At 60.5% G+C, this 56,700-nt stretch carries 53 protein-coding genes, 1 tRNA gene and 2 pseudogenes (1 of these 56 running past the window's edge); 31 read left to right on the plus strand and 25 right to left on the minus strand.

From position 1 onward, the window contains the following. From IB248_RS11140 to IB248_RS11150, 3 genes are all read left to right on the plus strand, one after another. Positions 1-88 carry the 3' end of an ABC transporter ATP-binding protein gene (locus tag IB248_RS11140; RefSeq protein WP_113471572.1) on the plus strand. 974 nt of this gene lie to the left of the window's left edge, so 88 of the gene's 1,062 nt are visible here — the last part of the coding sequence; the start codon falls outside the window, past its left edge; it ends in the stop codon at positions 86-88. 149 nt (positions 89-237) lie between these two features. Continuing rightward, a complete protein-coding gene (locus tag IB248_RS11145) occupies positions 238-1,572 on the plus strand; it encodes an MFS transporter (protein ID WP_113471571.1) in 1,335 nt (444 codons plus the stop codon). Between the two features lie 51 nt (positions 1,573-1,623). Further along, complete coding sequence (locus tag IB248_RS11150) at positions 1,624-1,923, plus strand: NIPSNAP family protein (protein ID WP_169681481.1); 300 nt, start codon at positions 1,624-1,626, stop codon at positions 1,921-1,923. Positions 1,924-1,991: 68 nt separating this feature from the next. Here IB248_RS11150 and ugpC read toward each other — a convergent pair whose 3' ends face one another. The 5 genes from ugpC to IB248_RS11175 form a co-directional block, all read right to left on the minus strand. Beyond that, positions 1,992-2,993: a sn-glycerol-3-phosphate ABC transporter ATP-binding protein UgpC gene (ugpC, locus tag IB248_RS11155; protein ID WP_018857123.1), complete on the minus strand. Its 1,002-nt coding sequence runs from the start codon at positions 2,991-2,993 to the stop codon at positions 1,992-1,994. A 12-nt stretch (positions 2,994-3,005) separates the two neighbouring features. Beyond that, positions 3,006-4,088: a Gfo/Idh/MocA family oxidoreductase gene (locus IB248_RS11160; protein ID WP_169681483.1), complete on the minus strand. Its 1,083-nt coding sequence runs from the start codon at positions 4,086-4,088 to the stop codon at positions 3,006-3,008. Further along, positions 4,085-4,927: a carbohydrate ABC transporter permease gene (locus IB248_RS11165; protein ID WP_018857125.1), complete on the minus strand. Its 843-nt coding sequence runs from the start codon at positions 4,925-4,927 to the stop codon at positions 4,085-4,087. The genes IB248_RS11160 and IB248_RS11165 overlap by 4 nt, the downstream gene beginning before the upstream one ends. Positions 4,928-4,937: 10 nt before the next feature. Then, complete coding sequence (locus IB248_RS11170; RefSeq protein ID WP_018116212.1) at positions 4,938-5,885, minus strand: sugar ABC transporter permease; 948 nt, start codon at positions 5,883-5,885, stop codon at positions 4,938-4,940. 187 nt (positions 5,886-6,072) lie between these two features. Further along, complete coding sequence (locus IB248_RS11175) at positions 6,073-7,332, minus strand: ABC transporter substrate-binding protein (protein ID WP_113471569.1); 1,260 nt, start codon at positions 7,330-7,332, stop codon at positions 6,073-6,075. Between the two features lie 522 nt (positions 7,333-7,854). Between IB248_RS11175 and IB248_RS11180 the strand changes: the two genes are divergently transcribed. The 3 genes from IB248_RS11180 to IB248_RS11190 are packed head-to-tail and all read left to right on the plus strand — an operon-like array spanning position 7,855 to position 10,425. Beyond that, the gene (locus IB248_RS11180) at positions 7,855-8,739 is read left to right on the plus strand and encodes an N-acetylglucosamine kinase (RefSeq protein ID WP_169681485.1); all 885 of its coding nucleotides are present in this window, start codon (positions 7,855-7,857) and stop codon (positions 8,737-8,739) included. Beyond that, the gene (locus tag IB248_RS11185; RefSeq protein ID WP_018857128.1) at positions 8,736-9,500 is read left to right on the plus strand and encodes a GntR family transcriptional regulator; all 765 of its coding nucleotides are present in this window, start codon (positions 8,736-8,738) and stop codon (positions 9,498-9,500) included. The genes IB248_RS11180 and IB248_RS11185 overlap by 4 nt, the downstream gene beginning before the upstream one ends. Positions 9,501-9,549: 49 nt before the next feature. Then, entirely contained in the window at positions 9,550-10,425 is an 876-nt protein-coding gene (locus IB248_RS11190; protein ID WP_112645365.1) for a protein phosphatase 2C domain-containing protein, read from the plus strand. An 89-nt stretch (positions 10,426-10,514) separates the two neighbouring features. Here the strand turns inward: IB248_RS11190 and metH are convergent, their stop codons facing one another. Beyond that, positions 10,515-14,288 carry a methionine synthase gene (gene metH / locus IB248_RS11195; protein WP_113471568.1) on the minus strand — a complete coding sequence of 1,258 codons (3,774 nt, stop codon included), beginning with the start codon at positions 14,286-14,288 and terminating at the stop codon, positions 10,515-10,517. A 172-nt stretch (positions 14,289-14,460) separates the two neighbouring features. Between metH and IB248_RS11200 the strand changes: the two genes are divergently transcribed. Together IB248_RS11200 and IB248_RS11205 are read left to right on the plus strand one after the other, a co-directional pair. After that, a complete protein-coding gene (locus tag IB248_RS11200) occupies positions 14,461-15,720 on the plus strand; it encodes an AGE family epimerase/isomerase (protein WP_169681487.1) in 1,260 nt (419 codons plus the stop codon). A 140-nt stretch (positions 15,721-15,860) separates the two neighbouring features. Continuing rightward, positions 15,861-17,108 carry a D-arabinono-1,4-lactone oxidase gene (locus IB248_RS11205; protein ID WP_113471566.1) on the plus strand — a complete coding sequence of 416 codons (1,248 nt, stop codon included), beginning with the start codon at positions 15,861-15,863 and terminating at the stop codon, positions 17,106-17,108. Positions 17,109-17,227: 119 nt separating this feature from the next. Here the strand turns inward: IB248_RS11205 and IB248_RS11210 are convergent, their stop codons facing one another. The 7 genes and pseudogenes from IB248_RS11210 to IB248_RS11235 all read right to left on the minus strand — a co-directional run bounded on the left by IB248_RS11210 (position 17,228) and on the right by IB248_RS11235 (position 22,842). Further along, complete coding sequence (locus IB248_RS11210; RefSeq protein WP_026371782.1) at positions 17,228-17,719, minus strand: heme-degrading domain-containing protein; 492 nt, start codon at positions 17,717-17,719, stop codon at positions 17,228-17,230. An 87-nt stretch (positions 17,720-17,806) separates the two neighbouring features. Continuing rightward, positions 17,807-17,890, minus strand: a pseudogene (locus IB248_RS31680) (flavin reductase family protein); the annotation flags it as partial. Beyond that, positions 17,872-18,612 carry an aspartate/glutamate racemase family protein gene (locus IB248_RS11215; RefSeq protein WP_113471565.1) on the minus strand — a complete coding sequence of 247 codons (741 nt, stop codon included), beginning with the start codon at positions 18,610-18,612 and terminating at the stop codon, positions 17,872-17,874. The gene IB248_RS11215 and the pseudogene IB248_RS31680, both read right to left, overlap by 19 nt. Positions 18,613-18,618: 6 nt before the next feature. Then, positions 18,619-19,440, minus strand: coding sequence for an ABC transporter permease (locus IB248_RS11220; protein ID WP_169681489.1), 822 nt, complete (start codon positions 19,438-19,440; stop codon positions 18,619-18,621). 1 nt (position 19,441) lies between these two features. Further along, positions 19,442-20,356, minus strand: a complete 915-nt coding sequence (locus IB248_RS11225) for an ABC transporter permease (RefSeq protein WP_018116581.1) — start codon at positions 20,354-20,356, stop codon at positions 19,442-19,444. Between the two features lie 74 nt (positions 20,357-20,430). Continuing rightward, positions 20,431-21,729 (minus strand): PotD/PotF family extracellular solute-binding protein, encoded by a 1,299-nt coding sequence (locus IB248_RS11230; RefSeq protein WP_018116582.1) that lies wholly within the window; start codon positions 21,727-21,729, stop codon positions 20,431-20,433. 30 nt (positions 21,730-21,759) lie between these two features. Then, positions 21,760-22,842: an ABC transporter ATP-binding protein gene (locus tag IB248_RS11235; protein ID WP_169681491.1), complete on the minus strand. Its 1,083-nt coding sequence runs from the start codon at positions 22,840-22,842 to the stop codon at positions 21,760-21,762. Between the two features lie 268 nt (positions 22,843-23,110). On the opposite strand from IB248_RS11235, the gene IB248_RS11240 reads away from it, so the two are divergent. Further along, a complete protein-coding gene (locus IB248_RS11240) occupies positions 23,111-23,824 on the plus strand; it encodes a GntR family transcriptional regulator (protein WP_041912273.1) in 714 nt (237 codons plus the stop codon). Positions 23,825-23,876: 52 nt separating this feature from the next. Here IB248_RS11240 and IB248_RS11245 read toward each other — a convergent pair whose 3' ends face one another. Both IB248_RS11245 and IB248_RS11250 read right to left on the minus strand, forming a co-directional pair. Then, complete coding sequence (locus IB248_RS11245; RefSeq protein WP_018116585.1) at positions 23,877-24,260, minus strand: hypothetical protein; 384 nt, start codon at positions 24,258-24,260, stop codon at positions 23,877-23,879. 250 nt (positions 24,261-24,510) lie between these two features. Next, positions 24,511-25,191 (minus strand): SIMPL domain-containing protein, encoded by a 681-nt coding sequence (locus IB248_RS11250; RefSeq protein ID WP_246733641.1) that lies wholly within the window; start codon positions 25,189-25,191, stop codon positions 24,511-24,513. A gap of 215 nt (positions 25,192-25,406) precedes the next feature. Here IB248_RS11250 and IB248_RS11255 point away from each other — a divergent pair. After that, positions 25,407-25,482 (plus strand) — tRNA-Ile (locus tag IB248_RS11255). A 43-nt stretch (positions 25,483-25,525) separates the two neighbouring features. Here the strand turns inward: IB248_RS11255 and IB248_RS11260 are convergent. Then, positions 25,526-26,702 (minus strand): annotated as a pseudogene (locus IB248_RS11260) (integrase core domain-containing protein). A 325-nt stretch (positions 26,703-27,027) separates the two neighbouring features. On the opposite strand from IB248_RS11260, the gene IB248_RS11265 reads away from it, so the two are divergent. The 4 genes from IB248_RS11265 to IB248_RS11280 all read left to right on the plus strand — a co-directional run bounded on the left by IB248_RS11265 (position 27,028) and on the right by IB248_RS11280 (position 30,853). Then, positions 27,028-27,249: a hypothetical protein gene (locus IB248_RS11265; protein ID WP_018116593.1), complete on the plus strand. Its 222-nt coding sequence runs from the start codon at positions 27,028-27,030 to the stop codon at positions 27,247-27,249. Between the two features lie 177 nt (positions 27,250-27,426). After that, a complete protein-coding gene (locus IB248_RS11270) occupies positions 27,427-27,771 on the plus strand; it encodes a hypothetical protein (RefSeq protein WP_018857139.1) in 345 nt (114 codons plus the stop codon). Positions 27,772-28,931: 1,160 nt separating this feature from the next. Continuing rightward, entirely contained in the window at positions 28,932-29,939 is a 1,008-nt protein-coding gene (locus IB248_RS11275; RefSeq protein ID WP_169681495.1) for a DNA topoisomerase IB, read from the plus strand. Positions 29,940-30,043: 104 nt separating this feature from the next. Continuing rightward, positions 30,044-30,853 carry a Ku protein gene (locus tag IB248_RS11280; RefSeq protein WP_018857141.1) on the plus strand — a complete coding sequence of 270 codons (810 nt, stop codon included), beginning with the start codon at positions 30,044-30,046 and terminating at the stop codon, positions 30,851-30,853. Between the two features lie 19 nt (positions 30,854-30,872). Here IB248_RS11280 and ligD read toward each other — a convergent pair whose 3' ends face one another. The 5 genes from ligD to IB248_RS11305 all read right to left on the minus strand — a co-directional run bounded on the left by ligD (position 30,873) and on the right by IB248_RS11305 (position 36,376). Further along, positions 30,873-33,389, minus strand: a complete 2,517-nt coding sequence (gene ligD, locus IB248_RS11285) for a DNA ligase D (protein ID WP_169681497.1) — start codon at positions 33,387-33,389, stop codon at positions 30,873-30,875. A 2-nt stretch (positions 33,390-33,391) separates the two neighbouring features. Then, the gene (locus IB248_RS11290; protein ID WP_169681499.1) at positions 33,392-34,225 is read right to left on the minus strand and encodes a Ku protein; all 834 of its coding nucleotides are present in this window, start codon (positions 34,223-34,225) and stop codon (positions 33,392-33,394) included. A gap of 11 nt (positions 34,226-34,236) precedes the next feature. Beyond that, positions 34,237-34,506 (minus strand): hypothetical protein, encoded by a 270-nt coding sequence (locus IB248_RS11295; protein WP_026371785.1) that lies wholly within the window; start codon positions 34,504-34,506, stop codon positions 34,237-34,239. A 148-nt stretch (positions 34,507-34,654) separates the two neighbouring features. Continuing rightward, the gene (locus IB248_RS11300) at positions 34,655-35,011 is read right to left on the minus strand and encodes a hypothetical protein (protein WP_026371786.1); all 357 of its coding nucleotides are present in this window, start codon (positions 35,009-35,011) and stop codon (positions 34,655-34,657) included. A 339-nt stretch (positions 35,012-35,350) separates the two neighbouring features. Then, entirely contained in the window at positions 35,351-36,376 is a 1,026-nt protein-coding gene (locus IB248_RS11305) for a substrate-binding domain-containing protein (RefSeq protein WP_018857145.1), read from the minus strand. 315 nt (positions 36,377-36,691) lie between these two features. Between IB248_RS11305 and IB248_RS11310 the strand changes: the two genes are divergently transcribed. From IB248_RS11310 to IB248_RS11335, 6 genes are all read left to right on the plus strand, one after another. Further along, complete coding sequence (locus IB248_RS11310; RefSeq protein ID WP_169681501.1) at positions 36,692-37,957, plus strand: ABC transporter substrate-binding protein; 1,266 nt, start codon at positions 36,692-36,694, stop codon at positions 37,955-37,957. 84 nt (positions 37,958-38,041) lie between these two features. Next, positions 38,042-39,028, plus strand: a complete 987-nt coding sequence (locus IB248_RS11315; protein ID WP_018857147.1) for a sugar ABC transporter permease — start codon at positions 38,042-38,044, stop codon at positions 39,026-39,028. Then, entirely contained in the window at positions 39,028-39,858 is an 831-nt protein-coding gene (locus IB248_RS11320) for a carbohydrate ABC transporter permease (protein WP_018116605.1), read from the plus strand. Before IB248_RS11315 ends, IB248_RS11320 begins: the two co-directional genes overlap by 1 nt. Before the next feature lie 12 nt (positions 39,859-39,870). After that, positions 39,871-40,899 (plus strand): ABC transporter ATP-binding protein, encoded by a 1,029-nt coding sequence (locus tag IB248_RS11325; RefSeq protein ID WP_113471559.1) that lies wholly within the window; start codon positions 39,871-39,873, stop codon positions 40,897-40,899. Positions 40,900-40,974: 75 nt separating this feature from the next. Further along, positions 40,975-41,760 (plus strand): ThuA domain-containing protein, encoded by a 786-nt coding sequence (locus IB248_RS11330; RefSeq protein WP_169681503.1) that lies wholly within the window; start codon positions 40,975-40,977, stop codon positions 41,758-41,760. An 11-nt stretch (positions 41,761-41,771) separates the two neighbouring features. After that, positions 41,772-42,878: a Gfo/Idh/MocA family oxidoreductase gene (locus IB248_RS11335; RefSeq protein ID WP_018857150.1), complete on the plus strand. Its 1,107-nt coding sequence runs from the start codon at positions 41,772-41,774 to the stop codon at positions 42,876-42,878. 250 nt (positions 42,879-43,128) lie between these two features. On the opposite strand, the gene IB248_RS11340 is transcribed toward IB248_RS11335, so the two are convergent. Both IB248_RS11340 and IB248_RS11345 read right to left on the minus strand, forming a co-directional pair. Then, a complete protein-coding gene (locus IB248_RS11340; RefSeq protein WP_169681505.1) occupies positions 43,129-44,289 on the minus strand; it encodes an aminotransferase in 1,161 nt (386 codons plus the stop codon). 91 nt (positions 44,290-44,380) lie between these two features. Next, positions 44,381-45,028 (minus strand): Crp/Fnr family transcriptional regulator, encoded by a 648-nt coding sequence (locus IB248_RS11345; protein WP_112645367.1) that lies wholly within the window; start codon positions 45,026-45,028, stop codon positions 44,381-44,383. A 317-nt stretch (positions 45,029-45,345) separates the two neighbouring features. On the opposite strand from IB248_RS11345, the gene IB248_RS11350 reads away from it, so the two are divergent. The 8 genes from IB248_RS11350 to IB248_RS11385 all read left to right on the plus strand — a co-directional run bounded on the left by IB248_RS11350 (position 45,346) and on the right by IB248_RS11385 (position 53,392). Then, positions 45,346-45,924: a GbsR/MarR family transcriptional regulator gene (locus IB248_RS11350; RefSeq protein WP_018857153.1), complete on the plus strand. Its 579-nt coding sequence runs from the start codon at positions 45,346-45,348 to the stop codon at positions 45,922-45,924. 4 nt (positions 45,925-45,928) lie between these two features. Further along, positions 45,929-47,623 carry a thiol reductant ABC exporter subunit CydD gene (gene cydD / locus IB248_RS11355; protein ID WP_169681507.1) on the plus strand — a complete coding sequence of 565 codons (1,695 nt, stop codon included), beginning with the start codon at positions 45,929-45,931 and terminating at the stop codon, positions 47,621-47,623. Continuing rightward, the gene (gene cydC, locus IB248_RS11360; RefSeq protein ID WP_169681509.1) at positions 47,620-49,311 is read left to right on the plus strand and encodes a thiol reductant ABC exporter subunit CydC; all 1,692 of its coding nucleotides are present in this window, start codon (positions 47,620-47,622) and stop codon (positions 49,309-49,311) included. Before cydD ends, cydC begins: the two co-directional genes overlap by 4 nt. Before the next feature lie 76 nt (positions 49,312-49,387). Next, positions 49,388-50,968 (plus strand): cytochrome ubiquinol oxidase subunit I, encoded by a 1,581-nt coding sequence (locus IB248_RS11365; protein WP_169681511.1) that lies wholly within the window; start codon positions 49,388-49,390, stop codon positions 50,966-50,968. A 5-nt stretch (positions 50,969-50,973) separates the two neighbouring features. Continuing rightward, positions 50,974-52,128, plus strand: coding sequence for a cytochrome d ubiquinol oxidase subunit II (gene cydB / locus IB248_RS11370; RefSeq protein WP_169681513.1), 1,155 nt, complete (start codon positions 50,974-50,976; stop codon positions 52,126-52,128). Positions 52,129-52,140: 12 nt separating this feature from the next. Further along, entirely contained in the window at positions 52,141-52,251 is a 111-nt protein-coding gene (gene cydX, locus IB248_RS11375; protein WP_018857158.1) for a cytochrome bd-I oxidase subunit CydX, read from the plus strand. Positions 52,252-52,423: 172 nt separating this feature from the next. Next, a complete protein-coding gene (locus IB248_RS11380; RefSeq protein ID WP_018857159.1) occupies positions 52,424-53,020 on the plus strand; it encodes a DJ-1/PfpI family protein in 597 nt (198 codons plus the stop codon). A gap of 21 nt (positions 53,021-53,041) precedes the next feature. After that, a complete protein-coding gene (locus IB248_RS11385; protein ID WP_169681515.1) occupies positions 53,042-53,392 on the plus strand; it encodes a ribbon-helix-helix domain-containing protein in 351 nt (116 codons plus the stop codon). Positions 53,393-53,404: 12 nt separating this feature from the next. On the opposite strand, the gene IB248_RS11390 is transcribed toward IB248_RS11385, so the two are convergent. After that, positions 53,405-53,893: a GAF domain-containing protein gene (locus IB248_RS11390; protein WP_169681517.1), complete on the minus strand. Its 489-nt coding sequence runs from the start codon at positions 53,891-53,893 to the stop codon at positions 53,405-53,407. Positions 53,894-54,271: 378 nt separating this feature from the next. Here IB248_RS11390 and IB248_RS11395 point away from each other — a divergent pair, with 378 nt between their 5' ends. The 3 genes from IB248_RS11395 to IB248_RS11405 all read left to right on the plus strand — a co-directional run bounded on the left by IB248_RS11395 (position 54,272) and on the right by IB248_RS11405 (position 56,182). After that, the gene (locus IB248_RS11395; RefSeq protein WP_018116204.1) at positions 54,272-54,532 is read left to right on the plus strand and encodes a hypothetical protein; all 261 of its coding nucleotides are present in this window, start codon (positions 54,272-54,274) and stop codon (positions 54,530-54,532) included. Between the two features lie 60 nt (positions 54,533-54,592). Continuing rightward, positions 54,593-55,078, plus strand: a complete 486-nt coding sequence (locus tag IB248_RS11400) for an NUDIX domain-containing protein (protein WP_018857163.1) — start codon at positions 54,593-54,595, stop codon at positions 55,076-55,078. A gap of 117 nt (positions 55,079-55,195) precedes the next feature. After that, positions 55,196-56,182 (plus strand): DMT family transporter, encoded by a 987-nt coding sequence (locus IB248_RS11405; protein ID WP_112666962.1) that lies wholly within the window; start codon positions 55,196-55,198, stop codon positions 56,180-56,182. An 80-nt stretch (positions 56,183-56,262) separates the two neighbouring features. Here IB248_RS11405 and IB248_RS11410 read toward each other — a convergent pair whose 3' ends face one another. Further along, complete coding sequence (locus IB248_RS11410) at positions 56,263-56,613, minus strand: hypothetical protein (protein WP_018116228.1); 351 nt, start codon at positions 56,611-56,613, stop codon at positions 56,263-56,265. Between the last annotated feature and the right edge of the window lie 87 nt (positions 56,614-56,700).

The raw sequence follows: 56,700 nt of genomic DNA on the forward strand, positions 1-56,700 counted from the left end.
CAACAGCCCGGGCGTGACCCCACCGGCTGCTGGCGAGACCGTCACGCTTCGCTTCATGGCAGCCGACCTCCTCGTCATCCGCGATTGATCGCGGCAGCGCTGCGCTCACGTTTGCGGCTTTGCCACACTTGCCTCCGCATTTCCGGCGCCCCACTCTGCGGCGCCGGAAATTGCTTGAAAGTGCGACCTCGATGCGTAACGACGGCTGAAGCATTTTTATTCAGCAAAGTCAGCATCATGTCCCCTACCACAACAGCCGTACCGCCCCGCCACCTCACCGCGCAGGATTTCCGCACCCTTGGCCTCTCGGCCCTCGGCGGTGCGCTTGAGTTCTACGACTTCATCATCTTCGTCTTCTTCGCGGCGGTGATCGGCAAGCTGTTCTTTCCGCCCGATATGCCGGAGTGGCTGGTGACCATCCAGACCTTCGGGATCTTTGCCGCCGGCTATCTGGTTCGCCCGCTCGGTGGCATCGTCCTCGCCCATTTCGGCGACCTCTTTGGCCGCAAGCGCGTTTTTGCTTTCTCGATCCTGCTGATGGCGCTCTCAACGCTCGGCATGGCGGCGATGCCGACCTATGCTACCATCGGCGTTGCCGCTCCAATCCTCCTCGTGCTCATGCGCATCCTGCAAGGCGCGGCGATCGGCGGTGAAGTTCCCGGCGCCTGGACCTTCGTGGCCGAACACGTCCCCTTCCGCCGCGTCGGCTTTGCCTGCGGCTTCCTCTGCTCCGGCCTGACCCTCGGCATCCTGCTCGGATCCTTCATCGCGACGATCATCAACTCCGTCTTCACGCAAGATGATGTCGTCGCCTATGCATGGCGCATCCCGTTCTTCCTCGGCGGCATCTTCGGCCTCGTTGCCGTCTACCTCCGCCGCTGGCTGCAGGAGACGCCCGTCTTCGCAGAAATGAAACAGGCCCGCTCGCTTGCGCCGGAACTGCCGCTGAAGGCCGTGCTGCGCGACTACCCGCGTGGCGTCATCATCTCCATGCTGCTGACTTGGATCCTGTCGGCCGGCATCGTCGTGACAACACTGATGACGGCAACCTTCCTGCAGAAGCTCTATGGCTACACCGCGCAGCAGTCGCTTGCCGCCACCAGTTTCGGCACGCTGTTCCTGATCTTCGGAACTGCCGCCGCCGGCGCGATCGTCGATCGCGTTGGCTCAGGCCGCTTCTTCGTTGTCTCAAGTATCTTCTTTGGTGCTGCGACCTTCGCGTTCTACAGTTATGCCGCCGTTTCGCTGACCGTTCTTTTCGTGCTCTATGCGATCATGGGGCTATCGGTCGGTATGGTTGGAGCTGTGCCCTACGTAATGGTCCGCGCCTTCCCGGCCCGCGTTCGCTTTAGCGGCCTCTCCTTCTCCTACAACGTCTCCTACGCGATTTTCGGCGGCCTGACGCCTCTTGCAGTCGCATCGCTGCTGCCAATCAATCCGATGGCTCATGCCTACTACCTGCTCTTCATCGCCGCCCTCGCCTTCGTGCTAGGGCTCTATCTGATCGCCAAGGGAGACAGCGTCGAGGCAGACGTCGGCATCGAGGAACTCGCCGAGCGCCTCGCCGCCTAGCTGTCGGAGGCGTGTGGCCGCCGTCCGGCTTTGCTTCAAAGAAACGCTTCAATGATTACCTGCTATCTGCGTTACACGATCGACCCACACAAGGTGGCCGAATTCGAGGAGTATGCGCGCCTCTGGATTCCGATCGTCAATCGAATGGGAGGCACGCATCACGGCTATTTCCTGCCGTCCGAGGGCGCGAACAACATTGCCATTGCGCTGTTTTCGTTTCCGAGCCTCGCGGCCTACGAAGACTATCGCACGCGCATGGCAAGCGAACCCGAATGCCAGGCCGCGTTCGACAAACGAAATCGCAGCATCATCAGCTACGAGCGCAGCTTCATGCGCCCTGTTCTTGGCTGATCGATAGAAATGGAAAGCCCCGCTCTGGCGGGCCCGCTCTGGCGGGGCTTTCAGTTTGACGTTGGGCTCTAGCGGATCGCCTTGTCATTGGCATCGAACCGATGCATGTGGGCCATGTCCGGCGTCGCATAGACGATCTCGTCGGGCTCGTACTGATGCTCACCGAAAAGGCGCGCGGTGATCAGGCCGCACTGCTCGGATTCGAGATAGATGATCGTGTCCGCGCCGAGATGTTCGACGTGGACGACCTTCGCCCGCCACGTGCCCTGCTCGCGCGAAAGGGTCAAGTGCTCTGGGCGCACGCCAACAGTCTTTGCCGCGGCATCGCTAACCTTGTCACCCGGAATGAAGTTCATCATCGGCGAACCGATGAAGCCCGCAACGAAGGTGTTTGCAGGGCGGTTGTAGAGCTCCATTGGCGAGCCGACCTGCTCGATCGCACCGGCATTCAACACCACGATCTTGTCGGCAAGCGTCATCGCCTCGACCTGGTCGTGGGTGACGTAGATCATCGTCGCCTTGAGGCTGCGGTGCAGGCGCGCGATCTCAAGACGCGTCTGAACGCGCAAGGCTGCGTCGAGGTTCGACAACGGCTCATCGAAGAGGAAGAGCGCCGGCTCGCGCACGATCGCGCGGCCAATAGCGACGCGCTGGCGCTGACCACCGGAAAGCTCCGCCGGGCGCCGCGCCAGATAAGGCTCAAGCGACAGCATCGAGGACGCCTTGGTCACCCGCTTGTCGATCTCATTTTTCGGCGTGCCGGCCTGCTTCAAGCCGAGGCCCATGTTGTCCTTGACCGTCAGGTGCGGGTAGAGCGCATAGGATTGGAACACCATCGCGATGCCACGCTTGGCGGGAGGCGTCAGCGTCTCTTCCTTGCCATTGATGAAAACGGCGCCCGAGGTGACATCCTCCAATCCCGCAATGCTGCGCAGGAGGGTTGACTTGCCGCAGCCCGAAGGTCCGACAAAAATGACGAACTCGCCGTCCTTGACCTCTAGGTCGATGCCCTTCAGCACCTCATGCGTGCCGTAGGTCTTGCGGATGGATTTGAGTTGAAGCGATCCCACTAGTCGTAATCCTTACAGTTTGACCGGCTCTTGGAGCTTGACGGCTTGGCCGGTACGCACGCTTTCGTCGGCGGCGAGGCAGATGCGCAGCGAAGCGACGGCGTCTGCCATGTGGCGGTTAAGGTCGATATCCTCGCGAATGGCCTTCAGCATGAAGGCCTGCTCGCGGTCGCAGAGTTCCTGATGGCCTGGTTCTCCCGCCATCGTCATGTCCTGGTCCGGCCGTATGAACTTGCCGTCGGTTCCTGTCTCCGCCGTGTGCAGGCGAATGACTGAAGTCTTGGTGTGAGCGTCGATATCGTCGGACTTGGCGTTCGGATCCATCACGATCGAGACCGATCCCTTCGGCGACATGATGTCCTTCACGAAAAACGCCGTCTCGGAGATCATCGGGCCCCAGCCGGCCTCGTACCAGCCGACTGAACCATCCTCGAAAAGCACCTGGAGCTGGCCGTAATTATACATATCGGGCGCGATTTCGTCCGATAGACGCAGTCCCATGCCGCGCACTTCCACCGGTTTAGCGTCCGTGATCTGGCACATGACGTCGACATAATGCACACCGCAATCGACGATCGGAGAGGTCGTCTGCATCAACGACTTATGTGTTTCCCAGGTCGGACCGCTGGACTGCTGATTGAGATTCATGCGGAACACATACGGCCCACCGAGCTTGCGCGCCTCTTCGATCAGCCGCATCCAGGATGGATGGTGGCGAAGGATATAGCCGATCACCAATTTCCGGCCGGCCTTCTTCGCCGCCACCACGACGCGCTCCGCATCCGCAACGGTTGTTGCGAGCGGCTTCTCGACGAAAACGTCGCAACCAGCCTCGAAGGCAGCGACCGCATAGTCCGCATGCGTGTCCGAATAGGTGCAGACCGCACAGAGATCCGGTTTCGGCTCGGCAAGAGCGGCCTTGAAATCCGAATAGATCTTGTAGCCCCGTAGTTCCTCCGGCAGATCAGGCGTCGAGCGATTGACCAGCCCGACAATCTCGAAACCGGGATTGTTGTGATAGGCCAGCGCATGGCTGCGTCCCATGTTGCCGAGGCCGGCGACGAGAACGCGGATTGGCTTGGTCGTCGAACTCACTTGACCGCTCCCGAAGTGATGCCGCGGATGAGCTGCCGCGAGAAGATGACGTAGAGAACGAGGATCGGCAGGATCGCCAGCGAAAGCGCGGCAAGCACGGCGTTCCAATTGGTCACGAATTGCCCAATGAAAATCTGCGACCCGAGGGTGACGGTCTTCGTCGCCTCAGCGGGCGCCAGGATCAGCGGGAACCAGAGATCGTTCCAGATCGGGATCATCGTGAAGACTGCAACCGTAGCCATTGCCGGGCGCACCAACGGGATGACGAGCCGGAAGAAGATCGCATATTCCGACAGCCCATCGATGCGGCCGGCATTCTTGAGGTCGTCGGAGACGGTCCGCATGAATTCCGACAGGATGAAGATCGCCAGCGGAATGCCCTGCGCAGTGTAGACGAGGATCAGCGCCGTCAGCGTGTTCACGAGACCGGCGGCCACCATGCCCTGCAGGATTGCGACCGTACCAAGGCGGATCGGGATCATGATGCCGATCGCCATATAGAGGCCGGTCAACGTGTTGCCACGGAAACGGTATTCGGAGAGCGCGAAGGCGGCCATCGCGCCGAAGAGCAGCACCAGCGCGATCGAAACGATGGTGACGATGAAGCTGTTCTGGAAGTAAGTGGCGAAATCACCCTGCCCCAGCACTGTTCGATACCCGACAAGACTGAAGGTCGAGGGCGTCGGCACCTGCAGCGGCGAGCGGAAGATCGCGTTACGGTCTTTGAACGAGTTGATGATCGTCAGGAACACCGGAAAGATGGCAACCAGCGTATAGCCGATGAGCGCCAGGTGGACGAAGCTGGTGCGGATGGGGGATGTGCGTGCTCTGTTGGACATGGCACACTCCTCAGAACTGGTACCGGCGCATGCGCCGCTGGATGGCAAAAAGGTAGAACGACACGCCGGCGAGGATGATCAGGAACATCACCGTCGCGATCGTGGCGCCCATCGAGCGGTCGCCAAGCTGAAGCTGGAAACCGAAGAAGGTGCGGTAGAGGAGCGTACCCAGGATGTCGGTCGACATATCAGGCCCGGCAAGTGCGCCCTGCACGGTGTAGATCAGGTCGAAGGCGTTGAAGTTGCCGACAAAAGTCAGGATCGAGATGATGCCTATGGCGGGCAGGATGAGCGGTAGCTTGATCTTCCAGAACTGAGCCCAGCCGGTGATGCCGTCGCATTCGGCAGCTTCGATCACCTCTTCCGGGATACTGAGCAGCGCAGCGTAAATCAGCATCATCGGAATGCCGATGTACTGCCAATTCGAGATCAGCGACACGGCAATCAGCGCCGACCCGGACTGCCCTAGCCACGGCGCGAACAGGCTCTTCATGCCGACAAGGCTCATCAGCCACGGGGCAACGCCCCAGATCGGCGAAAGGATGAGCTTCCAGATGAAGCCGACGATCACGAAGGAAAGCAGCGTCGGCAGGAAGATTGCGGTGCGGTAGAACGCGACGAACCGCAGCCGTGGCGTCGACAGCAGCGCCGCCAGCGCGATGCCGATCGGGTTCTGCACGCACATGTGAATGACGAAGAATATGAAGTTGTTGACCAGCGCGTTCCAGAAGTCGTGTGCCCAGCGCGCATCGCCAAACAACACCTTGTAGTTCGCGAGCCCGACGAAGACAGGCGCGCCGTCGACAGTGTTGTAGAACGAAAGCCTCAGCGTTTCGATCAGCGGCAGGATCATGATCGCCGAATAAACGACAAATGCCGGGAAGAGAAAGACGCCGACGTGCCAGCGCACAGGGCGCTTAATGGGAACAACATCGACAGCGGATTCGGCTACGCTCATGGCTTTTGCCTGTTCTTCTTAGCTGCACCTATGGCGCAGCGCGTCTGACACAACGGGCAGAACGCCCTTTCCCTCTAGTCATCTCCCCGCCCTTCGGCTTTCGAAGGCGGCGGGGAGAAAAAGAGCGGATACGAAATTGGCTTTGAGCCGGAATGAGGGACGGCTAACGCCGCCCCTCACATCTCAATCACTTGGCAGGCTTGAACCAGCTGTCGAGGCCGTCCTGCAGCTTCTTGGCGGCATCGGCTGGCGTCACGGTGCCGTTGACGACGTTCGCCGAAGCAACCCAGGTTTCGTTTTCGAGGTTCGGCGTACCACGCGACAGAATCTGGTACGTCGAGCGGATCGTCGACTTGAACGGGCCGCGCCAGGAAACGAATTCCTGGGCCAGCGGATCAGCCATCTTCACCGGCGTCGAGTTCAGGCTGAAGAAGCCCGGCAACGAGTTGGCGTAGATTTCGGCGAATTCCGGCGAGGCGACCCAGGTGAGGAACTTCTTGGCTTCCTCGGCATGGGTGCTCTTGGCGTTCAGGCCGACAGCGATATCCGGATGGTCGGAGATGTAGCCCTGGTCGCCAGCTTTCGGAACCGGCGGCGGGAAAGCGCCCATCTTGAACTGGGCCTGGCTGTTGAACAGCGAGATTTCCCAGGAACCGGCCGGGTAGATGGCGGCGCGGCCGAGCGTAAAGAGGTTCTGGCTGTCCGAATAGGTCTGGGCTTCGAAACCGTCACCGAGATAGGGCTTCCACTTGGCGATTTGTTCGAAAGGCTGGACCCATTCCGGATCGGTCAGCTTCTGCTTGCCTGAGATCAGCGCCAGACGACCGTCTTCGCCCTTCCAGTAGTTCGGACCGACGTTCTGGTAGCCCATGGTTGCGGCTTCCCAGAGATCCTTCGTGCCCATGGCGAGCGGAATGTAGGTGCCGTCCGCCTTGATCTTGTCGAGGGCGGCGAAGAATTCCTCTTCGGTCTTCGGAACGGAGATGCCGAGCTTGTCGAAGGCATCCTTGTTGTAAATGAAGCCATGGATGACCGAGGCCATCGGCACACAGAAGGTGGACTTGCCGTCATCGGTTGTCCAGGCGGCCTTGGCGACGGGCGAGAAGTTCTCCATGCCCGGCAGGCTCGTCAGATCGGCGAGCTGCTTCTTATCAAAGATTCCGAGCGAAGGGTCGAACGGCCGGCAGGTGATGATATCACCGGCGGAGCCGGCATCGAGCTTGGCGTTCAGCGAAGCGTTGTACTCGGTCGGCGCGGTCGGCGAGAAGACGATCTTGATGCCGGGGTTCTTGGCTTCGAACGCCGGGATAATCTTTTCCTGCCAGATCTGCAGGTCGTCGTTACGCCAGCTCTCGACCGTCAGCGTAACGTCGGCGGCATGAGCAAAGCCCACTGATGTCAGCAGGCTGGACGCCAGCAGGAAGCCTCTAAGTGCGGTGTTCTTCATTTCCCTCTCCTGTTTTATGCGCCGGTGAGGCGCTGTTCCTGACCTGAAACCAGCGTTCGCGTGCATGAGGTGACACGCAACGCCACTCGAGGGCCGTCAGCAGCTGCCGGCCCGAAAGCTCAAAATCGGCGCGACAGATAACACCTGTCGACCAGACGGCGCACCCGAACAAGAAACCGATCCGGCGCAGCCATGAAAGGGAAAGCTGACGGCAAATGAACGGATCGAGAGCGACGGTGTCGCTACGGCCGGATCTGCATTTCATCGAGTGACCCGGCTTATCTCTATCCTGCCGTTTATCGCTGCTCGATGCGCTGTTCCCTTGAGTTGAATTAAGGCCAAAAAAATACCAATTGTCCAGCCGATTTTAACACTCGAACGACAGAAAAGTCGTCAAAAAAATTTTATTCATAAAAATCAGATAGATAAAAAGATGATTTTTCGCCACGCTTTTGACTTGGTAAATGGTATTTTTTTGGTATTGTAGTGAAAACAAGGGGAATGGGCGGATTTGGTGGTTCAATGACAGAACTTGCGATCGGCATTGACGGCGGAGGCTCCAGCTGCCGCGCCGCAGTCACGGATGCGACAGGGCGCATTCTGGGCCGTGGCACGGCCGGCCCGTCGAACATCCTGTCCGACCTCGAAAACTCGCTGCTCAATATCGTAGCGTCAGCCGAAAACGCGTTGAATGACGCCGGCCTTTCCTCTGAAACCGTTTCCAGCGTCTCTGCCGTCGTCGGCGTCGCCGGCGCGAATGTGGGCGACTATGCCGAACGCATCGAGCGTGCCCTGCCTTTTGCCCGGCGCCGTGTCGTAACAGATGCGACGACGGCACTCCAAGGAGCGCTCGGCGATTCCGACGGTGTGATTGGAGCGTTCGGAACGGGCTCGGTCTACAATGCGCGCCGCAACGGAAAGCTCTACGGCATTGGCGGCTGGGGATTCGTCGTCGGCGACCAGGCCAGTGGCGCTCGCCTCGGCCGGGACCTGCTGGAGCAGTCTTTGCTGGCCCATGACGGGGTGCGCCCCTCCTCCCCGGTCACCCAGACCGTCATGGCTGAATATGGCGACGATCCTGAGCGCGTCGTCAAGTTCGCCCACGTCTCCCGCCCGAATGACTTCGCCCGCTACGCGCCCGTTGTGTTCGAGGCCGCTGCCAAGGGCGACTCGGTCGCGACGGCGATCGTGCAGAACGCAGCAGCCTCGATCGGCGAGAGCCTGGATGCGTTGCTCTGGCCGGAATGCGAGGTGATCTGCCTGTTGGGCGGACTGGCAAAGGCCTATCGTCCATGGCTTGCTGAACGTCACGCTGTCCTGCTGCGTGAGCCGAAGGGCGACGTCCTGCAGGGCGCCATTGATCTCGCAGTGAAGTTTCTCCACGAGGAAGGAAGAGGCGCGGCATGACCGACGATTTTGCAAGCCTCCTTTCCCCCGAACGTCTTCAAGCCGGCGGCACAGGCCCGCTTTATGTAAAGCTGCGCCGCACGCTGGAAGATGCCATTCGCACTGGCACGCTCAGTCATGGCGATGCCCTGCCGCCTGAGCGCGACATCGCGGAACTGGCGACCGTCAGCCGGGTGACCGTGCGCAAAGCGATCGATGAGCTTGTCGCGGACGGGTTGCTCATCCGCCGCCACGGTTCCGGCACCTTCGTGACAAAGCCGGTATCGAAGGTCGAACAGCGCCTCTCGCAGCTCACCTCCTTTACGGAGGATATGGCCCGTCGCGGCATGACCTCCCGCTCCGAATGGCTGCACAAGGGTATCCACACGCCCTCTCCCGACGAAATGATGATTCTCGGTCTCGCGACCGATGTCAGGGTCTCACGCCTCAGCCGATTGCGCATCGCCGACGACCAGCCGCTGGCCATCGAAAATGCCAGTGTTTCCGGCGAGTTCCTGCCCGATCCTTTCGTGGTGACAACGTCGCTCTATGAGGAGCTCGAGCGTCGCCAGGTCCGGCCCGTCCGCGCGGTGCAGAGAATTTCGGCGACCAACATGAAAGAGGTCGATGCCCATCTTCTCGGCGTTCCCGTCGGCGCCGCAGGGCTGTCGATCGAGCGTATTTCATACCTTGGTTCGGGACGCGCGGTCGAATTCACCCGCTCGCTCTACCGCGGGGATGCCTATGATTTTGTCGCCGAACTGACGATCGGTCCGTCGTGATTCCTTGTCGCATTGAATGGACGGCAATGCCCGTCTATTGATGGCACCCATGACAAGTCGCATCACTATCCTCGACACCATCTCCGATCCCGGCAATCCCGCAAAGCCGAACGACGACAGCTTCGGCCATAACGACGCCTGCGCCTTCGTAATCGACGGTGCGACGGGCCTCGGCGATCGCCAATATATGGATGAGGGAGGTAGCGACGCCGCCTGGATCGCCCAGCACTTCGCCCGTGGCTTTCAGGATCGGATTACCCGTGACAGCAGCGTCTCGGAGATTGCTCGCAGCCTGTCTCTGGCAGCCCGCACGGAGTTCTTAGCCCACAACGAGAGCGTCCCGCGCTACGCGTGGCCGCTGACCGCCTTTGCCATGTTGCACCACACGCGCGACGGTTTCCACTTCGTCGGCCTTGGCGACTCCTGCCTCTTTCTGTTGCAGGAAGACGGCTCGGCAGCGATGCACATGGCTATTCCCGGTGCCTATGAGTATGAACAGAACCAGGCGCGAAAGCACATTGCACGCACGGGCGGCATTACCAAGGAAGGTGGCGCGCTCGGCAATTCCGAAACGCTCGCCCTATTGCGCCAGCACCGAGAGCGCCAGAACACGCCGGCAAGCGGCGTCTGGACCCTCGGCCTCGTGCCGGAGGCGGCCGATCATCTGGTTTCAGAGCGGCTGGATATCAGGGGCAAAGCGCACGCCATCGTCTGCAGCGACGGTTTTTCAGACCTCGCGGTCCTTTACGCGACCTATGATTCTACAAGCTTGGTGCGCACTGCACTCGCCAAGGGTCTGCGGCCGATGCTCGACGAACTTCGGCGCTTCGAACGCGAGATTGATCCCGAAGGGCTCCGCTATCCACGCTACAAGCAGAGCGACGACACCACGGCGTTGCTTGTCGAGTTGACACCCAGCGCCTGAGGCGATTTTCGATTCAGATTCAGTGCGTTGCGACCAAGAGCTAAATCAATCCCTCTGGTCCTTGAATCAAATACTGAAGACGCCGCCGATCAGGCAGCGTCCTCGATTTCCTCGTCACGCTTGCGCGGTACGTAGTTGAGGACCGGTCCAAGCCAACGTTCGACCTCGGCTACGTCCATGCCCTTCCGGGCTGCGTAGTCCTCGACCTGGTCCCGCTCCACCTTGGCGACGCCGAAGTAGTAGGATTCGGGATGGCCGATGTAGATGCCGGAGACCGACGAACCCGGCCACATCGCATAACTCTCGGTGAGCTGCACGCCGGCAGCCTTTTCGGCATCGAGCAGAGCAAACAGCGTCTTCTTCTCGGTGTGATCGGGCTGCGCCGGATAGCCCGGCGCCGGACGGATACCGGCATATTCCTCGCTGATCAGCTGCTCGTTGGAGAGATGCTCATCCTTGGCATAACCCCAATATTCGCGACGAACCTGCTCGTGCATGCATTCCGCAAAGGCCTCCGCGAAGCGATCGGCCAGCGCCTTCAGGAGGATCGACGAATAGTCGTCGTTCGCACGTTCGAAGCGTTCCGCGATAGCGATCTCTTCGATACCGGCTGAAACGACGAAGCCGCCGACATAGTCGTGAATGCCGCTGTCGGCTGGCGCCACGAAGTCCGACAATGCGACGTTCGGCCGGCCATCGCGCTTCGAAAGCTGCTGGCGCAGCGTAAAGAAGGTGGCAAGCTCCTCCTTGCGGCTATCGTCCTTGAACAGCCGGATATCGTCGCCGACCGCGTTCGCCGGCCAGAAGCCGATGACGGCGCGCGGGTTGAACCACTTCTCGTCGATGATCTTCTTCAGCATGGCCTGCGCGTCGGCCCACAGCGCGCGAGCCGCCTCGCCCTGCTTTTCGTCTTCGAGAATTGCCGGGAACCGCCCACGCAGCTCCCAGGTCTGGAAGAACGGCGTCCAGTCGATGTACTTGGCGATCTCGGCAAGATCGTAGCCGTCGAATACCTTGGTGCCGAGGAAGCTCGGCTTTGTCGGCTTGTAGGCCGCCCAGTCGACCGCAGCGGCATTTTCACGGGCACGTGCCAGCGGCAGGCGCACCTTCTCCGCCTCGCTGCGGGCGTGCGCTGCAGCGACCTTCGCATATTCGGCGCGGATGTCGGCCACATAACCGTCGCGACCTTCAGGTGACAACAGCGAGGAAACGACGCCGACCGCGCGGCTGGCATCCGTCACATAGACGGTCTGGCCCTTGTTGTAGCCCGGGTGGATCTTGACTGCCGTGTGGACACGGCTGGTCGTCGCGCCACCGATCAAGAGCGGCAGGTCCAGTCCCTGACGTTCCATTTCAGCGGCGACATGCACCATTTCGTCGAGCGACGGGGTAATCAGGCCGGAGAGGCCGATGACATCCACCTGCTCGGCGACGGCAGTCTCGAGGATCTTCGTTGCTGGCACCATGACACCGAGATCGATGATCTCGTAATTGTTGCAGGCGAGAACGACACCGACGATGTTCTTGCCGATATCGTGGACGTCGCCCTTCACGGTCGCCATCAGGATCTTGCCGGCAGCCTTGCGCTCGTCGCCGCCGTTCAGTCGCTTCTCCTCTTCCATGTAGGGAAGGAGTACCGCGACCGCCTGTTTCATCACGCGCGCCGACTTGACGACCTGCGGCAGGAACATCTTGCCGGAGCCGAAGAGATCGCCGACCACGTTCATGCCGGCCATCAGCGGGCCTTCGATGACATGCAACGGCCGCTCCGCTTGCTGACGGGCTTCCTCGGTGTCGGCTTCGATATATTCGGTGATACCGTTGACCAGCGCATGCTCCAGCCGCTTTGCGACCGGCCATTCGCGCCAGGTGAGATCCTGCACCTTCGCTTCCCGGGTGCCGGCACCACGATAACGCTCTGCCACTTCAAGCAGCCGCTCGGTCGCGTCGGCGCGGCGGTTCAGCACGACGTCTTCGCAGGCTTCGCGCAGCTCCGGGTCGATATTGTCATAGACCGCCAGCTGACCGGCATTGACGATGCCCATGTCCATCCCCGCCTGGATGGCGTGGTAAAGGAACACGGCGTGCATCGCCTCGCGCACCGGCTCGTTGCCGCGGAACGAGAAGGACAGGTTCGAGACGCCGCCCGAAATATGCACCAGCGGCATCGTCTTACGGATCGTCCGCGTCGCCTCGATGAAGTCGACGCCATAGTTGTTGTGCTCCTCGATGCCGGTCGCGACAGCAAAGACGTTCGGATCGAAGATGATGTCCTCAGGCGGGAAGCCCGCCTTTTCAGTCAGGATCTTGTAGGCGCGCGTGCAGATCTCGACCTTGCGCTCGTAGCTGTCTGCCTGCCCCGTCTCATCGAAGGCCATGACCACGACGGCCGCGCCATAAGCGTGCAGCAGCTTCGCCTGCGCCAGGAAGTTCTCTTCGCCTTCCTTGAGCGAGATCGAGTTGACGATCGGCTTACCCTGGACACGCTTCAGGCCGGACTCGATGATCGAGAACTTCGAGGAGTCGATCATCACAGGCACGCGAGCGATATCCGGTTCGGCGGCGATCAGGTTCAGAAACTCGATCATCGCCTTTTCGGAATCGATCAAGCCCTCGTCCATGTTGATGTCGATGATCTGCGCGCCGTTTTCAACTTGGTCGCGTGCCACATCGAGCGCTGCCGTGTAGTCGGCATTGGTGATCAGCTTGCGGAACTTGGCGGAGCCCGTGACGTTGGTGCGCTCACCGACGTTGACGAAGGGAATGTCCTTGGTCAGCTCGAACGGTTCGAGACCCGACAGCGACATGAAGGGGCGATGCTCGGGAATCGGGCGTGGCTTGTACTTCGCCACCACCTCAGCGATCGCCTTGATATGTTCAGGCGTCGAGCCGCAGCAGCCGCCAACGATGTTGACGAGGCCTTCGCGTGCAAACTCGTCGATCTGCGCCGCCATCAGTTCCGGCGTCTCGTCATACTGGCCGAACTCGTTCGGCAGGCCAGCATTCGGATAGGCGCAGATGAAGGTATCGGCAACGCCCGACAGCTCCTGCAAGTGCGGACGCATGGCGTTGGCGCCGAGTGCGCAATTCAGGCCGATCGTAAACGGGTTGGCGTGCCGCACCGAGTTCCAGAACGCCGACGGCGTCTGGCCGGACAGGGTACGGCCGGAAAGATCGGTGATCGTGCCGGAGATCATGACCGGCAGGCGGATGCCCTTCGCCTCGAAGCGCTCCTCGCAGGCAAAGATCGCGGCCTTCGCATTCAAGGTGTCGAAGATCGTCTCGATGAGGATGATATCGGCGCCACCATCGATCAGGCCGTCGATCTGCTCGCCATAAGCGATGCGCAGGTCGTCGAAGCTGACGGCGCGGAAGCCCGGATTGTTGACGTCGGGCGAAATCGACGCGGTGCGGTTCGTCGGGCCGATGGCACCGGCGACGAAACGACGACGGCCGTCCTCGCGCTCAGCACGGATCGCGGCGCGGCGCACGATCTCGGCGCCCTCCTTGTTAAGCGCATAGACTTCGCCTTCCATCGCATAGTCGGCCTGTGCGATGCGGGTCGACGAAAAGGTGTTGGTCTCCAGAATATCGGCGCCGGCCTTTGCGTATTTGTAATGGATCTCTTCGATCGCATCCGGCTGCGTCAGGATCAGCAGGTCGTTGTTGCCCTTCTGATGGCAGGCACAACCGATGAAGCGATCACCACGAAAATGGTCTTCGTCGAAGCCAAGCCCCTGGATCTGCGTGCCCATGGCGCCGTCAAGAACGAGGATACGTTCACTGGCAGCTTTCTTGAGCGCCGCAAACACTTCGCTACCGTCGCGCTTTGTCCCTTCGGGACTAAACAGAGTATCAAACACGGGCGGACTCCTTGACGTCGTTACAGGCCAATTGGTCAAATCACATAAAGATATCTTTATGTCAATATATGCCCATCATGTGGCGCCTTTGCGGCGCTGGGCAGATGACAGACTCGGGCGACCCCTATATAGGCGGTTACGAAGGCTTTGTGCACGAAATTGGAGGAGTATCATGGTACTAGCAATCGGCGACGCCGCGCTTGGAAACTGGACCACCCGCGCCTACCACCGCAATTGGCTTCTCGCACAGGCAAACGGCCTTTTCGATTTCTTCCAGCACAACTCCGTCAACCCGAAAGGCGGCTTCTTCGATCTCGACGATGCCGGCAAACCGCTCAATGCCGCCGGTCAGGTCCGTCCGATCCACATAGCCTCACGCGCCGTTCATTGCTTTGCGATCGGCACGCTGCTCGGCCGTCCCGGTGCCTCCGACGTCGTGGATCATGGCATGCAGTACATCTGGAACCATCACCGTGACACCAAGAACGGCGGTTACTTCTGGTCGCTCGATGACAAGGGCCCCGTCGATTCAAACAAGCAGGGTTATGGCCACGCCTTCGTCCTGCTCGCAGCGTCCTCCGCCAAGACGGTCGGCCATCCGCTTGCCGACGGCATGCTTGCCGATATTGCCGAGGTCCTGAATACCAAGTTCTGGGAAGCCAAGCACGGCGCCATTGCCGAAGAGTTCACCGCCGACTGGCAGGCTCTCGACGGCGGCAACTACCGTGGCCAGAACTCCAACATGCATTTGACCGAAGCGCTGATGGCGGCCTTCGAGGCAACCGGCGACCGCGACTATCTCGCCAAGGCTGAAAGCATTGCTGATCTCGTCATTCGTCGAGCCGCCGGCTCCGTCGGTTGGCGCGTTGCCGAGCACTTCACCACCGATTGGGGCCTCGACAAGGATTACTATCATCCGAACGAAATGTTCCGCCCGGCAGGCACTACTCCTGGTCATTGGCTGGAGTGGGCGCGCCTCCTTCTCCAGCTCTGGGTGCTTGGCGGCAAGAAGCAGGAGTGGATGCCAGATGCGGCGAAGAGCCTGTTCTCGCAGTCGATCGCCCTCGGTTGGGACGACGACAAGGGCGGCTTCTTCTATACACTCGACTGGGAAGACAAGCCGGCCAAGCGCAACAAGCTGTGGTGGCCGGCCTGCGAGGGCGCTGCCGCCGCGCACTTCCTCAATGAGCACCTGCCAAGCGACTACCACGAGGAACATTACCGCAGGATCTGGAACGTGATCGAACGCGCCTTCATCGACCACAAGAATGGCGGTTGGCACGAGGAGCTGACGGAAAATCTGGTACCCTCACACAGCCTGTTCCCCGGCAAGGGCGACATCTACCACGCCCTGCAGGCCTGCCTGATCCCCCTCTTCCCCGCAACCGGAAGCCTAACCAAGGTCATTCCCGAGGCGGGCGGCAAGATCTGATATAGAGCGAGCGCCGCTTCAGTGGCGCTCGATCATCAAGTGGCGTCGCGTCGACGCCGTAACTTGAGCTGAGACCCGGCACAGCGTCGCAAAGTACGTCGTTGGAATGGCTGTGCGATAGAGAAGCGCGAGGTTTTGTTATGACGCGGGTTCCAAAGGCTAACTGGGCGGGAAGCTTTCACTATGGCTTTCGAGACTGCCTCTATCCGTCTTCGGTGGAAGCGGTCCGCGAAGTCGTGATGCGAGCGCCAAAGATAAAGACGGTGGGGTCAAGCCACTCATTCAATGCGATTGCCGATGGCGAAGTTGCCCTGGCGCTTGCCGATGTGCCAATCGACCCCGTCATCGAAGGCGATGGGAGACAGGTTTCCGTTGGCGGTCATTGCACCTATGGCGAGCTTGCGCTTTTCCTCCATGGCCATGGTCTTGCCGTACACAATCTAGCCTCCCTACCCCACATCTCCATTGCTGGCGCGATTGCCACGGCAACGCATGGCTCAGGCGACCGGAACGGCAATCTGGCGACAGCGGTCTCGGGATTGGAAATCGTCTCAGGCGACGGCCGCCTCGTGAAGGTGACCCGCGGCGATGCCGATTTCGCGGGCATGGTGGTGCATTTGGGCGCGCTTGGCGTCGTAACGCGCGTGACGCTTGACGTTCAGCCGGAGTTTCAGGTCGCACAGTGCGTCTACGAAGGATTGGCCTGGGACAAGCTTTTGGCCAACCTCGATGAGATCATGGCCTTGGGCTACAGCGTCAGCGTGTTCACGCAATGGGGTCAACAAGCAGGATCGATTTGGGTCAAGAGAACTGCGTCCGCCGAGGACTGGCCGGCCGATATCCACGGCGCAACACGCGCGATGGTCAACAGGCACCCCATAAGCGAATTGGACGCGCAAAACTCCACGGATCAGTTGGGGCAATATGGCCGCTGGTCCGACAGGCTCCCGCACTTCAAGATGGGCTTCACGCCCAGCAATGGCGAAGAGATACAGTCCGAGTTCCACCTTCCACGCAAACACGGCGCGGCAGCGATCGAAGCGCTGCTGTCGATCCGCGATAAATTTGCCCACTTGGTGCAAGCGGGCGAACTCCGGACTGTCGCGGCGGACGAGCTATGGCTCAGTCCTCAGTATCACCGCGATACGCTGTCGTTCCACTTTACCTGGGTTCGGGATCAGGAGGCCGTGAATGCGGCCGTGGGGCATATCGAGCAGGCACTCTCGCCCTTCGCAGCCCTGCCGCATTGGGGCAAGGTCTTTACGGAGCGCAACATCGGCGCCAAATATGAAAAGCTTGCCGAGTTTGTCCGTCTTCGCGACAGGATGGATCCGGAACGGAGGTTCTCTAACCCGTGGTTGGAAGACGTTGTCTTCGGCTCGAACTGAGCGGCTGCCGTTGATGGGGGCTTCGCATACCTCGATTGGGTCCAGCTGAAGCCGTCCTCCCCATCCGATCGCTCGCAGCGTAAACCTGGCGTGCCAAGACACGCCAGGTGAAACAGCAATCACGCCAGGCGAAGGGCGTCGATGTCTTTCGCCAGCATCAATGCCAGCGCCTCGACCGCAAGATTGTGGTCGTCTCGCTGCGGCAAGCCGGATACGGTGACCGCGCCAATGCAGCCGGTGCCCTTCACATTGATCGGAAAGCTGCCGCCATGCGGCGCATAGTCGGCATCCGAAAGACCATTGTCGGCAACCGTCTTGCCCTTCTCCTTAAGATCGAGACCGATCGCGTAGCTGCTCTTGAAGTAGCGCAGCACCAGATTACGCTTGCGCCGCACCCACTGGACGTTGTCGGGCGTGACACCGGGCAGTGCCGCATAGAAGACGGGCATCGAATGCAGCGTAATGTCGATCGCGATCCCGTGGCCGCGCTCGGTTCCAAGTTCCTGCAGGAGCCTGCCGAGCTGCCATGCTGTCGTGAGATCGAAGGTGTCGAAACTCAGCACCTTCTCCTGTTCTGCAATCCGCTTAAGGTCGTCGTCCGGCATGGTCACGTGTGCTTCCTCTCCTGCAATGCTTTTGTTTGAACAAATGCAAGCGGAGGTGAAAAGTAAAGCGGAATCGTGGCGCTGCCCGGAAGCTTACAATTGGGGCGTCAGCATTTCGAAACGGTCACGGATCGTCGAACAGGTATCGCCGTCACAGGTCAGCCTGCTGCCCGCATCGGCGCAAAAACACTCATCGCGCCTGTAAAGGGCTTGGCCAGCGGCGACGCGTAGGAGCCGCGCTTGCTGGTCGACAGCCCAAGTGACACCAGCGCTTCCGCCTGCTTCACCGCCGCGGCTACGCCGTCGACAACGGGCACCCCGTAGATATCCTGCAGCTCGCGAGCCAGATCAGTCATCCCGGCGCAACCAAGCACGATCGCTTCGGCGCCATCCTCAGCAAGAGCACGCTCGATCTCGGCCCGGAGCTTGCCGATAGCACCCGAGGCGGGATCTTCGAGCTGAAGAACCGGAATATCGGAGGCGCGCACCTTCGCGCGGCCTCCCATGCCGTAGCGCCGCACGAGGTTGTCGATCAGGACGCGCGAACGCTCCAGCGTCGTCACGACGGTAAATCGCTGCGCCAGGAAGCCTGCGGTGGCGACCGCAGATTCGCAGAGCCCAAGCACCGGCACGTCGGCAAAGCTGCGCGCCGCATCTAGTCCCGTGTCGTCGAAGCAGGCGATGATGGCGGCATCGTATTCGCCAGCCCGCTCCTTGAGTTCGCTGAGAAGTCCCGGGATTGCGAGCGCTCCGTCATAATGTCCTTCGATCGATACCGGCCCCATGCGTGAGGTGGCGGCAATGATGGCGGTGCCGGACGCCGCGACCGCGCGGGCAGCAAAGGCGGCCTTGTCGGTCATGGTTTCAGTCGTATTGGGATTGACCAGAAGAATGCGCATTAGGGGTTAGCTTACCTTTGCCTGGCGCCGACGCAGCATGAGCATGATGCCGAGCGCGACGAGGATGATGGTGAAGGAAAACAACGTCGTGACCGTGCCGAGCGCATAGAGCACCGGCGTGGTGACGTTGGTGGTCATGCCGTAGATTTCGAGCGGCAACGTGTTGTAACTTCCTGACGTCATCAGCGTGCGGGCGAACTCGTCGTAAGAGAGCGTGAACCCGAACAGGCCGACACCGATCAGGCTGGGGGCAATCATCGGCAACACGACATGACGAAAGGTCTGCCACGAATTCGCGCCAAGATCGCGCGCAGCTTCTTCGTAGGCTGGCGAAAACCGGTTGAAGACGGCAAACATGATCAGCACGCCAAAGGGCAGCGTCCATGTCAGGTGCGCGCCGAAGGCGGACGAGTACCAGGCAGGCTTAAGGCCGCCCTGCTGGAAGACCACGCCGATCCCGAGCGAAATGATGATCGACGGAACCACCAGGCTCGCGACCGTTGCGTAGAAAAGCACGGTCGCGCCCCGGAAGCGGCGGCGGAACGCCAGGCCGGCCAACAGCGAGACGACTACGGTGACCACCATCACCATCAGCCCGAGCGTGAACGAGCGGCGGAAGGATGCGCCGAAATCCCCGACTGCCTGCTTCTCGAAGAGATTGTAGAACCAGTGAACGGAAACGCCATTCAGCGGGAATGTTAGGCCCCCGTCGGGCCCCTGGAAGGACAGGATCAGGATCGCCGAGAGTGGTCCGTAGAGGAACAGCACGAAGACAAGGAAGAAGGCAGCGAGCACGTAGAATTCAAAGGTGCGCTTCTCGTGGTTCATCTCAAAGCTCCTTACGAATATCGACGACGCGCAGGATGGCGGCGACCATCATCAGGACAACGATCAGAAGCACGACGGCATTCGCGGCAGCGGCCGGATACTGCAGCAGCGACATCTGGTTCTTCATCATCAGCGCGACCGAAGCGCTCTGGCCACCGGACATGACCTGCACGGTCGAAAAGTCGGCCATGACGAGGGTGACGACGAAGATCGAACCGATCGCGATACCGGGCTTTGCCAGCGGCAACACGACATTCCAGAGGATCTGCCAGCCGGTGGCCCCGGCGTCTCGCGCCGCCTCGAACAGCGACCGGTCGATGCGCATCAGCGTGTTGAAGATCGGCGTCACCATGAAGAGTGTGTAGAGATGCACCATGGCGAGAACCACGGCGAAATCGGAATAGAGCAGCCATTCGATCGGCTGCGGCACGATGCCCATCTGCACCAGCGCGGAGTTGACCAGACCGTTGCGGCCGAGCACCGGGATCCACGAGATCATGCGGATGATGTTGGAGGTCATGAACGGCACTGTGCAGACCAGAAACAGGATCATCTGCGTCGACGTGCGCCGGATATGAAAGGCGAGGAAATAGGCGACCCAGAAGCCGATGAAGAGTGTCAGGCTCCAGACGATCACCGTGAATTTCAAGGTGTTGAGATAGGTCTTCCAGGTGACCCATGAACCGAGCGTGTCGGTGTAGTTCATGGTCAGGAAATCAGGGTAGAGACCGGCGAAGTCGTAGTCCCAGAAACTAACGACGGCGATCATGGCGATCGGCAGGATGAAGAAGAAACCGAGAATGAGGATTAGCGGCGTCGCCTGCAGATAAGAGGCTGCCCATGTCGGCCATCCGATCCGTCGGCGGCTTGTCTGTTCCGATTGGTGCTCGGCCTGCGAAGACGCGATCGTCGCCATGTTTCCGGTCTCTCCGTTATAGACGCCCTCCCCCCCAAAGGAACTGGGGAGAGGGCCTGGCAGAAGCGGTTGCCTTAGGCAGCGATGAACTCGTTCCAGCGGCGAACCATGTAGCGGTCTTCGTCCATGACGGAGTTCCAGCACGCCACATGACCCATGCGCTCTTCGAACGAACCACCGTCGCGAACGGCGCCGGCCTTCTCCATGACCTTGCCCTCAGGCGAGAGGATATCGCCCTGGGCGGCCTTGCCTTCGATCCAGTAGCCCCACTCGTCAGCCGTCATGAAGTTCTTGGCGGTGTCCATGCAGGCCGAGTAGTAGCCCTGGCGGTTGAGGTAGCCGCCGACCCAGCCCGACGTGTACCAGTTGATGTATTCATAGGCCGCGTCGAGCTGCGCGCCCTTGAGGTGCGAGGCAAGGCCGAGACCGCCGCCCCACGAGCGGTAGCCTTCCTTGAGCGGCTGATACTTGCAGGCGATGCCCTTGGAGCGGACGGCCGCGACAGCCGGCGACCACATGGACTGGATGACGACTTCGCCGGAGGCCATCAGGTTGACCGACTCGTCGAAGCTCTTCCAGAAGGCGCGGAACTGGCCGTCCTGCTTGGCCTTGATGAGGAACTCGATCGTCTTGTCGATCTCTTCCTTGGTCATGTTGCCCTTGTCGGCGTATTTGATGTTGCCGAGCGCTTCCATGATCATCGCGGCATCCATGATGCCGATCGACGGAATGTTGAGGATCGAGGTCTTGCCCTTGAACTTCGGGTCCATGATATCGGCCCAAGTGGTGATATCGCGACCGACGAGATCCGGACGAATGCCGAGCGTATCGGCATTGTAGATCGTCGGCATCATGGTGAAGAGCTCGGTTTCGCCCTTGGCGAAGGTCTTGGCGTCCGCGCTCTCGACATAGCCGACCGTGTGCGGCGCCGTGCCCTGCGCGATGACGCTGTCCGGCTTCAGCTTGCCGTTCTTGAACAACGGAACGACCTTGTCGTAGTACTTCAGCTTCTTCACATCCATCGGCTGGATGACGCCGGTCGGGTAAACCTTCTTCAGGATCCAGTATTCGATGTCGGCGATGTCATAGCTGTCAGGCTGCGTCACGGCGCGCTGGGCGGCGGCGTCGGAATCGGTCGCCGTCATCTCCAGCGTGATGCCGAGGTCCTTCTTGCACTGCTCGGCAATGGCGTTGATGTTGGAAACACCCGTGCCGAACTGGCGTAGCGTGATGTTGGACTGCGCCCAGATCGTCGGGAAGCCGGTGATGAGGCCCGAGCCTGCAGCAGCGCCGAGCGCGGCGGCGCCAGTTTTCAGCAGGCTGCGGCGGGAAATCCCGACCTCAGTCTTGGTCGTCTTCTTTTCAGTTGTCATGTCAGTTCCCCTTCTTTTTGCTGGTGAGGTTCATGCACGGCCGAGGAGGACCGCGTCCTCCAGAGCCCATCTCAGAGACACCGCATCGCCGACCGATACGGGTTTGGCGAAATAATCGCCGTCACTCGCGATAACAGTGAAGTCGTCACTGCCCGCGCCGGCCACCGTGAGCTTCACCGAGGCGCCGCGATATTCGATATTGGAGACGACACCGTTGAAGCCGAGCGTCTTGTCGGAAGCCTTTTCGAGGCGCACACGATCCGTGCGGACGCCGATATCGACGCTCTCGCCGGCATGCTTGCCGTTGCCGCGCACCGAGAAGGTCTGCCCTTCCGGAACCTCGAGCGTAGTGACACCGCCATTTGAAGACACAACGCGGCCGGAAAGAACATTGTGATCGCCCATGAAGCGAGCGACGAAGGCGGTGGCCGGCTCCTCGAAGACCTTGCGCGGCGTTGCCGCCTGCTCGATCTTGCCGTCGTTCATGATGACGATGATATCGGCGAGCGCCATCGCCTCTTCCTGGCTGTGCGTCACGTGCACAAAGGTGATGCCGAGACTCTTCTGCAGCTTCTTCAGCTCCGCACGCATGCGGATCTTCAGGAAGGGATCGAGGGCTGAGAGCGGTTCATCGAGCAGCAGCGCTTCGGGATCTGTGATCAGCGCGCGCGCCAGCGCCACGCGCTGTTGCTGGCCGCCAGAGAGCTGTGCCGGTCGCCTCGTCGCATAGGCGTCCATCTGCATCAGCTTCAACATGTCAAGCGCCTTGGCGCGCCGGTCCTCCTTCTCGACGCCCTTCATTTTCAGGCTGAAGGCGACGTTGTCGATGAGATCAAGATGCGGGAAGAGCGCATAGGACTGGAACATCATCGCGGTACCGCGCTTGGCCGGCGGAAAATCGGTGACGACGGTATTCCCGAGCCTGATATCGCCTGAGGAAATGCTTTCGTGCCCGGCGATCATGCGCAGCGTCGAGGTCTTGCCGCAGCCGGAAGGCCCGAGAAAGCAGCAGTAGGAGCCGGCCGGAATCTTCAGGCTGATGGAATGGACCGCCGTCGTGGCGCCATACACCTTGGAAACGGATATGATATCGATCTCTGCAGCTTTCGACATTGGTCTTCCCCTGTTTGAGAAAGACAATGCATCTGCCGTGCCAGTTTCTTTTGCGGCGCACAAAACGTCGGGAAATCAAAGACTTCCGATCGATGCAACGTCATATATCAAAATTCAGGCAGCGGCGTCACATGCACACAAAATAGGCCATCGTCTGCAATTCGTGCAAAATATCGTATACAATTTAGCCTTCACTTTGCGCGCAAATTCCGTTTAACTTTTACGGGAAACGCAGATATCATTTCCCGGTCAAAAGGTATTTGTGTTCATGAAGCCCACCGCAACGGCCCTGCAGACTGCAGAGGATCCAGCCGATACAGGCACACAACAAATCCGCGACGCGATCCGCGATGCGATCGTCGAGCGGCGTCTGTCACCGGGAACGAAGCTGTCTGAAAGCGATGTCGGCAACTTGTTCAATGTCAGTCGCACGCTTGCGCGCGCCGCCTTGCAGGCTCTTTCCTATGAAGGTCTGGTCAGCGTCGAAAAGAATCGTGGCGCCTTCGTCGCCTACCCCTCGCCCGATGAGGCGCGCCAGATCTTTGCCGCCCGCCGTCTCGTGGAGCCCGGGATCTTGCGGGAGGCCGCGGCCAGAGTCACGCCTTCGCAAATCCAGCATCTGAAGCAATTGCTGCTCGAGGAAGGCCGCCTGATGGGCGAGCGCGGCCAGACGGCCCGGCGTGCCGAGATCAAGGCATCAGGCGACTTCCATCTGACGCTTGCTGCCATATCCGGCAACGCCATCATGCAGCGTTTCATGGATGAGCTTGTTGCCCGCTCATCGCTAGTGATCGCCCTCTACGGCCAATCGACCATATCGAGTTGCGGCCATTCCGAGCACGGCGACATCCTCGTCGCGATCGAGCGGAGCGATCTCGACGAGGCATGCAGGCTGATGCTGCACCACATTGCGCATATCGAGGCCGATCTCGACCTGCGCGAACGCAAGAGCGTCGGCCTCAAGGAAGCCTTCGAACCATAGCAAGTTTTATACGGGAAGCGGGATTGCGGCCCTACGACCGCAATCCAACCGTTCAGTTGCCGGAGCGGCGCTCGGCTGGCTGTTCTGCAACGGCGACAATGTCAGCCGTGCCATTGGCAAGCAGACGCTTGCGGACGAGGACGCCCATGACGCGGGCAGCCGTCGAAAAACTCATCTGGTCGAGCGGTCCTTCGCCCTCCCAGGGTTTGGTAAGCCGTTCTGTGACGGCTCCGACGATGTTCATCGGAACGATGTCGTCGCAGTGGCGCATCGCCTCGAAGACCTGGCTGATGGGAACAACACGTCCCTCGAAAGTGACAATCGGCTCGGTGAGCTCCGTATCCCACTCTTCGAAGGCGTAGAGTGCTTCGCGGAAGAGTTCCTGAAGGGTGAACGGGGCATGTCCATCGTGAAGCGGCGGCAAGGCATTCGTCATGTCTGTCTCCTCTTTGGGGGCTAGTGCCATTCCTCCTCTTCGGCCGGCAGAGCTCGGGAAACAGAACTCAAGATTCCCCTGCGAGGCCGAAAACACGATCGATGTTATAGTGTAATATACGCGTGATAAAGCCCTTTATCGGCGCATCGGCTCCACCGCGCCCGACAAGAAACAAACAGGCCATTGATATTGCAGAGAATATCAATGGCCACCCGGCGTCAAAATTAGAGATTTCTGAACTGTTGGAGGATCACTGCGTGATCGAGAACGTCATGTTGACGGTGATGTTGTAGCTGGTTTCACCGCCCTGGACCGGGACGGCTGAGTCTGCCGCGGCCTTCATCATGGCGGCCCGAGCGACCGGCACCGGCTGTGGACGCGGCGACGTCTCGCTGATCTCGATCACGCGCCCGAGCTTCACGTCAGCTGCCCCGGCCAGCGTCTTCGCCTTCTCGATGGCATTGGCGACGGCATTCTTGCGAGCCTCCTCCATCACCTTTTCCGGCTTGTCGTTGGTGAATTGAATGTCGCCACCCTGATTGACACCGAGCGTGACGGCTTCGTCGAGGATGGCGCCCAGCTTGGACAGGTCGCGGACGCGCACGCTCAGGGAGTTGGAGACCTGGTAAGCGACCAACTGCGGCTGCTGTGGCTGACCATCGTTGGATTGCGGGTAGGTGAATTGCGGCTGCACTGAAAAGCCCGACGTCTGGAGATCGCGCTCGGCGATGCCTGCCTTTTTCAGCGCCGCCAGGACATCAGTCATCGACTTGTTGTTTTCGTCGAGCGCTTCGCGTGCGGTCTTTGCCTGCTTCACGACGGAAAGGTTGAGCACCGCCATGTCGGGCGCGACGCTCGCCTGTCCCTCGCCACTGACGGAGATCACGGCCTCGCGCGGCTGCGAATCAGCAGCCAGTGTCGGCAACGCCATGGTGGCGATCGGAAGGCCAAGCAAAAGGCTGAAGGCAATGGTTCTGGTGTTCGGCAGCACGGTGTTTAACTCCCTGATTGTGAAGTCTCGATTGCCGTCTTGCCGATTGATTGTGAAGCTATTGCGGCAGTCCCTTGTGAGCGCTCAAGAATTGCGTTAGAGCGAAACCCGTTCCGGGGAACCATTGCGCCGGACACGGCAGCCATGCTGTCGCCGGGCCTGTAGCTCAATGGTTAGAGCCGGCGGCTCATAACCGCTTGGTTGGGGGTTCGAGTCCCTCCGGGCCCACCAGTTCTTTCTTGTCCAGCCCGGAGACATAGGTAACAAAACGTACCTACCACATGGGTGACAACCTCGTGCCGAACGGGTTGCCGATGGTTTGCAAGGTCCTCTGCTCGAGGTCGATATATCCGAGATCATAGTGCATGAAGCTGACGAGCCAAATGCCGTCGTCGACCTCCTTGATTCCCAGTTTCTGTCCGGCCAGCACGGTCGAGATGTTGATCGTCTTGCGGTAGATGCAGATGCGGCCGCAATGGGTCACCAGCGCGTCACGGTCGTGGAACGGATAATTGATCTCCGGCAGCCCGTTATATCGGCGCGCCGATGGCGTGTAGAGATCGAGCGGCACCTTCATCGCCAGGGCTTCATGCGGCCGCTCGGTATTGAATTCGCTGACGAACGCATCGAAGCGGGCCTGTTGCTGCAGGATATTTCTGCCAGGTGGCCTGGTCGCCTCTTTCTTCAGCGTCAGGTGCATGCGCTCATGCCGGCCATTCTCTTGCGGATGGCCCGGCCTGATGCGCTCGAGCGCGATGCCGAGCCGCAGCCACCAGACTGACAGCTTCGACAGATTGTAGAGGCCGTTGGGGTTGGCGAACGGCAGGCCGTTGTCACTGCGGATCGCGCTTGGCAGGCCATGTTCGGCAAACAATCGGCGGAACGCCTCGAACACCCCCACCTCCTTTGTCGATTCGAAGGCTTCACCGGCAAGCAGGTAGCGTGGCGTCTGGTCGGTGACCGTCAGCGGGTAACAGTAGCGGCCATCGCCGAGTTTGAACTCGCCCTTGAAGTCGGCGCACCACAGGTCGTTCGGCGAAAGGGCCTGTGATAAGGCCGTTCCTTCTGCCCGATAACGGTGCCGCTGGCGGGCATGAGCGACCAGCCCGTGCCGGTCAAGCACCGCTCTTCGACGGCACGCGCACATCGTCGGCCAGACGCTTCACCAGCAGTTCTCTGCTCTTCCTGGCACCCCGATGCGGCTTCTCCTTCTTGAGCCGCACGATCATTGCCTCGACCGGCTCGGGCAACTGGTTGGCGTAACGCACCGGCCGTCGAGACCGATCCGTCAGCGCCTCCAGGCCGTCGTCCTCGTAGCGATTGAAGATTTTGTAGCCGGTCTTGCGCGAGATGCCGAACTCCCGGCACACATCGCTCATGCCTTCGCCCTCCAGCAGGCGGGCGACAAATCGTAGACGTTCCTCCATCACCGAAGTCTCTCTCCACGGCATCAACACCTCCCGCCAAAAGCGAAAAGTGTTACCCATGTCTCCGGTACAAAACGTCGCCTATCTCTCAGGTCGGGCATCTTCCGATCCCATCCGCCGACATATCTCCCTTCCACAATCGCACACCGTTGGCTTCGATTTCAACGACGTTTCCGAGCCTCGGAGAGCCGAAATTTGATCCTTTTCGGCGCTAGTCCGACGCACCGACTATTGCCATTTTGCAACGCAGCGGCGTTTAGGAGCGCAATATGAGTGGATTCTTATATTAGAGAGGTTGCCACGCCGATGCAGCTGCACATAGGCTCCAGTCTCGAAGGGAGACGGGCCGATGCAATGGATTTCGTGGCACCGACCGATGCTGACATCGAAAATTACCGACCTGATCGATCGCATCCTGGAGTGCTGGTGCGACGAACATGGACATCACACCGGAAGTGTTGAAGCACGCCGAAAGGCAAACAGCCTGCTCCAATGGATCGAACTCGGCGTCACGGATGAACGGGAACTTTCGGACCTGATCCGCGACGACATCGTGATCGGCGCGCAGTAGACTGAACGGCTACCGCAAGGCCAGCATCCGTCGTGCACCAGACCGATGTCTCGTTCTTGCGCGGCTTGGCTATGCACTACCCTACCTATCTCTGTGATGATATGCACAATCGCCGCGCGGCTCACTTCATGGACGCGGCCCTTATGCCCAGCTTTGTGACGTCAAACGGACGATGAGATGAGCAAGCTTCTTTTGGCCCTTGCGCCTACTTTGTTGTTGGCGCTGTCAGTTTCTCCTACTGCTCTCGCTGAGACACGCCCGCTCTCAGAGATAACCAAGAAAACCGAAGCCCGAATTCTACGCGACAATCTGAAACCCAATGTCGCGTGCTACAAGGAAATCTTGGAGGACTTTCAAGAGCGGAAGATCAAGAAGGCGGACATATACGTCACCTTCGACGATCCCCAGGTTGAGGGCATTGGGATCGGGATAGCGGAGACTGACGAAAACTACTCTTGCGAAGGTGGCGAGATGAGAGCTTGGGAAGCCGGGAAGTACGAGGTCGTAAAGAAATTCCGTTAGGCACGTTGTCGGCCGGTCTATCGCCGATACGCTAGCTCCCTTGTTTGTCGGGCTCTTAATCGGGTTGGGCTACAAGCAAACCAGCCAAAACCCTTTAGCTGACGCAATAAATGGCGAGCGCCAAGGTTGGCACGTTAGTTAAGTTCATGAGGGTTTTGATGCTCGACCCGCCGTGTTCTTGGCTTCGGCTAAAGAAGGGCGCGCAAGAGTCATCGCGGTTTTCCGCTCACCGTCTGGTGTCTGGGTTTACCGTTGGGCGGCCTTCTTCGAAGCTTGTCAGTATCAACTGGGGAAGACAATGCCGTCAAAAAGCTTCCTTGACGTCCTGATCGTCCCTGCGCCCTTCACTCTGCCGTCTGGGCCTAGATCGAGGAACACCTCCATGTCGCCGGTTGGGTGCTCAATCACGTAGCGGCCGTCGCTGGGCGCTTCGACAAGGCCGTGTGCGGGAGAACCGACGAGGCGAGTGGGTACCTAAGCACAATCTCGTGCTGCGTGGCGTCATCGGGGTCTTCCCTCCTGCCCACCAGTCTCAAATGCCATCAGGCCGGGTCAAGCAGGAAGCTCTTGCCTCACACGGGAGAGCCGAGAGGTCAGCCTACCCGTTGGTGATCCTCTCGAGCCCTCGGGGAGCCCGAAGGCGCCCTTGCGTGTCCTTTTTGGCGGAAGGACGAGAACAACTTAGACAGAGCATGCCCGCTTGGAAAGTTGGACCAAGGTCCGATCGGAAGGAGGGAGGCTGCAGGAGGGTTGGTCCGCGACATCCTAAAGCCTCCCTCATCCTTCGGGGCAGAAGGACAAGGGTCAGTTAGCGCTGGCCCAATGCTTGGGTAGTTGGACTTAGGTCTGACGAATTCGCCGCCATCTTGCGAATCGAATCGGCAGTGCCGCGCGTCGGTCACACCCGGCGCACCGAAGCCCTTGAAAGTAGAGGGAGATTATAGCCAGATACCAAGTCCTATTGGTAATCCGGGCCAAGCGCGCCACCTTCACTCAATGCCGCGTTCGCCGCCGTTCCGCCGTCTTACCTAGCCGGCAGCGGAACCTAGCGACGACAACGGCGTTTCGTGCTCACTGTGGATCAGAGAACGACTCATAAATCGCAACCCCGCAACGAACCGGCGACGTCGCAACTTAATGGGGCGTCGACTGCCGACGGCTTGGTTTTCACAGCGAGCCTGGAGACCGGCATCAGCAGGCAGGCGGGCAAAAAGGGATTTGTCTATTACGACGCCGGTGGCATCCGTATCACGGAGCCATCGGAGCTCGATCGCATCTCCGCGCTTGCCATTCCCCCGGCCTATACCGAGGTCCTGATTTCTGCCGACCCCCATTCCCACCTGCAGGCCACTGGCCGCGACGCTCGCGGCCGCAAGCAATACCGCTACCATCCCAAATGGACTGCCGAGCGGGAAAAGAGCAAATTCGAGCGGCTTGCCGACTTCGGCTCGGCGCTTCCCGCGATCCGGAAGAAGGTGGATTCAGACCTCCGACGCCGGGCACCCAACATCGACAAGGCGCTCGCAACAATCGTCTGGCTGCTCGACAATCTCTTCATCCGCGTCGGCAATGCGAGCTACGCCGCGGAGAACGCTTCCTATGGCCTGACGACGCTGCGCAACAAGCATGTGAAAATATCAGGGTCGAGCATTCACTTCCGCTTCAAGGGCAAGTCAGGAAAGGAATGGCGCCTCAGTCATAGCGACCGTCGCATCACGCGCGCCGTGCAGATGCTCCAGGAGCTGCCCGGGCAACAGCTTTTCCAGTACATCGATGACGATGGTGTCTGCCACCCCATCCAATCACAGGACGTCAACAGCTACATACGGCAAGCATCCGGAGCCGATTTCACGTCCCGCCAATTCCGCACTTGGGGAGCAACGCAAATGGCTGCGACCGGGCTGGCTTCGCTTGAACCACACGAAAGCCAGCGAGGGCGCGCCCGGCAGGTGAATGAAGTCATCGACGCAATTGCCGCGCGCCTGGTCAACACGCGCGCAGTATGCCGGTCGTCCTATATCCATCCAAAGATATTCGAAAGCTTTGAGACCGGCGACCTTGCCAGTCTCGCCAACACCCGACCGAGCCGAAGCGTGCGACTGCTGCGCTGGATGAATCAGGAGGAGATCGCCGTGCTCCGCTGGCTCAAGGCGCTCAATGGGCACTGACTCTATCTGTCCGCGCGCAATGGAACCAAACGGCTGCTCACACCGTTATGGAGGATTGCCGCGAATGCGGCCACGGGAGATGGCGCCGGGGCGCCAGGGCGCGAATGGCACGTCAGACGTATTGGAAGGGTTATCTCAAACTGTCACTCGTCACGGCCGCAGTGTCCCTGACACCGGCGACGACGGATAGCAACCAGCTTCGATTTCACGTCCTGAACCGAAAGACGAAGAACCGCGTCGAAAGCCGCTACGTCGACAGCGTCACCCGCAAGCCGATCGCCGACAAGGATCAGGCCCGAGGTTATCCGCGTGGCGAGGACGACTATGTGATTCTCGAGGACAAGGAACTCGATGAAGTCGGGCTCGAAAGCACGAAGACGATCGACATCGACACTTTTGTGCCGCGCGGCTCGATCGATTGGATCTGGTACGACAAACCACATTTTCTGACGCCGGAGGACAAGGTCGGCACCGAAGCCTTCTGCGTGATCCGCGAATCGATGAAGGCAAACGATGTCGTCGGCGTTGCGCGACTTGTTCTCTACCGACGTGAGCGCGCCGTCCTCCTGGAGCCGCAGGGCAAGGGCATCATCCTCTGGACACTGCATTTCGGCGACGAAGTTCGCCCGCCGGCCGCGACACTTGATAGCCACGGCAAAGTGGATGACACGGTGCTCTCCATGATGAAGAAGCTGGTCAAGGATCGAACGGAGGATTGGCAGCCCGCCATGGTGCAGGATCCGATCCAGAAGCGCTTGCGAGCCATGATCCGTGCGAAGCAGAAGAGCCTTGTCAAAGCCACACCGCCTTCATCCAAGCGGCCGGCATCCAAGCCGACGGGCAATGTCGTCAACATCATGGACGCCCTGAAAAAGAGCCTCGCCAAGGAAACGGGACGCCCGAAATCTCATTGAGAGACCGCAGCCGCCTCCGCTACTTTCGCTTCTCAAGGGGAACGGCGGCGGCAAAGAAATCCGCCCATGGATCGCTGCGCAAGGCATCGAGACGTGCCGGAGCGTTGTCGACCGTGAAATAGGCCGGACCGATTTCATCGGTCAGTTCGTTCCACTCAAGCGGCATCGAAACAGCAGCGCCGGGCCGCGCACGCGTCGAATAGGCGGCGACGGCCGTGTTGCCGCGACCGTTGCGCAGATAATCGATGAAGATCTTGCCGTTCCGCTTCGCCTTCGTGGCGGTCGCGAGATACTTGTCGGGGTGATCCCTGGACATGCCGTCGGCCAGCGCCTTGGCGAAAGCCTTGACCGGCGCCCAGCCGGCCTTCGGTTTGAGCGGGCTTACGACGTGCAGCCCCTTGCCGCCGGAGGTTTTGACAAAGGCCGCCAGGCCCGCGGCTTCCAAATGCTCCTTCAATTCGTAGGCAGCGGCGATCACCTCGGCCCAACTAACGTCTTCGGCCGGGTCAAGGTCCATCGTGATCATGTCCGGTCGCTCCCAACTCGCCGTCGTCGCCCCCCAGGGATGGATCTCCAGCACGGCCGATTGGACGAGCGCGACCATCCCGTCGAAGTCGGTGATGCGCAGCAACTTCTCGCCGCCCCTGTCCTTCGGATCGGTGATCTGCTCGATATTGGCGTTCATGCCTTTCCAGGCATGCTTCTGGAAAAACCGCTGATGGCCGGCAATGCCGTCGGGGCAACGCAATAATGCCAATGGCCGCTTGGTCACATAGGGCTCGATGAAGCGCCATACCCGTGCGTAATAGCTGACCAGTCCCTGTTTGGTGATCCCCTCCTCCGGCCAATAGATCCGATCGGGATGGGTGAGCGTGACGCTGGATTGAGGCAGTTCCTGCGCAGTCGTCGTTGTTGCTTCGGGCATAACTTCTTCTGGCGCCTTGTCTTCTCTCAACCCGCGAAACGCGGCGTGCCGCAAATTGTTGTCCGCCGACCATGCCTGAAACTCAACCTCGGCAACAAGCTTCGGTTTCACATAGACCAGCCCGCGACGCTCCTCGGGGGTGAGCTCGTCGTCGAAAGAACTCTCCGTCTGCTCCATCGCCGACAGCGTGTCATAGAGTTCGTGCGCGACATTGACGCTGAAGCCCGTTCCGACCCGGCCAACATGCTCCAGCTTTCCCTTGCGGTAAACGCCCATTGCCAGCGAGCCAATCGCGTTGTTCATCGCACTCGAAGGCACATAGCCGCCGATCACCAGCTCCTGCCGTTGCAGGCATTTCGATTTGACCCAGTCGCTGGTACGTCCCGACACGTACTCGCTGTCAGCCAGTTTCGAGATAATGCCTTCGAGCCCGAGCTGGCGCGCGTGTTCCAGCACAACGGCACCCTTCTCGGTAAAATGCTCGCTATAGCGAAGTCGCGCGTCGACGTCGGCGAGCAGGTCCGCGAGCAAGGCCTTGCGATTGGTCAGTGACACTTGCTGCAGGTCGTATCCATCGAGGTAAAGCAGATCGAAGGCATAGAACACGAACCGATCGTGCCGGGCTTTGCTAAGGTCATTCTGCAAGGCCGAAAAGTCCGAGGCGCCGGTTTCACGCTCGACGACGATTTCACCGTCGAGGATCGCCGCCTTCGCCGGCAGTGCCGTGAAGGCCGCGACGATTTCCGGGCCAAATTTGTCGGTCCAGTCGAGCCCGCTGCGGGTCAGCAGAGTGGCTTTGCCCTTCTCAAGCCGAACCTGCAACCGGTACCCATCGAACTTGATCTCGTGAATCCACCCTTCTCCCGACGGAGGCTTGGCCTTGAGCTTGGCAAGTTCAGGCTCGATGAAGGCAGGCAACGCCGCCTTCTCGGCCCCCTTCGGCCACACCTGACGTTTCGGTCTTGCTTGATTCGCTGCGGGCTTTGAAGAGGCGGACTTTAACGCTCCCTTGGGATGGGAGTTCCAGGTGGCGTCAGGGTGCTTCGCCACCTCCTCGATCTTGCGGCCCGTTTTCACCGATTCAGGTCGCTGCTTGAGAATGTCGCCCTTGTGGCTGGCCTCGGCATCCTCAGCCTTGATCAGCAACCAGTTTTCCTGGCGTTCACCCGGCTTGCCATGCATGCGGACCAGATGCCAGCGGCCGCTCAGTTTCTCGCCGTCAAGGTCGAATTCGAGATGGCCCTTCTTATAGCCCCTGTGCGGATCGCCATTTGGCGTCCATGTGCCGCGATCCCAAACCAGCACCGTGCCGCCTCCGTACTGGCCTTTCGGGATGATGCCTTCGAAGTCGCCATAATCAAGCGGGTGGTCCTCGACATGGACGGCAAGGCGCTTTTCATCGGGGTTGAGGCTTGGACCGCGCGTAACGGCCCAGCTTTTCAGCACGCCGTCGAGCTCGAGCCGGAAGTCATAGTGGAGCCTCGACGCGTCGTGCTTCTGAATGACAAAACGGAGCGCGGCCTGCGCTGGAGGCTTGCCGACACGCCTGCTCCCGCGCGGCTCCGGTGTTACCTTGAAATTGCGTTTGGCTTGATAGGCCTGCAGAGCCATCGTCAGCTCGCCTTCGTCTGTCCGCTATCTGCCCGCGCTGCCTTTCGGGCTCGCGGCTTGGCGCTCAGCTTGGCGCTCTGGCGCAGAGCGTCCATGAGATCGATGACCTTGCCCTGCGGCTTCGGCTTGGCCTTCGGTAGCTCCCTGCCCTCGATCTTCGCCTTGACCAGCTCCGAGAGCGCCATCTCGTATCGATCCTCGTATTCCTGTGGAACGAAGGTGCCTTTCTTTGTGCCGATGATGTGCCCGGCCAGTTCGAGCATTTCCTTGTCGAATTTCATCTCCGGAATGTCCTTGAAGACCGTCTCCGGCTTGCGCACCTCGTAATCGAAGCTCAGCGTCGTTGCGATGATATAGTCGTCCTGCGGCCGGATCAGGACGGTACGGTTGCGGCGGAAGAGCACTGCTTCCGCGATCGCGGCGACCTTCTGATCGCGCATGGCGCGGGCGATCAGACCGAGCGCCTCCTCATCATCCTCGCTGACGGGCGCCAGGTAGTAGGGCTTGTCGAAATAGAGCTTGTTGATCTCGCTGTAGGGTACGAAATTCTGGACGTTGAGGACCTTGTCGCTTTCCGGCATGACGCCAGCCATCTCCTCGCCCTCGATGACGATGTATTCGCCATTGTCCAGCTGGTATCCCTTGACCTGGTCATCCCGCTCAACCGCCTTGCCCGTCTCGCTATCGACGAACTGCCGTTCCACCCGATGGCCGGTCTTCCGGTTGATGATATTGAACGAGATGCGGTCCGAGGTCGAAACCGCCGTATATAATCCTACGCTGCAGACAAGGTCTCCGACCTTGAGATGGCCTTTCCAGCTTGCCCGCGCTGCCATGACATTCCCCCTCAGTTGTCGTTTTGCAGTTTGCGTTTGCGTCGCTGGTCAATGGCTATGATCTTCTCGACGGAGGCGATGTCGTCGCTGGTGACGACTGGAACCGGATCGGACGCGATCGCCTCCAGGACTTCGTCCGAGAGTCCCCCATTCCGAATAACCCATTCCAGCGTCTCGCGAGTCTGACGCTCGGCCTTGAGCTGAGCATAAAGCGCGATGATCAGCCTATCCCGGGCATCCACCTGCTTGCTCTTGCGATCAATTTTCCGGATCTGAGGCACCTGATCACCCGCCTGCTTCGGCAACGAAGGGATTCAATGGATTGGAAGCGAAAAAGTTCCGGCGCACCGCCGCGAGCGCCAGATTTTTTCCTCGTTTGCAACCTGATCGGGCCAAAGCGGAACCGCCGACGCCCTTCAGGCGCTGTCCTCAGTGTTTTGCCGATCTGGTCGGAATGCTGGAACCAGTTGCCGAGACTGGGTCGCTGGCTGGAAATGTGCCTTCCAATCCCTCGTCCAGCTGTTCTTCCATTGCGGTCTGATCGCCGGCGGCACGAGCGCTCGGCCGTGCCTTCAATCGGCCGACGCTGGCCTCTTCCGTGTCGGCCGTAGCCATCTCCGCCATGACAGCCTGGGCTCGTTCAACCGCGTTCCTTGAGTTGAGGGTTTGCTTCTCGTCATTGCGCAATTGGACGGAAACGATCTCCCCTCCATCGCCCACGAATTCAATTGTGAAACCGAGTTTGCCACCCTTCTCGGGAATGACCTGCGTGCCGACGACCTGCATGACGCTCTCCTTCAACTCTTCTTCCGGAGGAAACGAGCGGCCGCAACCGAATGTTCCGAGGCACGTCGACGGCGCGATAGGCAAAAAAAAGCCACCGCTATTCACGGTGGCTGGGAGTTCGAAGGTCAAAACCTCCAGAGGGAACAGTTGCCCATCGACCGGGAGGATGGTCGACATGCGTGAGCAACTGCCGTCAATATGCGATTTTGGCGCCGTCCGCTCAATCAACTAGGCACCGAAATTCCGCTGAGGCGGAAATCATCTTTCCATCGTTTTGGAAAAACGCGCGATATTCTACCAGCAACCGTCCCGGGGGAAGCGGCATCCGTAGTTATGACGTCAGGACGTAGACTGCCTGGCCGGCCCCGTCGACTCGCGCAGGATCAGTTCGACGGGCCACAATTCGTGGATCTCCAGCGGAGACCGTCCTGACAGCAATTGCAGGACAAGATCGGCGCATCGCGTTCCTGCCGCGCGCATCGAAGACCGCGTTGCCGAAAGCGACGGCACCATGTTGTCCGCCGTCAGATACGGAAAGACGTCGTCGTGAGCGATGACCGAAACGTCCCGGCCGATCTGCAGCCCGAGCGAGCGGGCCGCCCGATAGACGCCGAGCGCCGTCATCATGGATCCGGCGACGAAGGCAGTTGGCGGGTTGGGTTGTTCGAGGAAAGATCGAGCGAAGCGGAAGCCAAGCTCGTCGGTGAAATTCCCGCTCGCCATCAGCTGCGGATCGGGCTCGATGCCATGGCTTTGAAGAGCCTTGCGGAAGCCGCTGTCCCGGTGAAGGGCATAGGTCGCGCCCGGCCGACCGTTTATCATCGCAATTCGCCGATGGCCGAGATCGATCAGGTGCGAGGTCGCGCGCATGATCGCAGCTTCGTTATCGATATCAAGCCAGGCGTGCGGCACGTCAATGGCCGACCGGCCATGCACGAGGAAGGGCATGCCGAGCTCGTGGAGCAGCGCGATGCGCTCGTCATTCGGTTTCGGCGAATGCACGATGATCGCGTCGACGCGCCGGCTCTCCACAAGTCGGCGGTAAAGCTGCATCTCGTCTTCCTGGTTCGGATCCGCCATCGGGATGACGAGAATGTCGGTTTCTTCCGCCACCAGCCGCTCCGCCATGCCGGCCATGAATTCGGCGAAGTGGAACTCGCCGGCACGCCCCATCACTACGCCGATCGCGCCCGCCCGACCCGTCTTCAGCCGCACCGCGTTGACGTTCGGGCTGTAGCCCAGTCTGACGGCGGCTTCCGCAACGCGTGCACGCGTGGTCTCGCTCACCTCAGGATAACCACTCAGCGCACGACTGACTGTCGTTGGAGACAATCCGACCTGTTTCGCGAACTCTTTAAGCTTCATTCAACATTGCGTCTTTCGTGCTGGTCCATCTGGCTGATCGCCGCCAAGTGCTGGTCTTGCTTATGGCCTAAGCATAGCAGCTTACAAGCAACCAAACCGTTTTCAATTTTGGATATTCCCCGAAGAGGTATTTCGACCTTTACCCACAACCAAATTGAGCAGCATCTCTATGATTTTGCTTTGTTATCAATATGTGATTGCGGTTGTGCGACTTTGGCACGAGTGCCCGCTTGACTCAATATCGACCTTCTGACAACTTTTTCCAGCCAAACCGTTTTCAATTTTTCCAATGTTTGGTTCTTTTGGGAGGAAGATATGAAGTTTCGTTTCACAGCGGTCGCCGTCGCGGCCGCGTTGATTGGCGTCGCACAACCGTCCTTCGCCGCAAATATCAGCATTTCCGCCAGCTCCACAGGCAAGAACCTGGAGCTCCTCCGCAAGCAGCTCGACGCCTTCGAGAAGGAGACCGGCAACAAGGTCAGCATCGTGACCATGCCGTCCTCCTCGACCGAGCAGTTCTCGCAATACCGCCTGTGGCTCGCCGCCGGCAACAAGGACGTCGACATCTATCAGACCGACGTCATCTGGGCGCCGCAGCTGGCGGATCAGTTCGTCGACCTGAAGGATGCCGCCAAGGATGTCGTCGGCGACTTCTTCCCGTCGATCATCGCTTCGCAGACCGTGAACGGTCGCCTCGTGGCGCTACCGCTCTACACCGACGCGCCGGCGCTCTACTACCGCAAGGACCTGCTCGACAAATACGGCAAGCAGCCGCCGAAGACCTGGGACGAAATGGCGGCAACCGCCAAGGAAATCCAGGAAAAGGAACGCGCCGCCGGCCAGAAAGACCTCTGGGGTTATGTTTTCCAGGGCAATGCCTACGAAGGCCTGACCTGCAACGCGCTCGAATGGGTGAAGTCGTCGGGCGGTGGCCAGATCATCGAACCGGACGGCACGATCTCCATTAACAACGAGAATGCCGCGGCAGCGCTTGACCGCGCCAAGGGATGGATCGGGACGATCTCGCCCGGCGGCGTCCTCGCCTATCAGGAAGAAGAGTCCCGCGGCGTCTGGCAGACCGGCAATGCCGTCTTCATGCGCAACTGGCCATATGCCTATTCCCTCGGCAATGGCGCAGACAGTGCCGTCAAGGGCAAGTTCGATGTAATGACGCTTCCGGTTGCCAAGCAAGGCGACTCGCCGTCATCGACGCTCGGCGGCTGGAATCTCGCAGTCTCCAAATACTCTGAGAACCAGGACGCCGCGATCGCGCTCGCCAAGTTCCTGACCTCCAAGGAGAGCCAGAAACAGCGGGCGATCGAGCTCTCCAACCTGCCGACGCTGTCGGCGCTCTATGACGACAAGGACATCGCCACGGCACAGCCGTTCATGCCGAACTGGAAACCAATCTTCCAGAACGCCGTTCCGCGTCCGTCGGCATCCGCCAAGGTCAAGTACAACGAAGTCTCCTCGAAGTTCTGGACCGCCGTTCACAACTCGCTTTCGGGCAACGGCACGTCCGCAGAAAACCTCGAGCTTCTCGAGGCCGACCTGACATCGCTGAAGGGCGAGAACTGGTAATCGAAGGCATCGGCAGCGGCGGACGTCCCGCCGCTGCCCTTCCCTGAGACGCCACCGTCAATCGCCTCAAGAAGCGGGTACCACATGACTGAAGCCGCAGTTTCCCAAAGCGTCGGATCGCGAGCGCGCGCCGTCAATACCTCGTCGGACTTGCGCGCCGAGCGCATCCGTTCCGCCTGGATATTCCTGGCCCCCACCCTGTTCATTCTTGCCGTCGTCGCCGGATGGCCCCTTTTCAGGACGATCTATTTCAGCTTCACGAACGCATCGCTCACCAACCTCAGCGGCGCCGAGTTCGTCGGCTTCAAGAACTACCTCTCCTGGATCACGCTGAAGAGCGGGCGCACGGTCTATAGCGGCCTGCTCGCCGACCCGAATTGGTGGAAGGCGGTCTGGAACACGATGAAATTCGCGTTCCTGTCGGTGACCATCGAAACCATCCTCGGCCTCATCGTCGCCCTGGTACTGAACGCGAATTTCCCTGGCCGTGGCATCGTCCGGGCCGCCATCCTCATTCCCTGGGCAATCCCGACAATCGTTTCCGCCAAGATGTGGGCCTGGATGCTCAACGACCAGTTCGGCATCCTCAACGACATCCTGCTCGGCATGGGCCTGATCAGCCAGAAGATCGCCTGGACCGCCAATCCCGAGACGGCAATGATCGCGGTGCTGATCGTCGACATCTGGAAGACGACGCCTTTCATGGCGCTTCTCATCCTCGCCGGTCTGCAGATGGTACCTGCCGATATTTACGAGGCGGCAAAGATCGACGGCATCAATCCGATCAAGGTATTCTGGCGCCTGACCCTGCCGCTGGTCCGCCCGGCCATCATGGTCGCCGTGATCTTTCGCATGCTCGACGCTCTGCGCATCTTCGACCTGATCTATGTGCTGACGCCGAACAATGCTCAGACCAAGACCATGTCCGTCATGGCGCGCGAAAACCTCTTCGACTTCGACAAGTTCGCCTATGGGGCGACGGCGTCGACCGTGCTCTTCCTTATCATCGCGACGATCACCGTGCTCTACATGTGGCTCGGTCGCGTCAAACTCGGTGGGAGCGACCGCTGATGCTGCTGACCCTGACCAAGAACACGCTCTTCTATCTGCTCGTCACCGTCATCGTCATAATCGCGGTTTTCCCGTTCTACTATGCGATCCTGACGAGCTTCAAAGCCGGCACTGCCCTTTTCGAGGTCAACTACTGGCCGACCTCGATCTCGCTCACCAACTACACGTCGGTGCTGACCACCGGCAGCTTCATCCGCAGCCTCGGAAACTCGCTGCTCGTCGCCATCCTCGTTGTCGCAGCCTCGCTGCTGCTGGCCGTCACAGCATCCTATGCGCTTGCCCGCGTCAATTTCCGCGGCCGCGCGCTGCTGATGCTGACGATCCTGTCGGTCTCGATGTTCCCGCAGATCGCCGTGCTCGCTGGCCTGTTCGAGCTGATCCGTTGGATCGGCATCTTCAACACGCCCTTCGCGCTGATCTTCTCCTATATGATCTTCACCCTGCCCTTCACGGTCTGGGTTCTGACCACCTTCATGCGCGATCTGCCGATCGAAATCGAGGAAGCGGCGATCGTCGACGGCGCCTCGCCGTGGGTCATCATCACCCAGGTTTTCATGCCGCTGATGTGGCCGGCTCTAGTCACGACCGGTCTGCTTGCCTTCATTACAGCCTGGAACGAATTCCTCTTCGCCCTAACATTCACCTCATCGGACGCTCAGCGAACGGTGCCGGTTGCCATTGCCCTGCTTTCGGGCGGCAGCCAGTTCGAAATCCCGTGGGGCAACATCATGGCAGCATCCGTCATTGTTACGGTCCCTGTCGTTGTCCTGGTCCTGATATTCCAGCGGCGCATCATTTCCGGCCTGACCGCCGGCGGCGTCAAAGGTTGAAGAAAGCACGATATGGCACAGATTCGACTCGACAATATCCGCAAGAGCTTCGGTGCGCTTGAAGTCATCAGGGGCGTCTCGCTCGATATCCGCAAGGGCGAGTTCATGGTCTTCGTCGGCCCGTCCGGCTGCGGTAAGTCCACACTGCTGCGGTTGATCTCCGGGCTGGAGGACATCACCTCGGGCACGCTTTCCTTCGATGGCGAGGCGGTCAACCGCTACGCGCCGTCGAAGCGCGGCATCGCCATGGTCTTCCAATCCTATGCGCTCTATCCGCACATGACCGTGTTCGAAAACATGGCCTTCGGAATGAAGCTCTCGGGACGCACGAAGGAAGAGTGCAAGGCTCGTGTCGAACAAGCAGCCGGCATGCTGCAGCTGTCGCCCTACCTGGAGCGTCTGCCACGCCAACTGTCGGGCGGCCAGCGCCAGCGTGTCGCGATCGGTCGCGCCATCGTCCGCGATCCCAAGGTGTTCCTGTTCGACGAGCCGCTGTCGAACCTCGACGCAGCCCTCCGCGTCGCGACGCGTTTGGAGATCGCCAAGCTTCACCGCAGCATGCACGGCACGACGATGATCTACGTCACCCACGACCAGGTCGAGGCGATGACGCTCGCCGACCGCATCTGCGTTCTGCGGGACGGCGTCGTCGAACAAGTCGGCACGCCACTCGAACTCTACGAGACGCCGAATTCTGTTTTCGTCGCCGGCTTCATCGGTTCGCCGAAGATGAACTTCCTGACCGGTGAGTTCTCGGCACCCTACAATGCCCACACCATCGGCGTTCGCGCCGAGCATATGGAAATCGTTCAGCAGGACGCCGCCTGGCGCGGCACCGTCATTCATTCCGAAATTCTCGGCTCCGACAGCTTCGTTTATCTCGACATCGGCACATCAGAGCCGCTTGTCGTGCGGGAAACGGGCGTCTCCGGCCACCAGCCCGGCCAGAAACTCGGGGTTTCCCCGATGGCTGACCGTGTTCATCGCTTCGACCAATCCGGACGCGCGCTCGAGAGGGTGTTCCTTAAAGGCGCGGCCTGACATCTACCCAAAACCACAGGATCCGCCTCGCCTCCCATCGAGGTCGATCCACCATCTGCATGAAGGAGCAAGACCTTGCCTATTCGCACCATTGTCTGGGGTGAAAACATCCACGAGACCACCAATGCCATCGTTCGGGGCATCTATCCCAAAGGCATGCACACCACCATCGCCAACGCGCTGAATACCGATCCGGCGATCCAGGCGACGACCGCCACGCTGCAGGAGCCCGAGCACGGCCTGACGGAAGCCCGCCTTGCCGAAACCGATGTCCTCACCTGGTGGGGCCACAAGGATCACGGCGCGGTCTCCGACGTTGTCGTCGAGCGCGTCGCCAAGCGCGTCTGGGAAGGCATGGGCCTTCTCGTCCTGCACTCCGGCCACTTCTCGAAGATCTTCAAGCGTCTGATGGGCACCCCCTGCGCGCTGAAGTGGCGCGAAGCCGGCGAGCGCGAGCGTCTGTGGACGATCAACCCGCGCCACCCGATCGCAGCCGGCATCGACGAAAACTTCGTTCTCGAGAACGAGGAAATGTACGGCGAGCAGTTCTCCGTGCCGGAGCCGCTGGAAACCGTCTTCATCTCCTGGTTCCAGGGCGGCGAAGTCTTCCGTTCGGGACTTACCTGGCGTCGTGGCGCCGGTAACATTTTCTACTTCCGCCCTGGCCACGAAACCTATCCGACCTATCATGATGCCAACGTTCAGAAGGTACTCATCAACGGCGTGAAATGGGCTTATAACCCACAGGGCGATCTGAAGAACATCACCGATGCCCCGAATGTTCCGGTCGAAAAGGCTCTCGAGCCGATCGTCGAACGCGGCCCGCGACTGCATCAGGCCGGCGAAGCCGGTTACCGCTGAGGAGCACACATATGCGACTACTCGTTCTTGGCACCGGCTCGATGGCCAGAAACCAGGTTGCCAACTTCCTCGCCATCGACGGCGTGGAAGTTGTCGGCGCCGTCGATACCGACCCGGCGCGCCTCACCGAATTTGCCGATCACTTCCACATCGAGAAGCGCTTCCAGACGCTCGAGGAAGCGATCGCATGGGGTGAATTCGACGCGGCCACCAACGTCACGCCTGATCGCATCCACCACGCGACGAGCCTGGCGCTGATATCAGCCGGCAAGCACGTCTTCTGCGAAAAGCCGCTGGCCGAGCATTACGACCACGCCTTGGAGATGACGGAAGCGGCAGAGGCTGCCGGCGTCATCAACATGGTCAACCTCACCTATCGCAACGTCGCTCCGCTGCAGCGGGCCCGCGAAATGGTATTGGCGGGAGAACTCGGCACCATCAGGCACGTCGAGGCCTCCTACCTGCAAAGCTGGCTGGTCTCGCGCGCCTGGGGCGACTGGCGCACGGAATCGCGCTGGCTGTGGCGCCTGTCGACCGGTCACGGCTCGAACGGCGTGCTCGGCGACGTCGGCATCCACATCCTCGACTTCGCCGCCTATGGCGCGGCGACCGATATCGACCACGTCTTTGCCCGCCTTAAGACCTTTAACAAGGCACCGGGCGGCCAGATCGGCGAGTACCTGCTGGATGCCAACGACAGCTTCACCATGTCGGTCGATTTCACCAATGGTGCACTCGGCGTCATCCATGCGACCCGCTGGGCAACCGGCCATCTCAATGAGCTGAAACTTCGCGTCTATGGCGAAAAGGGCAGCCTTGAGGTCATCCATCGCCCTGACGGTTCCGAACTGCGCGGCTGCTTCGGCGAGGATATCGAGACCGCCACCTGGCGCGACATCGAGGTCCCGGCTGTTCTGACCAACTATCAGCGCTTTGCGGAAGCCGTCAGAACCGGAAAGCAGGACGACCCGACCTTCCGCCACGCCGCTAATCTGCAGAAGGTCCTCGACCTTGCGATCGTGTCGGAGAAGGAGCGGCGGGAGCTCAATCTGCTGGAGGCCTCCGAGCAGGATAGCCCGGCAGACAAGCGGATACCGCCGCTGACCGTCGTGGTCTGACAAAGGCACCTGCGAAAAAGCCAGGCACCTTGATGCGGACATTCATACGACTGTCTCCGTCATGCCGGCCTTGAGCCGGCATCCAGCCGCACGGCGTCCGCGGTGCGAAAAGATCTTTCGCGCGCAAGGACTTGCGCGCGCTGGACCCTGGCTCATGGGCCGGGGTGACGACGGATGGGACATCCGCTTCGATACGCCACAGGAGTTGAACAATGCAGGCCCGCTAGCGCGGGCCTTCATCATTTCAAAACTACCGAAGACGATCCGCGAGCAAACTGATCGAAGCCGCATCGGCATTGGCGAAAGCCAGGCGGAGATAGTGCTCCTGCCCCTCCCCGAAATAGCTCCCAGGTAGGCAAACAACACCGGCCTCCTTCGCCAGACGCCCTGCGACAGCGGCTGAGCTGAGCTCCGCGAACGGGTGGCGGATGAACGCGAAATAGGCGCCAAGCGCACCGATCTCCCAGCCAGGCAATCCGGACATGACGGCCCGCAACGCATCCGCGCGGCGCGCAATCTCCAGGCGATTTCCCGCCCGCCAGTCCGCAAGGATCGGCATTGCCTCGGCAACGGCAACCTGCGCAGCGCGCGGCGCGCAGATCTGCATGTTGTCCATGACCTTGGTAATCTCGGCAACGACGTTAACGCCGGCGGTGATCGCTCCGAGACGATGGCCGGGAATGCAGAAGGACTTCGAGAAGCTGTAGAGCAGGATCAGCGTGTCTTCCCAGCCGGGGATGCCAAGCAACGGATGCGGGGCGCCATAGCCTTCGGGAAGGAAGTCGCGATAGGTTTCGTCGACGATCAGCCACGCCCCATGCTTGCGGCAGAGGTTAAACAGTTCCAGCAGCAATTCAGGCGGATAGACAGCGCCCGTCGGATTGTTCGGCGTGACCACCGCCAAGACCTTGGCGCCGGCCGCGAGCGCCTTTTCGGCCGGCTGCACCTCAGGCAGGAAGCCATTTTCCGTATTGCAGTCGACGAGAACGCGCTTGATGCCGAGCATCGACAGCGTCGTCTCCTGATTGAAATAGAACGGGTTGGTCAGCGCCACGGTATCGCCGGAACCGACGAGCGCGATGGCCACCGACATGAAGGCCTGGTTGCAGCCCGCAGTGATATGGATATTGGCGGCAGCAACGGACGCCCCATAGACGTCAGACATATGCCGGGCATAGGCGTCTCTCAGCACGCCCTCGCCCTCGATCGGCCCATAGCCCGTCGTCTTCGGCGAAGATGCCGCTTCGCCGAGCAGCCGCAACATTTCGGGATGGGCTGGATAACCGGGCACCGCCTGCGAGAGATCGACCAGTGGACCTTTGCCGCCCTTGTATTCGCGAGCCCAGGCGAGAACCGAGGGAATGGGTGGCGGAGACAGGCGGGAAACAAGCGGATTGGCCAAGGCAGACATGCAGATCTCTTCTCGAACGAGGTGAACCATCACTCCTGCACGGAATGGGCTTGCTCGGCAACCTGCATTCAAGAATGCCGCACAGGGATCGTCAGGAGCCGCAACAGGCCTTGAGCTTTGACAGCTTCGGCACCTCGATATGCCTGTTGGCGACGATCGAGATCACGCCGTCGGTTCTCAGCTTCGACAGCTGGCGGGAAACCGTTTCGACGGTCAGCCCCAGGAAGTCGGCAATGTCGGCCCGCGACAAAGGCAGCTCGAACCGGCGCTTTTCGCCGACAGTTTCGGGATCGAGATGGGTGGCGATCAGCAACAGGAAACTAGCAACCTTCTCGGCGGCCGTCTTGCGTCCGAGCGTTACCATCCAGTCCCGCGCTTCGTCCAGCTCACGCAGCGCCTGCGCCATCAGCCGCTCGGCCAGTGCGGGATTACTCTTGACCATGCGCTCCAGCGCGGCCTTCGGAATGCGACAGAGGTTGACGTCGGAGGCAGCCTCCACCGACACGGCATTCTCATTCGCATTGAGCCTGCCGAGAAGGTCAGGAGCGAACTGCAGGCCGACGATCTGCTGTCGTCCGTCTTCCAGCCTCTTAGTAAGCTTCACGACGCCGCGGATCACGGTGGCATAGGATTCGGCCGGCATCTTCTCGCCAGCGAGCTCGTCGCCGGATTGATAATTGACCAGGCGTGTATGCGCGGAAAGCATCAGCAGCTCCTCAGCGCTGAGCGCACCGCACACGCCCTTGTGGCGGATCTCACAGCTCATGCAACGCACTGGTATGTTTGAATTATGTATGTCTTTGCGCATCAAAATCAGCTCCGCGCAAAAGCATAGACCACGGCCATGGCGAGAGAACAGCAATTTCGTGATCGTGGTCAAAGTGTCACGATGCAGCGGCGCGCTACGCCGTTCCCCAGCGATCGGCCGGCTTCTGCTTCCTGACCCCTATCGAGGCACCAAATTGCCGCAGGCCTCACTTGCCGATTGCCCAGACAGCCGACCGGATTATAGTGATTTCAGAAATTTCTGAAATTACAGACATTACGGAGACCGATATGAATCTCCCACCACTGGTTCAATCCTTTGTTCTGCATTTCGGTGAAATGGGCTCGCGCTGGGGCATCAACCGCACGGTCGGCCAGATCTACGCCCTGCTCTACGTGTCGCCTTCACCGCTCTGTGCCGAGGAAATTGCCGATGCCCTCAGCATTTCGCGCTCGAACGTCTCGATGAGCCTGCGCGAACTGCAGACTTGGAACCTCGTCCTGCTGAAACACAAACCGGATGACCGGCGCGACTTCTTCACCACCCCGGACGACGTTTGGCAGATCCTGCGAACGCTGGCGGAAGAGCGCAAGAAACGCGAGGTCGATCCGACGCTCTCGGTGCTGCGGGAAATCCTGATGCAGCGCCCGGCAAGCGATGCCGAGCGCCATGCCCAAGAGCGCATGAGCGAGATGCACGCCCTGATCGAGCAGCTAACGCATTGGTACGAAGACGTAAAACAACTTGAAACAGAGCGGCTTGCAACGTTACTCTCCTTAGGTGCGAAAGTGACGAAGCTGCTAGAGGCCAAGGACCGAGTCGTTTCGCTCGGCCGCGGCCGCCGGCCCAATCCTGCGAACAAGAGTTAGCGCTATGGCAAGTGCTTGCTTAGACGCAAACGGAAAGCAGGCTTTCGGCAAGCCGTCGAAACCTGTGCCCAGACATGGTGGGCTACGCAAGGCAGCGGCTGTCCAGACCCTGGCATCGCTCATCTGGATCCCGCAGGCAGCGCTTCTCGCAACGGCAGTCGGCCGCATCGCGAACGGTGGCGGCTTCAACGACGTCTTGTGGCTCGCCATCTATATTGCACTGCTCGGGATAGTAAAAAGCTGCCTCGAGGCCACCGGTGGCCGTATGGCATTTCGCGCAGCGCGCGCCGAATTGTCGATGCGGCGTGAACTGGCCGTCGCAGCCCTCGCCCGACGCTCGCCGATCGACAGCAAAAGACCTAGCTCCGGCGAAGCCGCAAGCATCATCGGCGAGCAAGCCGATATGATCGTTCCCTATCTCTCGCGCTTCCAACCCGCCCGCTTCAAGGCGAGTGCAGTGCCGCTCGTCATCCTTGCCTGCGTGTTCCCCATTTCCTGGATTGCAGCTCTCATTCTCCTTTTTGCCATGCCGCTGATCCCGATCTTCATGGCATTGATCGGCTGGCGTGCGCAGGCGGTGAGTGAGAAGCAGTTGGCGGCGACTGGCGGCCTTAACGGTTTCCTCCTCGATCGCCTGCGTGGCATGGCCACGATCCGTTCGCTTCGTGCCGTCGATGCCACCGCGACGAGGCTCAGAGCCGATGCAGACTCGCTGAAGGCCCGCACCATGGCCGTTCTGAAAATCGCCTTCCTGTCGTCGGCGGTTCTCGAGCTTTTCGCTGCGCTGGGCGTCGCGCTGGTCGCCGTCTATGTCGGCTTCTCCCTGCTCGGCGAGATCCGTTTCGGTGCCTGGGCCAGTGGTTTCGACCTGACGAGCGGTCTCTTCGTGTTGCTGCTTGCACCCGCCTTCTTCGAGCCGCTGCGCGAGCTCTCGGCTGTCTGGCATGACCGTGCCGCCGGCGAAGCGGCGATCAAGGCGATCGAAGCGCTGAGCGCGGATGGACTCCAACTGCCCATCGTAAGCGATACATCCGCACCCCAAACTGCAGCTGGTGCCATCCGCCTGGAGAATATCGGCTTCCGCTACAGCGAGGGCAGCAACGCCGCCATCGATACCTTCAATTTGAGCATTCGCCCCGGCGAGCATGTTGCTTTGCTCGGCGCCAGCGGCTCCGGCAAATCGACCCTGCTCGCACTGATCGCCGGCCACGCCGCCTGTGAGACCGGCGGCGTCACCCTCGACGGACAACCAGCCAGCCCCGCCCTTCAGGCCAAGATCTCCTGGGTCGGCCAGAAGCCGCATATTTTTGCCGGCACGGTCGCCGGTAACATTTCGCTCGGCCGGCCCGGCGTCTCCATGCAGGCCGTGGCAAGAGCCCTTGATCTCGCAAAGCTCGGCCGCTTCGCCCGCAGCCACGCTCGCCGTCCGCTTGGCGATGGAGGCACGGGAGTGTCCGGCGGCGAAGCCCTGCGCATCGCCATCGCCCGCGCCGCCTGTAATGCGGAGGGCTGCATCGTACTTGCGGACGAGCCGACCGCCCATCTCGACGCCGAAACCGCACGCGACATCACCGAGAGCCTGCTCGCTCTGGCCAAGGGCCGCACCCTTGTCGTCGCAACCCATGACCCACAGCTTGCCGCACGCATGGGCCGGACGGTCGTCCTTGATCGCGAAATTGCACGGGAGGCCGCCGAGTGAGCACATCGCTTTCCAGCCTCAAGCCGATCGTTAGGCTTTTCCTGACCGCACGCCGCCGCGGTCTGCTTCTTGGGGCCGCACTTTCCGCGACCACCGTTTCCGCGGGGATTGCCCTGCTCGGCCTCTCCGGCTGGTTCATCACCGCAACCGGCATCGCCGGACTTTCGGCCGCAACGATTGCCACCTTCGACATCTTCATGCCGTCGGCCGGCATTCGCCTGCTTGCACTCGGCCGAACCGCCTCACGCTACGGCGAACGGCTGGCCACTCATGACGCAACGCTGAGCGTCCTCGCAGCTCTGCGCGAACGGCTGTTCCGTGGATGGGCCGCGCCCGGTGCCGCACGCGAGCTCGCACGCCGACCGGCCCGCCTGCTCTTCCGCCTGACGGGCGACATTGATGCACTCGATTCCCTTTACCTACGCGTGCTGGTACCCGCGGGCGTCGCTATTGTCGCAGCGTTTGCAACAAGCGTCGCGCTTGGTCTCATGGATCGGCTTTTTGGACTGGCTGCCGGCAGTGTCTTGCTCGTCGCAGGTCTCGGCATTCCGCTGTTTGCTGGACGCCGGGCAACGAAGCACGCCCGTCGACGCACCCACGGCATCGAAGCCATTCGCGCCCGCACCATCGATCTCGTTGCCGGGCAGACCGACTTGCTGATGGCCGGACGCCTCGACGCGCAGCGTACGGCGATTGCCGATGCCGACCACTACGCCGCGGCCACCGACGACCGCCTAAACCGCATCGAAGCCGGCATCACAATCGGCCTTGGTTTCACCGCCACTGCGTTGCTGACCGGTGCGCTGCTGGCAGTCGCGGCATTGGCCCATGGGGGCGCAGTCAGCCCACCAGTCGCCGTGCTTGGAATCCTGATCGCCTTCGCCGCTGTCGAGCCCTTTGGTGCCTTGCGCCGTGGGGCGATGGAACTTGGCCGTACGCTTATTGCTGCCCGCCGCATCGCGCCCCGCCTGTCGGCAGATGCTGAAGAACTACACCACAGCGCCGCGCCACTTCCCGGCTTTGCGCTTCGCCTGAGCCGCGTCAGCGCGGGACACGACACGGAAACACCCGTGCTTCACAATATCGATCTCGATCTGCAATTGGGGGAGAAGCTCGCCCTAGTTGGCACCAGCGGCGCCGGAAAATCAACACTTCTTTCCCTCCTCGCAGCCGAAATGCGCGCCAGCCAAGGAAGCGTCGAGTGCCTCGACGCCACCCTGCTGACGCAGCGAACGGAGCTTTTCCAAGATAGCCTTCGCGGCAATCTCCTGCTTGCAAGCCCCGATGCACCAGACACCGCCCTGCGCGAGGCGCTCGCCGCGGCGGGCCTCTTGCAGGATGTCGCAGCTTTGCCGCGCGGCCTCGACACGCCGCTTGGCGAAGGCGGCATGGGGCTCTCGGGTGGTCAGTCGCGCCGCCTTGCCCTCGCCCGCCTCTTCCTGCGCGACACGCCGCTCTGGCTGCTGGATGAGCCGACGGAAGGTCTCGATGGCGCCACCGCGCGCGACGTCATCCGCCGTCTGGTGGAGAAGGCGAACGGACGCTCGCTCGTCATCGCCACACATATCCGTCGCGAAGCCGCGATAGCCGATGCCATCGCGGTCATGGAGGATGGTCGCATCACAGAAGTTTCACGCCGTGGAGAGACGGCGTTCGAAAAGGCTTTGAACCGGCTGAGACCGGACTGAGTCACACGACATGGCCGCCAGGCAATCCGGTTTGGCGGAAACTCTTCATACCCCATGGGGCCGTGGGAGAAAAACAATGGAACTAGACGTCGTCGCGCTATCGCGCTTCCAATTCGCGCTGACCGCGCTTTACCACTTTTTATTCGTACCCTTGACGCTCGGACTCTCCGTGCTGCTCGCCATCATGGAGACCGTCTACGTCATGACGGGCCGCCACATCTGGCGACAGATGACGAAGTTCTGGGGCATACTCTTCGGCATCAACTTCGCGATCGGTGTCGCCACCGGCATCGTCATGGAATTCCAGTTTGGGATGAACTGGAGCTATTACAGCTACTATGTCGGCGATATCTTTGGTGCCCCGCTCGCAATCGAGGGGCTGATGGCCTTCTTCCTTGAGGCAACCTTCGTTGGCCTGTTTTTCTTCGGATGGGACAAGCTGTCGAGGGTCGGTCACCTAATGGCGACATGGTGTGTGGCACTCGGTTCCAATTTCTCGGCGCTATGGATTCTCGTCGCCAACGGCTGGATGCAGAACCCGGTCGGCTCGGCGCTCAATCCGCAGACAATGCGCATGGAAATCACCAGCTTCTTCGACGTGGTCTTCAACCCCGTCGCCCAGGCGAAGTTTGTCCATACCGTCTCGGCCGGCTATGTCTGCGCGTCGATCTTCGTTCTCGGTGTTTCGGCCTGGTACCTCCTCAAGGGCCGCCACCTCGAAATGGCGAAGCGCTCTATGACGGTTGCCGCCTCCTTCGGCCTTGCCTCGGCACTGTCGGTCGTCGTCCTCGGCGATGAAAGCGGTTACCTCGCAACCGAAAACCAGAAGATGAAGCTCGCCGCCATCGAGGCAATGTGGAAGACGGAACCGGCGCCTGCCGCCTTCACCGCCTTCGGCTTCCCCGATCAGGACGCGCGCGAGACACATTTCGCCGTTCACATTCCCTGGGTCATGGGTCTGATCGGCACACGCTCGCTGACGACGGAAATACCCGGTATCGACCAGCTGGAACGGGAGTCTGAAGGGCGTATCCGCGACGGCATCAAGGCTTACGACGCGCTGATGCAGATCCGTGCCGCCGCAACGCCGGACGCGGTTGCACCTCAACTCCGCACCTCCTTCGAGGAACTGGGGCATGAGCTTGGCTATGCCCTTCTTCTGAAGCGCTATGTCGACGATCCGCGCCAGGCGACTGATGCCCAGATCACCCAGGCCGCGCGCGACACCGTTCCGCATGTGCCGACGCTCTTCTGGTCGTTCCGCGTCATGGTCGGGCTCGGCATGTTCTTCATCGTCCTGACGGCGACCTTCTTCTGGCTGTCGGCACGGCGCCACCTGGATAAGTATCCACTGCTGCTGATGATCGCTGTCTTCGCCATCCCGCTTCCCTGGCTTGCCATTGAAGCAGGCTGGGTCGTCGCCGAGATCGGCCGCCAGCCATGGGTCATTGAAGGTGTGCTGCCGACCGCAATGGCCGTGTCGAGCCTTGGCGCAAGCACGGTTCTGCTGACGATCTGCGGCTTTGCCGCGCTCTATACAGTGCTGATCGTCGTCGAGATGACGCTGATGATCAGAGCCATCCAAAAGGGACCTGAGCCGGACAATGAGCCGGAAGCCGAGCTGATCTCCGAAACCCTCGTTCCAGCCGCGGAGTAACGATCATGATCCTGCACGAACTCATAGACTACGAAATCCTGCGCTTGATCTGGTGGCTGCTTCTCGGCGTGATCCTGATCGGCTTTGCCGCCACGGATGGCTTCGACCTTGGCGTCGGCACGTTGCTGCCCTTCGTCGCAAAGACGGATACGGAGCGCCGTATCGCCATCAACACGATCGGCCCTGTCTGGGAAGGAAACCAGGTCTGGCTGATCCTCGGCGGCGGCGCGATCTTCGCTGCCTGGCCGCCGCTTTACGCGGTCTCGTTCTCCGGCTTTTACCTCGCGATGTTCGCGATCCTCCTCGCGCTCATCCTGAGGCCGGTCGGCTTCAAATATCGCTCGAAGCGCGAGAGCGCCCGCTGGCGCAACAACTGGGACTGGGCGCTGTTCATCGGCGGTTTCGTTCCGTCGCTGATCTTCGGGGTAGCCGTCGGCAACGTGCTGCAGGGCGTACCCTTCCGCTTCGATCCGGCTGACATGCGCATCTTCTACGAGGGGTCGTTCTTCGGGTTGCTGAACCCATACGCGCTGCTTTGCGGCCTGCTTTCGGTCGCCATGCTCGTCATGCACGGTGCAGCCTGGCTGGTCCTGAAAGCCAGCGATCCGGTCGCGGAGCGTGCAAGAAGCTACGGCAGCCTGGCCGCGCTTGGCGTGATCGCCCTCTTCGCGCTCGGCGGAATCTTTTTGGCGCTTGGTGTAAACGGCTACAACATCACCAGCGAGATCGATCCGGCCGGTCCGTCGAATCCGCTCCTCAAGACGGCAGCGCATGACGGCTCGTGGCTGGCCAACTACGGCACCTATCCGTGGATGATGATTGCGCCGGTCCTGGGCTTCCTTGGAGCCGCGGCAGCCTTTGTCGCCATGCGGGCGAAGTGGGAAGTCGCAACGCTGCTTTTCAGCAAGCTCTCGATCTTCGGAATCATCTCGACCGTCGGTCTCTCGATGTTCCCGTTCATCCTGCCCTCCTCGCTCGAGCCAAACTCGAGCCTGACGGTGTGGGATGCCTCGTCGAGCCACACGACGCTATTCGTCATGCTTGTCGTGTCGCTGATTTTTCTACCGATAATCATCGCCTACACTTCCTGGGTCTACAAAGTTCTCTGGGGCAAGGTCGATGAAGGGACGGTCAACGACAAGAGCGGCCACGCTTATTAAAGGAGAAAGACGATGTGGTACTTCGCATGGATCCTCGGCTTGCCTCTGGCCGCCGCCTTCGCCGTCCTCAACGCCATGTGGTATGAACTGATGGACGACGAGGCAAAAAAGAAGAAGCAATAGCGACTTTTTTTGTCTGCCTGGCAATAGAACAGACGGGGACGCGCTCGACCGGTGCTTCCCCTTTGCTTTTTGCGCGCGCGGCCTCATCGGAATCTCGGCTGTAGTATTCTCTTAGTACCCGTTCGCTCGCCTGCCTTGCTAAGCTCCTCCCGTTGGTTTTGGGAGGAAACAGATGCCAGCTTCGAAGATTCTGATGATTACCGGCGACTTCACCGAGGACTATGAAACGATGGTCCCATTCCAGACGCTGCTCGCCTGCGGCTATACGGTTCACGCTACGTGCCCCGGCAAGAATGCCGGCGAGACAGTCGCGACCGCTATCCATGATTTCGAAGGCGATCAGACCTATTCCGAGAAGCGCGGTCACAACTTCGCGCTCAACGCAACCTTCTCCAGTATTCGCGCTGAAGATTACGACGCGCTCGTGATCCCTGGCGGTCGCGCGCCCGAGTATCTGCGCCTCAACCCTGATGTCATCAAAGCCGTCCGGCACTTCTTCGAGGCCGGCAAGCCTGTAGCGGCGATCTGCCACGGCGCTCAGCTCCTTGCCGCAGCCGGTGTCCTCAAGGGCCGCACCTGCTCGGCCTATCCCGCTTGCCGCCCGGAAGTCGAACTCGCCGGCGGCATTTACGCGGATATCGCCATCAGCGACGCGGTCTCGGACAGCAACCTCGTCACCGCACCGGCATGGCCGGCACATCCCTCCTGGTTACGGCAATTCATGGCTGTGCTGGACGCATCGGCGCTGCTACAAACGGACGCCGCCTGAGGAGACGGAGGGAGAGACGAGATGTGCGAGCTGTTCATCAAGGCGGACGCGAAGCTCTGGGAGAGCACGACTCGATCGTTGCGGATTGATGGCATGGTGACAAGCGTTCGACTGGAAAACTTCTTCTGGTCGAAACTGGAAGAGATCGCCAGGCGAGACCGCATGAACGTTACGCAGCTGATTACCAGGTTGCATCACGAATCCATCGATGCCGGCCACGATCTCGGGAACTTCACGTCTTTCCTGAGGGTGTGCTGCGCGCGTTACCTCGATCTCCAGCTGACAGGAGATATCCCGGCGGATGTCAACCAATCGATTGCCGGGCTGAATGCTCCGGCAATCCTCGTTCGCGAGCGGGAGAAATATCACTGAGCCCGAAAGGGTTCAGTAGCTCGCCTCGACGAAAATCCGCGCTATAGCCTCGACACCGGCCTGATCTTCAGCGTCGAAGCGGGACGCAGTCGGGCTGTCGAGGTCGATGACACCGAGGATCTTGCCGTTGTGATGGAGCGGCACGACGAGTTCCGAACGGGACGCAGCATCGCAGGCGATATGCCCGGGAAATGCATGCACGTCCTCCACGAGGATCGAAGTCCCCTTCTCCACAGCCGACCCGCAAACTCCCCGGCCAACGGCAATGCGGACACATGCCGCCTTACCCTGGAACGGCCCGAGGACCAGCTCGCTGTCCGACTTCAGGAAGTAAAAGCCAGCCCAATTCAGATCCGGCATCATTTCGAACATGAGAGCCGAGGTGTTCGCGGCGTTGGCGATCGTATCGCTTTCTCCGTGCAGCAAGCCCTTCAGTTGCTGGCTGAGCTCCCCGTAAAAATCGGCCTTGCTGGCGGAATTAATGGTCGCAGGTTGAAACATGTCCGTGTCGCTTCTGTTTTTGTGGTGAGCGTCGATATAGTGACACGCATGCCGATTGCCAAACGCAATCGTGATGGCCGGGACGGAGCACTGTGTCACTAGATGGTGATAGTTATCGCCAGCCACCTTGTCGGTCGATGATCCGACTCTATCTAGTTCCCTATCACGACCTATTGCGGTCGTGACCCAAGTCGGCCGGCAGCTGCGGTTTGCGCACACGGCGATATCGGGCGATGGTCAGGTAACGCGCCTGCCGCCCCTCATTGTTAGGGCATTCCGACGAGCGGAGCAGCTATGTCGACCAGAGCTGCGCACGAAGTCATGAAACCGCTTCGGCTGGGCAGATAGATCCATTGATTTCAAGCAGAGGTAAGAACGATGACACCGGAAGACAGACGGGCGGTCTTTAGCCACCGCCAGATAGCGGCAATCATTGAAGGTATCATGCAGGAAGATGGCACCGAACTCCCGATCACGGGAAAATCACTTGGCGAGGCGATCCTTTTCGTATCGGAGGAAGCGGCAACCAGCGCGTCCAGCGCCCATGTCATTTACGGCGAGAACGGCTCGCTTAGCTATACCGATTGCCTGAGCGTTTACCGCGACTATGGCGTGGCCCTTCGCCAGACCCCAAATTAAAAGCAGGACGCTGGGCCTTCACGCCCAGCGTTCCTCCCAGAGCAAAAGGATGCAGTCGAGATGGCCAAGCGGAGTGCAGGCCTGCTGATCTACCGCCTCCGCGATGGTAGCTACGAGGTCCTCCTGGTTCATCCCGGAGGCCCCTACTGGGCTAAGAAGGACATCGGCGCGTGGTCGATCCCCAAGGGCCTCGTGGAAGAGGACGAAGATGAGCTTGATGCCGCAAGACGTGAAACCCGCGAGGAGTTGGGCGTAGACGTCGAAGGCAGTTTTCACCATCTCGGGGAATACAAACAACCCGGTGGCAAGATTGTCGTCGCCTGGGCCATCGAGGCCGACACCGATCTCAAAGCCATTGCCAGCAATCACTTTCAGATGGAGTGGCCGCCGCGCTCCGGCGTGATGGCGGAATTTCCCGAAGTCGACCGAGCCGAATGGTTCACACTACCGGATGCGGAGCAAAAGATCCTGAAAGGGCAGCAACCGCTGCTCGCGGATTTCCTTCGACGGCGGTTGCAGAGCCCGCTGGAGGTATATGCGACCTGAAGGCCGGTGAGAGCCTGGGCTTGCGATTGCGCATGGCAGCTATTCGCAATCGGCAATCGCTTTGCCGCCAGCTGTCCGTAAAAGTTGGAAGACTCTCCTCCCGGACGAATCTGATTCATGACAGCCCTCTCTTCAGCAACGCGCGGTGTTCTCATCGCGTTTGGCGCCTATGCCGTGTTCGCGTTCAGTGACGCATCGATCAAGATCCTGCATGGCGGCGTACCCGCCTATCAGATCGCCTTCATCGGCGCGCTGTTCGGTTGCGCCGCGCTCCCCTTCATCAAAGGCAGGGACGATTCCTGGCTCGATATCGTCCGGAGCACGAACCGTACTCTGTGGCTGATGAGATTCTTTTGCGGCGCGATAGGAGCAATAGCTTCGATCATTACATTCACAAAGCTCCCGATGGCCGAGGCTTTCTGTCTGCTGTTTCTTCTGCCGTCCTTCGTAACTATTCTGTCAGTCATCTTTCTCGGCGAAGATGTGCGCTGGCAGCGCTGGGCGGCCGTGGTCGTCGGTTTCATCGGCGTTCTGATCGTGCTGCGTCCGGGTTTTCGCGAGTTGTCCGCTGGTCACCTTGCGGCGGCAATCGGCGGCCTGGTTGCGGCAATCTCGATCGTCATCATGCGAAAGATGGGGCCCGCCGAAAAGCGCCTGTCGCTGTACGGTGCAGCGCTGCTTGGCACACTTGCCGTCAGCGGCATATTGATGCTCTCGGAGATGGTCGTTCCAACTCCGCGCCAATGGCTGTTCATTGCAAGCTACGGCCTGCTCGGTGGGGCGGGCAACGTCATGCTGATGACCGCGGCCCGGCTAGCGCCGGCCAATCTCGTTGCCCCTCCGCAGTATAGCCAGATGCTTTGGGCCATCGCGTTCGGATATTTGATCTTCGACGACGCCATCGACCTTGCTATGGCTGCCGGCATCGTTCTCATCATCTGCTCGGGCTTGCTGACGCTGGCTCGTGAAAAGAAACGCGGCACGCCGCTGCCGCGGGCGGTCGTTTCCGCTGACAATCAGGCGTCGCTTGCGACCTCAACCGACGAGACCGGCGACATTGAGCAACCGGCTCAAACGGCTTCGCACGCGATTCCTCAAGCCTAAAAAGAAACCGCCCTTGCCGAAGTCGAAAGACGTTTGCGAAGGCGGTTTTCTATTTTCTCAGGGTCTGGCGATCGTCGCCGTCAGCGGCGCAGGACCGGGCAGCCGCGGGCGTTGGCGAAGCTGATTTCGTCCGCGCCGCGGCGCGTCCAGCCCTCGACGATCACACGGCGAGGCGTGACGTCGACCACACGTGCACGACGGAAGCCGTAGTCACGTGCGATGTCTTCTGCCAGCCGCGGGTCACAGCCGCGGCCACGCGGCGGCGGGCGGTTATAGTCGGGCGGTGGCGGGCGGTAGTAACCCGGAGGCGGTGGCGGGCGGCCACTACCAATATAGACGTCTACCTGGGCGGAAGCCGGCGCAGTCACCCCGGCAACCGTGCCGACAACGAGCAACGTCGCAAGGCCGGCCTTGGCCAGAAATTGCATCATCGAAATTCTCCCTCGGGTACGGCAAAGGCCTTCCCCATTCGCTACACTCTTGCCGGCAAGGTCAGGTCCAACCCTTCCGGATTTGCG

The organism is Rhizobium sp. RHZ01 (assembly GCF_014851595.1).
Lineage (GTDB): Bacteria > Pseudomonadota > Alphaproteobacteria > Rhizobiales > Rhizobiaceae > Rhizobium > Rhizobium altiplani.

What these genes read in the sequence shown, in the direction of transcription:
- IB248_RS11145 (WP_113471571.1), top strand. Translation starts at nt 238, where the DNA reads ATGTCCCCTACCACAACAGCCGTACCGCCCCGCCACCTCACCGCGCAG.
- IB248_RS11150 (WP_169681481.1), top strand. Translation starts at nt 1,624, where the DNA reads ATGATTACCTGCTATCTGCGTTACACGATCGACCCACACAAGGTGGCC.
- IB248_RS11165 (WP_018857125.1), bottom strand. Translation starts at nt 4,927, where the DNA reads ATGTCCAACAGAGCACGCACATCCCCCATCCGCACCAGCTTCGTCCAC.
- IB248_RS11170 (WP_018116212.1), bottom strand. Translation starts at nt 5,885, where the DNA reads ATGAGCGTAGCCGAATCCGCTGTCGATGTTGTTCCCATTAAGCGCCCT.
- IB248_RS11175 (WP_113471569.1), bottom strand. Translation starts at nt 7,332, where the DNA reads ATGAAGAACACCGCACTTAGAGGCTTCCTGCTGGCGTCCAGCCTGCTG.
- IB248_RS11180 (WP_169681485.1), top strand. Translation starts at nt 7,855, where the DNA reads ATGACAGAACTTGCGATCGGCATTGACGGCGGAGGCTCCAGCTGCCGC.
- IB248_RS11185 (WP_018857128.1), top strand. Translation starts at nt 8,736, where the DNA reads ATGACCGACGATTTTGCAAGCCTCCTTTCCCCCGAACGTCTTCAAGCC.
- IB248_RS11190 (WP_112645365.1), top strand. Translation starts at nt 9,550, where the DNA reads ATGACAAGTCGCATCACTATCCTCGACACCATCTCCGATCCCGGCAAT.
- IB248_RS11200 (WP_169681487.1), top strand. Translation starts at nt 14,461, where the DNA reads ATGGTACTAGCAATCGGCGACGCCGCGCTTGGAAACTGGACCACCCGC.
- IB248_RS11205 (WP_113471566.1), top strand. Translation starts at nt 15,861, where the DNA reads ATGACGCGGGTTCCAAAGGCTAACTGGGCGGGAAGCTTTCACTATGGC.
- IB248_RS11215 (WP_113471565.1), bottom strand. Translation starts at nt 18,612, where the DNA reads ATGCGCATTCTTCTGGTCAATCCCAATACGACTGAAACCATGACCGAC.
- IB248_RS11220 (WP_169681489.1), bottom strand. Translation starts at nt 19,440, where the DNA reads ATGAACCACGAGAAGCGCACCTTTGAATTCTACGTGCTCGCTGCCTTC.
- IB248_RS11225 (WP_018116581.1), bottom strand. Translation starts at nt 20,356, where the DNA reads ATGGCGACGATCGCGTCTTCGCAGGCCGAGCACCAATCGGAACAGACA.
- IB248_RS11230 (WP_018116582.1), bottom strand. Translation starts at nt 21,729, where the DNA reads ATGACAACTGAAAAGAAGACGACCAAGACTGAGGTCGGGATTTCCCGC.
- IB248_RS11235 (WP_169681491.1), bottom strand. Translation starts at nt 22,842, where the DNA reads ATGTCGAAAGCTGCAGAGATCGATATCATATCCGTTTCCAAGGTGTAT.
- IB248_RS11240 (WP_041912273.1), top strand. Translation starts at nt 23,111, where the DNA reads ATGAAGCCCACCGCAACGGCCCTGCAGACTGCAGAGGATCCAGCCGAT.
- IB248_RS11245 (WP_018116585.1), bottom strand. Translation starts at nt 24,260, where the DNA reads ATGACGAATGCCTTGCCGCCGCTTCACGATGGACATGCCCCGTTCACC.
- IB248_RS11250 (WP_246733641.1), bottom strand. Translation starts at nt 25,191, where the DNA reads ATGGCGTTGCCGACACTGGCTGCTGATTCGCAGCCGCGCGAGGCCGTG.
- IB248_RS11265 (WP_018116593.1), top strand. Translation starts at nt 27,028, where the DNA reads ATGCAATGGATTTCGTGGCACCGACCGATGCTGACATCGAAAATTACC.
- IB248_RS11270 (WP_018857139.1), top strand. Translation starts at nt 27,427, where the DNA reads ATGAGCAAGCTTCTTTTGGCCCTTGCGCCTACTTTGTTGTTGGCGCTG.
- IB248_RS11280 (WP_018857141.1), top strand. Translation starts at nt 30,044, where the DNA reads ATGGCACGTCAGACGTATTGGAAGGGTTATCTCAAACTGTCACTCGTC.
- ligD (WP_169681497.1), bottom strand. Translation starts at nt 33,389, where the DNA reads ATGGCTCTGCAGGCCTATCAAGCCAAACGCAATTTCAAGGTAACACCG.
- IB248_RS11290 (WP_169681499.1), bottom strand. Translation starts at nt 34,225, where the DNA reads ATGGCAGCGCGGGCAAGCTGGAAAGGCCATCTCAAGGTCGGAGACCTT.
- IB248_RS11300 (WP_026371786.1), bottom strand. Translation starts at nt 35,011, where the DNA reads ATGCAGGTCGTCGGCACGCAGGTCATTCCCGAGAAGGGTGGCAAACTC.
- IB248_RS11305 (WP_018857145.1), bottom strand. Translation starts at nt 36,376, where the DNA reads ATGAAGCTTAAAGAGTTCGCGAAACAGGTCGGATTGTCTCCAACGACA.
- IB248_RS11310 (WP_169681501.1), top strand. Translation starts at nt 36,692, where the DNA reads ATGAAGTTTCGTTTCACAGCGGTCGCCGTCGCGGCCGCGTTGATTGGC.
- IB248_RS11315 (WP_018857147.1), top strand. Translation starts at nt 38,042, where the DNA reads ATGACTGAAGCCGCAGTTTCCCAAAGCGTCGGATCGCGAGCGCGCGCC.
- IB248_RS11320 (WP_018116605.1), top strand. Translation starts at nt 39,028, where the DNA reads ATGCTGCTGACCCTGACCAAGAACACGCTCTTCTATCTGCTCGTCACC.
- IB248_RS11325 (WP_113471559.1), top strand. Translation starts at nt 39,871, where the DNA reads ATGGCACAGATTCGACTCGACAATATCCGCAAGAGCTTCGGTGCGCTT.
- IB248_RS11335 (WP_018857150.1), top strand. Translation starts at nt 41,772, where the DNA reads ATGCGACTACTCGTTCTTGGCACCGGCTCGATGGCCAGAAACCAGGTT.
- IB248_RS11340 (WP_169681505.1), bottom strand. Translation starts at nt 44,289, where the DNA reads ATGTCTGCCTTGGCCAATCCGCTTGTTTCCCGCCTGTCTCCGCCACCC.
- IB248_RS11350 (WP_018857153.1), top strand. Translation starts at nt 45,346, where the DNA reads ATGAATCTCCCACCACTGGTTCAATCCTTTGTTCTGCATTTCGGTGAA.
- cydD (WP_169681507.1), top strand. Translation starts at nt 45,929, where the DNA reads ATGGCAAGTGCTTGCTTAGACGCAAACGGAAAGCAGGCTTTCGGCAAG.
- IB248_RS11365 (WP_169681511.1), top strand. Translation starts at nt 49,388, where the DNA reads ATGGAACTAGACGTCGTCGCGCTATCGCGCTTCCAATTCGCGCTGACC.
- cydB (WP_169681513.1), top strand. Translation starts at nt 50,974, where the DNA reads ATGATCCTGCACGAACTCATAGACTACGAAATCCTGCGCTTGATCTGG.
- cydX (WP_018857158.1), top strand. Translation starts at nt 52,141, where the DNA reads ATGTGGTACTTCGCATGGATCCTCGGCTTGCCTCTGGCCGCCGCCTTC.
- IB248_RS11380 (WP_018857159.1), top strand. Translation starts at nt 52,424, where the DNA reads ATGCCAGCTTCGAAGATTCTGATGATTACCGGCGACTTCACCGAGGAC.
- IB248_RS11385 (WP_169681515.1), top strand. Translation starts at nt 53,042, where the DNA reads ATGTGCGAGCTGTTCATCAAGGCGGACGCGAAGCTCTGGGAGAGCACG.
- IB248_RS11390 (WP_169681517.1), bottom strand. Translation starts at nt 53,893, where the DNA reads ATGTTTCAACCTGCGACCATTAATTCCGCCAGCAAGGCCGATTTTTAC.
- IB248_RS11395 (WP_018116204.1), top strand. Translation starts at nt 54,272, where the DNA reads ATGACACCGGAAGACAGACGGGCGGTCTTTAGCCACCGCCAGATAGCG.
- IB248_RS11400 (WP_018857163.1), top strand. Translation starts at nt 54,593, where the DNA reads ATGGCCAAGCGGAGTGCAGGCCTGCTGATCTACCGCCTCCGCGATGGT.
- IB248_RS11405 (WP_112666962.1), top strand. Translation starts at nt 55,196, where the DNA reads ATGACAGCCCTCTCTTCAGCAACGCGCGGTGTTCTCATCGCGTTTGGC.
- IB248_RS11410 (WP_018116228.1), bottom strand. Translation starts at nt 56,613, where the DNA reads ATGATGCAATTTCTGGCCAAGGCCGGCCTTGCGACGTTGCTCGTTGTC.